This window comes from Methylobacterium sp. 22177 (assembly GCF_052045615.1).
GTDB classification, from domain to species: domain Bacteria; phylum Pseudomonadota; class Alphaproteobacteria; order Rhizobiales; family Beijerinckiaceae; genus Methylobacterium; species Methylobacterium radiotolerans.
Window position 1 is genome coordinate 111,727 of the sequence record NZ_JBQEPK010000006.1, and the last position, 56,084, is coordinate 167,810.

The 56,084-nt window shown below is 71.7% G+C and carries 52 protein-coding genes (2 of these 52 only partly in view); 28 read left to right on the forward strand and 24 right to left on the reverse strand.

Annotated features, from left to right (window positions below; translation table 11 throughout):
• Positions 1–112, forward strand: the final stretch of a protein-coding gene (locus ACTJK8_RS08945) for a lytic murein transglycosylase (RefSeq protein WP_440761807.1). The gene continues 1,181 nt to the left of window position 1, outside the view; 112 of the gene's 1,293 nt are visible here — the last part of the coding sequence; its start codon lies beyond the left edge, outside the window; the stop codon is at positions 110–112.
• A 7-nt stretch (positions 113–119) separates the two neighbouring features.
• On the opposite strand, the gene ACTJK8_RS08950 is transcribed toward ACTJK8_RS08945, so the two are convergent.
• The 8 genes from ACTJK8_RS08950 to ACTJK8_RS08985 all read right to left on the reverse strand — a co-directional run bounded on the left by ACTJK8_RS08950 (position 120) and on the right by ACTJK8_RS08985 (position 8,352).
• The gene (locus ACTJK8_RS08950; RefSeq protein WP_024829356.1) at positions 120–908 is read right to left on the reverse strand and encodes an aldolase; all 789 of its coding nucleotides are present in this window, start codon (positions 906–908) and stop codon (positions 120–122) included.
• 87 nt (positions 909–995) lie between these two features.
• Positions 996–2,012: a biotin-dependent carboxyltransferase family protein gene (locus ACTJK8_RS08955; RefSeq protein WP_012320296.1), complete on the reverse strand. Its 1,017-nt coding sequence runs from the start codon at positions 2,010–2,012 to the stop codon at positions 996–998.
• The gene (locus tag ACTJK8_RS08960) at positions 2,012–2,746 is read right to left on the reverse strand and encodes a 5-oxoprolinase subunit B family protein (RefSeq protein ID WP_116656572.1); all 735 of its coding nucleotides are present in this window, start codon (positions 2,744–2,746) and stop codon (positions 2,012–2,014) included. The genes ACTJK8_RS08955 and ACTJK8_RS08960 overlap by 1 nt, the downstream gene beginning before the upstream one ends.
• Positions 2,743–3,504 (reverse strand): 5-oxoprolinase subunit PxpA, encoded by a 762-nt coding sequence (locus ACTJK8_RS08965; protein WP_076727559.1) that lies wholly within the window; start codon positions 3,502–3,504, stop codon positions 2,743–2,745. The genes ACTJK8_RS08960 and ACTJK8_RS08965 overlap by 4 nt, the downstream gene beginning before the upstream one ends.
• Positions 3,505–3,532: 28 nt before the next feature.
• Complete coding sequence (locus tag ACTJK8_RS08970) at positions 3,533–4,804, reverse strand: MFS transporter (RefSeq protein ID WP_440761808.1); 1,272 nt, start codon at positions 4,802–4,804, stop codon at positions 3,533–3,535.
• A gap of 43 nt (positions 4,805–4,847) precedes the next feature.
• Entirely contained in the window at positions 4,848–5,663 is an 816-nt protein-coding gene (locus ACTJK8_RS08975) for a putative hydro-lyase (RefSeq protein WP_012320292.1), read from the reverse strand.
• A 165-nt stretch (positions 5,664–5,828) separates the two neighbouring features.
• Positions 5,829–6,722, reverse strand: a complete 894-nt coding sequence (locus ACTJK8_RS08980) for a LysR family transcriptional regulator (RefSeq protein ID WP_440761809.1) — start codon at positions 6,720–6,722, stop codon at positions 5,829–5,831.
• A gap of 121 nt (positions 6,723–6,843) precedes the next feature.
• Positions 6,844–8,352: an oligosaccharide flippase family protein gene (locus tag ACTJK8_RS08985; protein ID WP_029358953.1), complete on the reverse strand. Its 1,509-nt coding sequence runs from the start codon at positions 8,350–8,352 to the stop codon at positions 6,844–6,846.
• Between the two features lie 809 nt (positions 8,353–9,161).
• On the opposite strand from ACTJK8_RS08985, the gene ACTJK8_RS08990 reads away from it, so the two are divergent.
• Positions 9,162–10,088 carry a glycosyltransferase family 2 protein gene (locus ACTJK8_RS08990; protein ID WP_024829362.1) on the forward strand — a complete coding sequence of 309 codons (927 nt, stop codon included), beginning with the start codon at positions 9,162–9,164 and terminating at the stop codon, positions 10,086–10,088.
• A gap of 52 nt (positions 10,089–10,140) precedes the next feature.
• On the opposite strand, the gene ACTJK8_RS08995 is transcribed toward ACTJK8_RS08990, so the two are convergent.
• The 4 genes from ACTJK8_RS08995 to ACTJK8_RS09010 all read right to left on the reverse strand — a co-directional run bounded on the left by ACTJK8_RS08995 (position 10,141) and on the right by ACTJK8_RS09010 (position 14,774).
• A complete protein-coding gene (locus ACTJK8_RS08995) occupies positions 10,141–10,554 on the reverse strand; it encodes a DCC1-like thiol-disulfide oxidoreductase family protein (RefSeq protein ID WP_012320288.1) in 414 nt (137 codons plus the stop codon).
• Positions 10,551–12,230, reverse strand: coding sequence for a hypothetical protein (locus ACTJK8_RS09000; RefSeq protein WP_440761810.1), 1,680 nt, complete (start codon positions 12,228–12,230; stop codon positions 10,551–10,553). Before ACTJK8_RS09000 ends, ACTJK8_RS08995 begins: the two co-directional genes overlap by 4 nt.
• Positions 12,231–12,527: 297 nt before the next feature.
• Positions 12,528–13,280 carry a glycosyltransferase family 25 protein gene (locus tag ACTJK8_RS09005; RefSeq protein WP_012320286.1) on the reverse strand — a complete coding sequence of 251 codons (753 nt, stop codon included), beginning with the start codon at positions 13,278–13,280 and terminating at the stop codon, positions 12,528–12,530.
• A 156-nt stretch (positions 13,281–13,436) separates the two neighbouring features.
• Positions 13,437–14,774 carry an O-antigen ligase family protein gene (locus ACTJK8_RS09010; protein ID WP_440761811.1) on the reverse strand — a complete coding sequence of 446 codons (1,338 nt, stop codon included), beginning with the start codon at positions 14,772–14,774 and terminating at the stop codon, positions 13,437–13,439.
• A gap of 422 nt (positions 14,775–15,196) precedes the next feature.
• Here ACTJK8_RS09010 and ACTJK8_RS09015 point away from each other — a divergent pair, with 422 nt between their 5' ends.
• The 3 genes from ACTJK8_RS09015 to ACTJK8_RS09025 all read left to right on the forward strand — a co-directional run bounded on the left by ACTJK8_RS09015 (position 15,197) and on the right by ACTJK8_RS09025 (position 20,056).
• Positions 15,197–15,595: a hypothetical protein gene (locus ACTJK8_RS09015; RefSeq protein ID WP_012320284.1), complete on the forward strand. Its 399-nt coding sequence runs from the start codon at positions 15,197–15,199 to the stop codon at positions 15,593–15,595.
• A gap of 191 nt (positions 15,596–15,786) precedes the next feature.
• Positions 15,787–16,896 carry an efflux RND transporter periplasmic adaptor subunit gene (locus tag ACTJK8_RS09020; protein ID WP_029358959.1) on the forward strand — a complete coding sequence of 370 codons (1,110 nt, stop codon included), beginning with the start codon at positions 15,787–15,789 and terminating at the stop codon, positions 16,894–16,896.
• Entirely contained in the window at positions 16,889–20,056 is a 3,168-nt protein-coding gene (locus ACTJK8_RS09025; protein ID WP_070999930.1) for an efflux RND transporter permease subunit, read from the forward strand. The genes ACTJK8_RS09020 and ACTJK8_RS09025 overlap by 8 nt, the downstream gene beginning before the upstream one ends.
• Positions 20,057–20,098: 42 nt before the next feature.
• On the opposite strand, the gene ACTJK8_RS09030 is transcribed toward ACTJK8_RS09025, so the two are convergent.
• The 3 genes from ACTJK8_RS09030 to ACTJK8_RS09040 all read right to left on the reverse strand — a co-directional run bounded on the left by ACTJK8_RS09030 (position 20,099) and on the right by ACTJK8_RS09040 (position 22,735).
• Positions 20,099–20,881 (reverse strand): ABC transporter ATP-binding protein, encoded by a 783-nt coding sequence (locus tag ACTJK8_RS09030; RefSeq protein ID WP_012320281.1) that lies wholly within the window; start codon positions 20,879–20,881, stop codon positions 20,099–20,101.
• 85 nt (positions 20,882–20,966) lie between these two features.
• Positions 20,967–21,746 carry an ABC transporter permease gene (locus ACTJK8_RS09035; RefSeq protein ID WP_234740673.1) on the reverse strand — a complete coding sequence of 260 codons (780 nt, stop codon included), beginning with the start codon at positions 21,744–21,746 and terminating at the stop codon, positions 20,967–20,969.
• 8 nt (positions 21,747–21,754) lie between these two features.
• A complete protein-coding gene (locus ACTJK8_RS09040) occupies positions 21,755–22,735 on the reverse strand; it encodes an aliphatic sulfonate ABC transporter substrate-binding protein (protein WP_012320279.1) in 981 nt (326 codons plus the stop codon).
• 606 nt (positions 22,736–23,341) lie between these two features.
• Between ACTJK8_RS09040 and ACTJK8_RS09045 the strand changes: the two genes are divergently transcribed.
• The 6 genes from ACTJK8_RS09045 to ACTJK8_RS09070 all read left to right on the forward strand — a co-directional run bounded on the left by ACTJK8_RS09045 (position 23,342) and on the right by ACTJK8_RS09070 (position 30,427).
• A complete protein-coding gene (locus ACTJK8_RS09045; protein ID WP_012320278.1) occupies positions 23,342–24,598 on the forward strand; it encodes an NAD(P)/FAD-dependent oxidoreductase in 1,257 nt (418 codons plus the stop codon).
• A 255-nt stretch (positions 24,599–24,853) separates the two neighbouring features.
• Positions 24,854–25,531: a cell division protein DivIVA gene (locus ACTJK8_RS09050; protein WP_024829369.1), complete on the forward strand. Its 678-nt coding sequence runs from the start codon at positions 24,854–24,856 to the stop codon at positions 25,529–25,531.
• Between the two features lie 113 nt (positions 25,532–25,644).
• Complete coding sequence (locus tag ACTJK8_RS09055) at positions 25,645–25,890, forward strand: hypothetical protein (protein ID WP_024829370.1); 246 nt, start codon at positions 25,645–25,647, stop codon at positions 25,888–25,890.
• 857 nt (positions 25,891–26,747) lie between these two features.
• The gene (locus tag ACTJK8_RS09060) at positions 26,748–27,278 is read left to right on the forward strand and encodes a DUF4188 domain-containing protein (protein WP_287082334.1); all 531 of its coding nucleotides are present in this window, start codon (positions 26,748–26,750) and stop codon (positions 27,276–27,278) included.
• 136 nt (positions 27,279–27,414) lie between these two features.
• Complete coding sequence (locus ACTJK8_RS09065; protein WP_012320274.1) at positions 27,415–28,770, forward strand: LLM class flavin-dependent oxidoreductase; 1,356 nt, start codon at positions 27,415–27,417, stop codon at positions 28,768–28,770.
• A 145-nt stretch (positions 28,771–28,915) separates the two neighbouring features.
• Positions 28,916–30,427 (forward strand): HWE histidine kinase domain-containing protein, encoded by a 1,512-nt coding sequence (locus tag ACTJK8_RS09070; RefSeq protein WP_012320273.1) that lies wholly within the window; start codon positions 28,916–28,918, stop codon positions 30,425–30,427.
• Between the two features lie 20 nt (positions 30,428–30,447).
• Here ACTJK8_RS09070 and ACTJK8_RS09075 read toward each other — a convergent pair whose 3' ends face one another.
• From ACTJK8_RS09075 to ACTJK8_RS09100, 6 genes are all read right to left on the reverse strand, one after another.
• Positions 30,448–31,014, reverse strand: coding sequence for a cytochrome b (locus tag ACTJK8_RS09075; RefSeq protein WP_012320272.1), 567 nt, complete (start codon positions 31,012–31,014; stop codon positions 30,448–30,450).
• Positions 31,011–32,159 (reverse strand): acyl-CoA dehydrogenase family protein, encoded by a 1,149-nt coding sequence (locus tag ACTJK8_RS09080; protein ID WP_063110433.1) that lies wholly within the window; start codon positions 32,157–32,159, stop codon positions 31,011–31,013. The genes ACTJK8_RS09075 and ACTJK8_RS09080 overlap by 4 nt, the downstream gene beginning before the upstream one ends.
• Before the next feature lie 276 nt (positions 32,160–32,435).
• Positions 32,436–33,326: a LysR family transcriptional regulator gene (locus ACTJK8_RS09085; protein ID WP_063110434.1), complete on the reverse strand. Its 891-nt coding sequence runs from the start codon at positions 33,324–33,326 to the stop codon at positions 32,436–32,438.
• A gap of 81 nt (positions 33,327–33,407) precedes the next feature.
• Positions 33,408–33,872, reverse strand: a complete 465-nt coding sequence (locus ACTJK8_RS09090) for a nuclear transport factor 2 family protein (protein ID WP_012320269.1) — start codon at positions 33,870–33,872, stop codon at positions 33,408–33,410.
• Positions 33,873–33,994: 122 nt separating this feature from the next.
• Positions 33,995–36,058: a 2Fe-2S iron-sulfur cluster-binding protein gene (locus tag ACTJK8_RS09095; RefSeq protein ID WP_063110437.1), complete on the reverse strand. Its 2,064-nt coding sequence runs from the start codon at positions 36,056–36,058 to the stop codon at positions 33,995–33,997.
• 56 nt (positions 36,059–36,114) lie between these two features.
• Positions 36,115–36,732, reverse strand: coding sequence for a glutathione S-transferase family protein (locus ACTJK8_RS09100; protein WP_058607523.1), 618 nt, complete (start codon positions 36,730–36,732; stop codon positions 36,115–36,117).
• Between the two features lie 435 nt (positions 36,733–37,167).
• On the opposite strand from ACTJK8_RS09100, the gene ACTJK8_RS09105 reads away from it, so the two are divergent.
• The 12 genes from ACTJK8_RS09105 to eutC all read left to right on the forward strand — a co-directional run bounded on the left by ACTJK8_RS09105 (position 37,168) and on the right by eutC (position 48,776).
• Entirely contained in the window at positions 37,168–38,322 is a 1,155-nt protein-coding gene (locus ACTJK8_RS09105) for a transporter substrate-binding domain-containing protein (protein ID WP_053620501.1), read from the forward strand.
• Positions 38,319–38,960, forward strand: a complete 642-nt coding sequence (locus ACTJK8_RS09110) for an ANTAR domain-containing response regulator (RefSeq protein WP_029358975.1) — start codon at positions 38,319–38,321, stop codon at positions 38,958–38,960. Before ACTJK8_RS09105 ends, ACTJK8_RS09110 begins: the two co-directional genes overlap by 4 nt.
• Before the next feature lie 35 nt (positions 38,961–38,995).
• Complete coding sequence (locus ACTJK8_RS09115; RefSeq protein ID WP_012320264.1) at positions 38,996–40,243, forward strand: urea ABC transporter substrate-binding protein; 1,248 nt, start codon at positions 38,996–38,998, stop codon at positions 40,241–40,243.
• Between the two features lie 103 nt (positions 40,244–40,346).
• The gene (locus tag ACTJK8_RS09120) at positions 40,347–41,219 is read left to right on the forward strand and encodes an ABC transporter permease subunit (protein ID WP_012320263.1); all 873 of its coding nucleotides are present in this window, start codon (positions 40,347–40,349) and stop codon (positions 41,217–41,219) included.
• A gap of 10 nt (positions 41,220–41,229) precedes the next feature.
• Positions 41,230–42,276: a branched-chain amino acid ABC transporter permease gene (locus tag ACTJK8_RS09125; protein ID WP_012320262.1), complete on the forward strand. Its 1,047-nt coding sequence runs from the start codon at positions 41,230–41,232 to the stop codon at positions 42,274–42,276.
• Positions 42,273–43,019, forward strand: a complete 747-nt coding sequence (locus ACTJK8_RS09130) for an ABC transporter ATP-binding protein (RefSeq protein WP_053620500.1) — start codon at positions 42,273–42,275, stop codon at positions 43,017–43,019. Before ACTJK8_RS09125 ends, ACTJK8_RS09130 begins: the two co-directional genes overlap by 4 nt.
• Positions 43,012–43,722, forward strand: coding sequence for an ABC transporter ATP-binding protein (locus tag ACTJK8_RS09135; RefSeq protein WP_012320260.1), 711 nt, complete (start codon positions 43,012–43,014; stop codon positions 43,720–43,722). The genes ACTJK8_RS09130 and ACTJK8_RS09135 overlap by 8 nt, the downstream gene beginning before the upstream one ends.
• Positions 43,723–43,755: 33 nt before the next feature.
• Positions 43,756–44,748, forward strand: coding sequence for an acetamidase/formamidase family protein (locus ACTJK8_RS09140; RefSeq protein ID WP_012320259.1), 993 nt, complete (start codon positions 43,756–43,758; stop codon positions 44,746–44,748).
• A gap of 21 nt (positions 44,749–44,769) precedes the next feature.
• On the forward strand, positions 44,770–45,531 hold the full coding sequence (locus ACTJK8_RS09145) for an SDR family oxidoreductase (RefSeq protein ID WP_029358978.1): 762 nt from the start codon (positions 44,770–44,772) through the stop codon (positions 45,529–45,531).
• A 257-nt stretch (positions 45,532–45,788) separates the two neighbouring features.
• Complete coding sequence (locus ACTJK8_RS09150; protein ID WP_012320257.1) at positions 45,789–46,493, forward strand: L,D-transpeptidase; 705 nt, start codon at positions 45,789–45,791, stop codon at positions 46,491–46,493.
• 97 nt (positions 46,494–46,590) lie between these two features.
• Complete coding sequence (locus tag ACTJK8_RS09155) at positions 46,591–47,994, forward strand: ethanolamine ammonia-lyase subunit EutB (protein WP_012320256.1); 1,404 nt, start codon at positions 46,591–46,593, stop codon at positions 47,992–47,994.
• Entirely contained in the window at positions 47,991–48,776 is a 786-nt protein-coding gene (eutC, locus tag ACTJK8_RS09160) for an ethanolamine ammonia-lyase subunit EutC (RefSeq protein ID WP_287080029.1), read from the forward strand. The genes ACTJK8_RS09155 and eutC overlap by 4 nt, the downstream gene beginning before the upstream one ends.
• Positions 48,777–48,801: 25 nt before the next feature.
• Here the strand turns inward: eutC and ACTJK8_RS09165 are convergent, their stop codons facing one another.
• The gene (locus ACTJK8_RS09165) at positions 48,802–49,758 is read right to left on the reverse strand and encodes a GlxA family transcriptional regulator (protein ID WP_012320254.1); all 957 of its coding nucleotides are present in this window, start codon (positions 49,756–49,758) and stop codon (positions 48,802–48,804) included.
• Positions 49,759–49,952: 194 nt separating this feature from the next.
• Between ACTJK8_RS09165 and solA the strand changes: the two genes are divergently transcribed.
• From solA to ACTJK8_RS09190, 5 genes are all read left to right on the forward strand, one after another.
• Complete coding sequence (solA, locus tag ACTJK8_RS09170) at positions 49,953–51,125, forward strand: N-methyl-L-tryptophan oxidase (RefSeq protein ID WP_440761812.1); 1,173 nt, start codon at positions 49,953–49,955, stop codon at positions 51,123–51,125.
• A 71-nt stretch (positions 51,126–51,196) separates the two neighbouring features.
• Positions 51,197–52,039 (forward strand): transporter substrate-binding domain-containing protein, encoded by an 843-nt coding sequence (locus ACTJK8_RS09175; protein WP_012320252.1) that lies wholly within the window; start codon positions 51,197–51,199, stop codon positions 52,037–52,039.
• Between the two features lie 37 nt (positions 52,040–52,076).
• Entirely contained in the window at positions 52,077–52,826 is a 750-nt protein-coding gene (locus tag ACTJK8_RS09180) for an amino acid ABC transporter permease (protein ID WP_012320251.1), read from the forward strand.
• Positions 52,823–53,674: an amino acid ABC transporter permease gene (locus ACTJK8_RS09185; RefSeq protein WP_440761813.1), complete on the forward strand. Its 852-nt coding sequence runs from the start codon at positions 52,823–52,825 to the stop codon at positions 53,672–53,674. Before ACTJK8_RS09180 ends, ACTJK8_RS09185 begins: the two co-directional genes overlap by 4 nt.
• A gap of 4 nt (positions 53,675–53,678) precedes the next feature.
• Complete coding sequence (locus tag ACTJK8_RS09190) at positions 53,679–54,458, forward strand: amino acid ABC transporter ATP-binding protein (protein ID WP_012320249.1); 780 nt, start codon at positions 53,679–53,681, stop codon at positions 54,456–54,458.
• Between the two features lie 33 nt (positions 54,459–54,491).
• Here the strand turns inward: ACTJK8_RS09190 and ACTJK8_RS09195 are convergent, their stop codons facing one another.
• Complete coding sequence (locus tag ACTJK8_RS09195) at positions 54,492–55,382, reverse strand: polysaccharide deacetylase family protein (protein WP_182178329.1); 891 nt, start codon at positions 55,380–55,382, stop codon at positions 54,492–54,494.
• Between the two features lie 11 nt (positions 55,383–55,393).
• Positions 55,394–56,084, reverse strand: partial view of a branched-chain amino acid ABC transporter ATP-binding protein/permease gene (locus ACTJK8_RS09200; RefSeq protein ID WP_440761814.1) — the end only. Its footprint extends 1,778 nt past the window's final position; the window shows 691 of its 2,469 coding nt (coding positions 1,779–2,469); the start codon falls outside the window, past its right edge — the gene reads right to left on this strand; it ends in the stop codon at positions 55,394–55,396.

Sequence of the window (56,084 nt, forward strand, 5' to 3'; positions counted from 1 at the left end):
GATCGGCCCGAAGACGCGGGCGGCGCTGCGCGCCTTCCAGGGGTCGGTCGGCCTGCCGCCGGACGGTTACGCCGACGCCGCGCTGCTGGACCGGGTCCGGGCCGCGCCCTAACGGGCGCTCACGCCAGGAAGGCGGGCTCGTCCCGGGCGAGCACCCGCTTGACGCTCTCCAGGTGCAGCCGCGCGCTCTCGGCGCGGCCGGCCGCCTCCTGGGCCGCCACGTGCTTCACGATCGCCTCGGGCACGGCCTTGAGCGCGCGCCCCGTGCTCATGGCCAGGACCTGCGCCTGCGCGGCGCGCTCCAGGTAGTAGAGGTCGTCCCAGGCCTCCGCGATGGTCTCGCCCAGCACCATCACGCCGTGGTTCTTCAGGAACACCACGTCCGCATCGCCGGCGCTCTCGGCGATCCGCCGGCCCTCGGACGCGTCGAGCGCCAGTCCGTTGTAATCCTCGTCCACCGCGATGCGGCCGTAGAAGCGCAGGGCGGTCTGGCCCGCCCACAGCAGCGGCTCTCCCTCCAGCATGGCGAGGGCCGTCGCGTAAGGCATGTGGGTGTGGAACGCGGCCCGGGCCCGGGGCTTCAGCCGGTGCAGTTCGGCGTGGATGTGGAAGGCGGTGGCCTCCGGCTGGCCGTCGCCCTCGATGACGTTGCCGTGGAAGTCGCAGAGCAGCAGGCTCGACGCGGTGACCTCCGCGAAGGAGAGGCCGTAGGGATTGACCAGGAACAGGTCGGGCCGCTCCGGCAGCACCGCCGAGAAGTGGTTGCAGATGCCCTCTTCCAGGCCGTGGCGGGCGGCCCAGCGCAGGCAGGCGGCGAGGTCGATCCGGGCGCGGCGCACGCTGTCGGCGTTCAGGGGCTCGTTGCTGCGGGCCGGCGGGGTCCCCGGGGCGGTAACGGCGTGCGCCATGCGTGCGGGCTTTCCTGTGTAAAGGGATCGGGCCGGGCGACCCGGCCGGGGCCGCACTCTAGACGCTCGCGCGCAGCCGCCAAGCGCTCAGGCGCGGCCGTCCGTGACGCCGCCGACGAGGTTGAGGCCGAGCAGGAAGTCCGACGCGAAATCCGTGCGGACGACCGGCTCGCGCGGGATCGCCTCGCGCAGGAGATCGCGCTCGGCGCGGCGCGCCGCGACCGCCTCCGCCACCGAGACGCGCCGGAACGACAGGCGCGCCCCGCCCCGGACCTGCGCCAGCCGCCCGAGATCCGGCCCGATGACCGTGGCGATCTTGGGGTAGCCGCCGGTGGATTGCCGGTCGGCCATCAGGATGATCGGCAGGCCGTTGCCGGGGACCTGGATCGCCCCCATGGCGACGCCGTCGGAGACGATGTCGTGCCCCTTGGCGTGTTTCAGCGGGGTGCCGTCGACGAAGCAGGCCATCCGGTCGCCGCGCGGCGAGACCGTCCAGGGGCCGGCCAGGAACGCCGCGATCTGGTCGGGCGCGAAGTAGTCGTCCTGCGGGCCCAGCACGACCCGGATCTCCCGCCCGTCCCGGATGAGCCAGGGCGCGACGAGCCGCTGCGGCGGCCCGTCCGGTGTCCGACCCTCGGCGACGGGGAGGCGGTCGCCCGCGGCGAGGCCGCGGCCGTCGAGGCCGCCCAGCCCCGAGCGGGTATGGGTCGCCGCCGACCCGAGGACCGGCGCCACGTCGAGACGCCCGGCGACCGCGAGGTAGCCCCAGGCGCCGGCGTCGCCGGCCCGCACGACGAGGGTCTGGCCGGGCTCCAGGGTGAGCGCGACCGTGTCGGGCAGGAGCACGCCGTCCAGCGCGACGCGGAAGCCCGGCGCCAGCAGGGCGAGCCCGACGGCGCCGTCCTGCGCCGAGACGGTGACGCCGCCGGTGGAGATCTCGACGGCGGTGGCGTCGAGGGCGTTGGACGCCGCCCGGTTGGCGGCGGCGTGCATCAGCGGATCCATCGGGCCCGCGGCCGTGATGCCATAGCGCAGGTAGCCGTGCCGGCCCCCGTCCTGCAGGGTGATGCCGGGTCCGGCGGCGTCGATGACGAGGGCGGGCATCAGCGCGCCTCCCCGCGGCGGGCCACCGGCTCGCCCGCCGCCTCGCGCGCCGTGAGGGCGTCGAAGGCCGCCGCATCCACGGGCTCGAAGCGGATCAGGTCGCCGGCGCCGACGAAGAAGCTCGGGTCGCGCTCCGGCGCGTAGAGGCGGGCCGGGGTCGCGCCGATCACGTACCAGCCGGTCGGCATCGGCACGGTCGCCACCGCGGCGAGTCCGCCGCCGATCATGATGGCGTTGCGCGGGTGCGGCGGCCGCGGGCTCGCCCGCCGGGGCACCGCCAGGGGCTTCGGCAGGCCGCCGAGATACGCGAAGCCCGGCGCGAAGCCGTACATGTAGACCCGGAAGGTCGTGGCGGCATGGGTCGATACCACCGTCTCCGGCGACAGGCCGCTCCGCTCGGCGACCTGCGCGACGTCCTCCCCGTGGGGCGCGTCGTAGCAGCAGGGCAGAGTCCAGAGGGTCGGGCTCGCCGCGCGCGCGGTCGCGCCCGCCGCCAGCGCCCGGACCCGCTCGGCGAGCGTCCCGCGGTCGAGCACCAGCGGGTCGTAGTGCAGCATCAGGGAGCGGTAGGTCGGCACGCGCTCCCGCAGCCCCTCCGGCGGGTCCGCCCCGAGGGCGTCGTCGAGCGCCAGGACCCGGTCGCTGATCGCCGGGTCGACCGTGCGGCCGAACTCGACCACGAGGGCCGCCTCGCCGGCGTCGAGGAGGCGGGGCTCGTCCAGCGCCGCGCTCACGGCCGGAACGGCGCCAGCGAGACGCCCGCGCCCTCCAGCCGGGTCCGCACCGCCCGCGCCGTGGCGACGGCGTGGTCGGAATCGCCGTGGACGCAGATCGAGCGGATCGGCGTCGGCAGCGTTTGACCGTCGGCCGTGAGGATCGCGCCCGCCTCGACCATGCGCAGGACGCGGTCGGCCGCCTCGCCGGAATCGGTGATCATCGCGCCGGGCTGGCTGCGGGGGATCAGCAGGCCGGTCGGCGTGTAGCCGCGATCGGCGAAGATCTCCTGGTGGACCTCGAGGCCGCAGGCCTCGCCCGCCGCTACCTGGGCGGTCAGCGCGATGGCGAGCAGCGCCAGCTCCCGGTCCACCGCGCGGACCGCGCGGGCGATGGCGTCGGCCACCGGCCGCTCCTCGGCGGCGACGTTGGCCAGCGCCCCGTGGGCCTTCACGTAGGTGATGCGGTGGCCGGCATAGGCGGCGAGGGCCTGCGCGGCGCCGATCTGGTAGGCGACGAGCCGCTCGATCTCGGCCGGGCTGTACGGCATCCGTCGCCGCCCGAAGCCCCAGAGGTCCGGGAAGCCCGGATGGGCGCCGACGGCGACGCCGCGCGCCTTCGCCAGCGCGAAGGTCCGGGCCATGATCTCGGGGTCGCCGGCGTGGAGCCCGCAGGCGACGTTGGCCGAGGTGACGATTCCGAGGATCGCCGCGTCGTCGCCGCAGGCGTAGGCGCCGTAGCCCTCGCCGAGGTCGGAATTGAGGTCCACGCTGGTCATCGCCGCCGCTCCGCGTGCCGATCGGGTCTCACAGGGCCGCAACGGGTTCCGGCTCGGCCGGATCCGCGGTGCAAGAATCGAGCGCGCGGCCCGCCGTCTCCGGCAAGAGAAGCGCCGCGACGATCACGAGGCAATAGGCCCCCGCCGCCACGACGCCGATGGCGGTGCCGAGTGTCAGCGAGCCGCTGAGATGGCCTACTACGGCCGGGCAGATCGCGCCCGTGGCGCGGCCGAAATTGTAGCAGAATCCCTGTGCGGAGCCGCGGATCCGGCTCGGGAACAGCTCGCTCAGGAAGGCGCCCATCCCGGAGAAGACGCCGGAGAGGAAGAAGCCCAGCGGGAAGCCGAGGACCAGCATCACCGGGTCGGTGATCGGGATCAGCGTGTAGGCCAGCACGAGGACACCGGCGCAGAAGCCGAACAGGACGAAGCCGCGACGGCGCCCGATGCGGTCGGAGAGCCAGGCGCTGGTCAGGTATCCGACGAACGACCCGAAGATGAGCATCAGCATGTAGCCGCTGGTGTTCAGCACCGAGAGGTTGCGCTCCGTCTTCAAGTAGGTCGGGAGCCACGTGGTCACCGCGTAGTAGCCGCCCTGCATGCCGGTCGCGAGCAGGCTCGCCAGCACGGTCCGGCCGATCAGCGGCCGGGAGAAGATGTCGAGGAAGCTGCCGGTATCGCCGACGTCGCGCATCGCGGCGCGGGTCTGGCGGTAGATCTCGGGGTCCTCGATGTTGCGGCGGATCCAGAAGATCAGCACCGAGGGGAGGGCGCCGAGCCAGAACAGGATCCGCCACGCCACGGCGGGCTCCGCCAGGGCGAACACGGCCCAGAAGGCGATGGCCGCGCAGGCCCAGCCGACCGCCCAGCTCGACTGGACGAGCCCCACCGCCTTGCCGCGGTAGCGCGCCTGGATCGTCTCGGCGATCAGCACCGACCCCACCGACCACTCGCCGCCGAAGCCGAAGCCCTGGAGCGCGCGGGTCACGAGCAGCTGCTCGTACGAGTGGGTGAAGCCGCTGAGCACCGTGAACAGGGTGAACCACGCGACGGTGCCCTGCAGGACGACCACCCGGCCGTAGCGGTCCGCCAGGATTCCGGCTGCCCAGCCGCCGATCGCCGAGGTCACCAGCGCGGCGGTGGCGATGTTGCCGGCCTCGACCTTGGTCAGGCCCCAGACCACGACCAGGGTCGGGATCAGGAAGGTGTAGACCATGTAGTCGAACGCATCGACGCCGTAGCCCGCGAAGGCCGCGCCCAGGACCCGGCGTTCCGCCGGACTCGTGTCTTTCACCCACATGGCGCAACTCCTTCGCGGACGGGCCGCCACGCGGCCGGGAGGGTCACAGGAACGGCAGGTCCCGGTTGAGGAGGTCGGTGATCAGCATGTGACCGGGCGCGTGGGTGATGCAGAGCGGCAGTCGCGCCGCCATCGCCACCGCCTGCGGGGTGACCCCGCAGGCCCAGAAGACCGGGAGCTCGTCGGGCTCGATCGGGACGGGGTCGCCGAAATCCGGCCGCGCGAGGTCGCGGATGCCGATCAGGCCCGGGTCGCCGAGATGGATCGGCGCCCCGTGGACCGCCGGCATCCGGGCCGTCACCTGCACGGCCTTGATGGCGTCCGCCGCCTTCATCGGCCGCATGGAGACCACCAGGGGGCCGTGGAACGGTCCCGACGGTTGGGTCTCGATCGACGTCCGGTACATCGCGACGTTGCGGCCCAGGGCAACGTGCCGGAGCGGGATGCCCGCCTCGATCAGGCCGGCCTCGAACGAGAAGGAGCAGCCGAGGACGAAGGTGACGAGGTCCTCGCGCCAGACGCCGGTCAGGTCGGGCAGCTGCGCCGCGAGTTCGCCCCCCTCGTAGACGCGATAGCCGGGGACGTCGGTGGCGAGGTCGAGGTCCGCCCCGAGCGTCGGAAGCGCGCGGGCGCCGGGCCGCGAGACGCCGAGGATCGGGCAGGGCTTCGGGTTCTGCTGGCAGAAGCGGTGGAAATCCTCCGCCATGGCCCGCGGCAGGATCATCAGGTTGCCCTGCGCGTGGGCGGGGACGAGACCCGAGGTGTGGCCCCGGAACCGGCCCGCGCGGATCGCGCGCCGCGCGTCCACCGCGTCGGCGAAGACAGGTGCGGCGCCGTCGGCGCCCGGGTGCTGGCTCACCGCGTTGATCTCCCCGGCTGGTCGTCGTGCGCCGGGCCGCCCTCGCCGGGCGCCCGTATTCCGCAAGATCGCGATCGCTTCAGCGATTCATTTCCTGCGGCAACGATCCCATCGCGCCGCGGGGCGCGCCAATCGTGATTGCGAATGGGGCGCGATAAACCCGTCTTATCGGCCGGCGGCCCAGGTCTCGGCGACCTCCTGGGCGAGGCGGGCCGCGTCCGCCACGAAGTGGTGGGCCGGCCGCTTCGTGTGCATCGCCGTGAAGGTCAGGTCCGAGAGCGTCGGCTCGGCCGGCAGGACCCGCAGGGTGCCGGCGCGGAGCTCGGCCTCGACCACGGCCGGCGGGATCACGCAGATCCCGAGGCCCTCGACGCCCATCTTCACGATGGTGGCCAGCGAGGCGCTCGTGTGGATCTGGCTCGGCAGGAGGTTCTCCTGCAGGACGAGGTCGCGCAGCTCGACGTAGGGGCTGGTGTTGCGCGGGTAGGTGATGAGCGGGTGGTGCAGCAGCGCGCCGAGGCTCAGGGGCTCGTCGCCCGGCAGCAGGTCCGGCGCGGCGATCCAGGCGACGGGGGTGCTGAACAGCGCGCGGTTGGCGAAGCTCGGCAGGGTGATCGGGCCGACGAGGAAAGCGAGGTCGATCTCGTCGGCGACCAGGGCGGCCTGCATGTTCGGCGAGATGTCGACCGTGATGTCGACGCCGATCCCGGGATGGGCGGCGCGCATGCGCTCGATGAAGCGCGACAGCCACAGGTGGACGATCGTCTCGGACACGCCGAGCCGCAGGGTGCCCCGCGTCCGGCCGGTCTCGTGCAGGGCCGCGCTCATCTCGGTCTGGAGCGCCAGGAACCGCTCGGCGAAGCCGAGGAGCAGACGCCCCCGCTCCGTCAGCGCGACGTCCCGGCTGCGGCGCTCGAACAGCGTCCCGTACTCATGCTCCAGGGCCGCGATGCGCTGGGAAACTGCCGGCTGGGTGGTGTTCACCTTCTCGCTGGCGCGCCGGAAGCTCGAGAGTTTCGCGACCCAGTAGAACACCTCCAAGCTGCGGAAATCCGCCATCCCGCGATCGTCCCGCGCCGCCGTCGTGTCCGGTCATATCGCGCTCCGGCGCGCGGAAGCGCAAGCGTGCGGCTGCTCTCGTCCTGGGTGGACGACCTGACGCTCGCGCCGCGGCGCGCCGCTAGAGGTCCGACACGGTCGTGGCCGGGCGGGCCGGGCGCATGTGCGCGAGTAGCAGGCGCGCTTCCGCGACCAGGGGATGGTCCAGGTACCAGAGGCCGCAGGCCCAGCCGGCGACCCCGGCGGCGATCGCGGCCGCGAGGCTCGGCAGCGGCGTCTCGGCCGACCATCCCCAAGCCGACATGACCAGGATGGCGGGTGCGACGGCGATCGCCGTCAGTGTGGCGGCGTGGAGGTAGATGGGGGCGTAGTCGCGCCTGAAGGTGTCGGTCATCCGCTCGAGATGCGGCCGATAGAGTCCCACGGCCAGGAGCGCCTCGCCGATCCGTGCCGCGCCCGCGCCGCCGAGGCCGAACAGGCAGCCGACGCTGAACATCACGAAGCCGGCGCCGTGGCGCAGGAACTCGAACCGCGCCTGGAGGGCGGTCTGATCCCGGATCAGGAACACCTCCCAGGTCATGCTGAGCGAACTCAGGACGATCGCGGCCACGGACAGCAGGCAGAAGGGCAGCGCCGCGCCGTCCCAGCCCGGACCGAGCAGGAGGCGCACGATCGGCCCGGCCAGGACGGCCGCGCCCGCGAAGGCCGGCCAGAGCAGCACGGTGATCATCCGCAGCGTGTGGAGGTAGCACGCGCGCAGGGACTGTCCGTTCCGCTGCTGATTCGCGAGGTCCACGAAGGTGATGCGGGTGATCACCACGTGGAGGTGGTCCCACATCAGGGTGTTGAGGCTCGCCGCGCGGGAGTAGAGGCCGAGGGCGCTGAGCCCGAGCATCCGCCCGAGGACGAGGTCGCCCATCCGGCCGGCGATCCCCGCGACCCCCGCGATGGCGAAGAGCCGGCCGCCGTAGGTCAGGATCTCGCGCCAGCCCGCGAGCCCGAGGCGCAGCGACACGTAGCGCAGCCCGAGGCCGTTCGCAGCCAGCGCCGCCGCGACGGCGCCCGCGGCCTGCCCGTAGGCCTGACTCATGTAGCTGAAGCCGAGGAGGGCCAGCGCCAGCATCGCGCCACTGGCGACGAGACCGCGCAGCATGTTGACCAGGGCCACGCCGCGGAAATTGCCGTGCCGCTCGATCATGGCGGCCGGGCGGAACTCCAGTGCGCCGACGAGGGGCACCACGGCGAGGATGGCGAGGGCGCGCTGGACCTCCGGCTCACCGAGGAGAACGCTGCCGAACACGCTGAAGGCCAGGATCAGGATCGCCGCCGCGCCCGACAGCATCAGGTTCACCGTGAAGACGCTCGCCAGCAGCGCCGCGTCCACCCGCTCCGCGCGGACGATGTAGCTCGATAGGCCGCAGGAGCGCAGCGTCGACAGCAGGCCCGCGATGGCGGCCGCGAGGCTGAAGATGCCGGTCTCGTGGGGGGTGAGCAGGCGCGCCAGGGCGAGCGAGGTACCGAACTGTGCCAGGAACAGGCCGCCCTGGCAGAATCCCATCCAGGCCAGGCTGCGGCGCTTCGAGAACGCGGGCGGCGCCGTCGCTTCCGGCCCCTCTCGGAGTTCTGCCATGGGATCCTTCGGACGCGACAGGGTGGAGGCGGCGCTGGCTGCGGCCAGGGCGCGATCGGTCAGAACGGTCTAACAATGCCCGGTCGACCGTGGCAGCTGGCCAATCGGAGGACCAGGCCCACGCCCGATGGCCGAGGCCAAGCGGGCCTGCCGTCAAGCTCTGGAGCCGCGGAGAGGCCTGAAACCTTCGGATTCCTGCCAGGGAAGAGCTGCCTCTTGCTGTATGGGGTGAGTAGAATCGGGGTGCGTCGATAGAGAAATCCAGGATCCGAGGTATCCATTCTTTATCGGCTGCTTCTGGTGCGGCTCGGGCTGTATGCATCGCGTTGTATCGCGATTTCGAAAAAATCGATCACATGAATGGTGCGCGGCTCGGACAGAATGATCTGCATCGGCGGGCGAAAGCTCTCGCGAATGATTTGAGGGCGCCGTCTCGGCGCGTCCGGGGCTGCTCTCTGATGCACTGGGCAGAGGAGAGATCGCGCATTTGTGGTGATAGACCGGCAAATTCTTGGGACGTATTTCTCGTCTCATGGGACGAGAAAAGCGAGATCGGGCGATCGTGGTCGGAGCAGGGGGCGGAGCTGATCTCTTTCTATAGTTCGCCAACGATGGGAGCAGCGGCCGCTTTGCCTCAGCAGCCGCGATTTTTTGCGACGCCACATCACCGAGATGTTTGGTTCCGCATCCAAAAGGCGTAGCCCGCCCTACGGCGCACGGATCAATGGAGTGCAATGATATTACTATACCTTGTCTGAAGCTTGTTTTATAAGTTCCCGGTCCTGGCAGTATTTTTGAGATAATGCCAAATGAAAGTCAGCTTTATCGTATGTACCCGGAACCGCGTTGCGTCCCTCTTGGAAACGCTCGGGTCGATGACGCGGGCGATCGAGGCCGCGCCGGGCGCTGAGGCCGAGATCATCGTCGTAGATAACGGGTCGAGGGACGGGACGGATACGGCGCTGAAGCGCTGGTCGGCCTCCGTGTCGACCGATCGTTTCGATGTTCTGCTCCTCGCGCAGTCGCGCCCGGGTGTTGCTGGGTCTCGAAACGCCGCGATCGCGCGTTCTTCCGGAGACATCATCGCGTTCATCGACGACGATTGCGTCGTGTCGGATCAGTATCTGCGAGACCTGATCGCGCACTATGCCGGTGACACGGAAAGCGTCATTCGCGGTGGCCGGGTCGAGCTGGGATCGCCGCAGGACATCGACTTCACCACGAAGACCGAGGCCCGGGCCAGCCGGCTGACGTACCCTGACCATCCCGGCGGCTTCGTCCACGGTTGCAACATGACCTGCAGCCGTGCCGTCATCGAGCGGATCGGCGGGTTCGACGCGGCCTTCGGCCCCGGAGCGACGTTCCGCGCGGCCGAGGATACGGATTTCATCTATCGCGGCTGGGCGGCCGGCGTGGCCGTCGAGTACGTGCCCGACATGAGCGTCAAGCACTTCCACGGGCGCCGGGATCACCGCACGATCGACCGACTGCACTGGAACTACCAGTTCGGCAACGGCGCGCTCTACGCCAAGCACATCGGCCGCAGCCCGTGGCTGATCAAGCACCTGTACTGGTCCGCCCGCAACGCCGCCCGCGAGCTGGTCGGGGGCCCGCGCTTCGACGCGCATCTCGGCCTGACGTGGCGCGCCATCGTGACCGCCAATCTGAGCGGCGTCCTGGCCTTCGCCTGGCACAGCGCGCGGACGCTGCTGACGCGCTCCACCGTCCGGGCCTAGACCCCTGCGCTCCGTCGGGCACGGCCGGAGCGCGGCTCGTGCAGTGGCCCGCTCAGCGGGTCGTCGCGCCGCCGGACTGCGCGAGGAGCGTCCGGCCGAGCATCAGTAGCGTGACGCGCCGTCCGAGCTTCATCGCCGGGTAGAGAAGCCGCGCACGACCGGGACTGCGCAGGAGTCGCGCGAGGAGCCGGCTGGCCACGCCCCGGTCGTCGCTGAGGCGCGACAGCAGGACGAGCGCGTCCGGGCCGTAGTACAGGTTCGCCCCGTGACGGACGACCATGCCCTCGTTGAGGTCGTACCCGCGCCGGGTGATCTCGTCGACCAGGGGACCGCCGCTCCGGGCGTCCACCAGGGCGACGGTGCCCACGGACCGGCGCAGGGCCATGAGGTGCACGTAGTTCGAGCAGAACGGACATTCGCCGTCGTAGACCACCGTCAGGGCGGCCTCGGTGGAGGGGGCGGTCATGGGGTCAGATCGATCCTGTGCTCGGCTTCGGACACCACGCGGCGGACGGTGACGCCGTCCTGCATGCTGAAGCAGACGGATTCGCGCCGATACACGTAGGCGACGATGTCGGCCATGGCGACCGTGTCGAAGCCGGCGGCATACTGGAGCGGCACGAAGAAGTGGTGCGGATAGAGCGCGTAGGGAAACAGGCCGGTCCTGTCGCGGATCGCGCTCACGAGGCGATGGTAGCCCCGGATATAGGCGTCCATCGCCGGCCCATCGATCTCGGTCTTCGCGTATTCCTGCCCCATGCCGTCCGGCGCGGTCAGGACGGGCACGTCGCAGGCCGTCGAGGCCGTGACCTTGCGGAACACCTGAGTCCCACCGTTCGGATTGTCGAGGGCGAAGGCGTGCGCGGCGTCGGGCGCGCCGTAGGCCATGTGGGCGAACGGGTAGGAGTAGAAGGTGAAGAAGTTGGTCGGCACGTAGTGCCGCTGGCCGTTCCGGTCGATCGCCTCGAAGTACATCTTGTTGTTGGCCAAGGTGTCGTACCAGCCGAGCCAGGCCTGGGTCATGAAGGTGTTGCCGGTCAGGATGAACAGCACCGACAGGATCCCGACCGAGACCGGCGGGCGCTCGTAGTGCCGGCTGACGACGACGGCAGCGATGGCGAGGTTCAGCATGATCCAGGGGGCGAAGTTGGCGCCCATGAGCACGATGATCGACAGGTGCATCACGTCGAAGCCGAGCAGGAGCAGCAGCAGCCAGCGGCGCGGCATCAGGATCCCCACCAGGGCGATACCCTGCCCGAACAGGATGAGCGTGTTCGTCAGCGCGCTCGAATGGCTCAGGATCATCCGCATCGCCTCCACCAGCACGGGCCAGCCCGCGTAGGGGACGTGATTGTTGTCGAGGCCGACGACGAAGATCTTGCCGGGATCGTTGTTGAGCAGCCAGGAGAGCGGGCCCTCGTCGAGCGTGACCTTGGCGAGGAACGAGGAATAGTAGTTGCCGAGGTGGATGCTGATCGCCGCCGCGATCAGAACCTTCGAGAACATCGTGCTGGCCGCCGCGACGTCCGCCCGCGCCGAGGCGCCCAGGCCGGGCCAGTCGCGGATCCGCGCGGTCATGTGGGCCACCAGGAGGCCGGCGACGAGGCAGAAGCTCACCTCCGCCAGCGGCAGCACGTCGATGATGTGGCCGTGCCAGAGGCCGGTGACCCGGATGACCGCCTGCTTGCTCCAGACCAGATAGGTGGCGCTGATCAGGGCGAGGGAGGGCCAGCGCAGGCAGAGTACACCCCCGGCCACGGCCGCGACCCAGAGCACCGCGATGGCGCCGACGGCGACGGTCGCCTTGGCACCCGGGAGGACGATGGGGAAGAGCGGATAGTGGATCAGCGCGTACCCGCCCGCGATCGCGCCGATCATCTGCAGCAGCCGGACCGCGGCGAGATCGGCGGCGGCGAAGCGCACCCGCGTCATCGCGAGGGCCAGCGCCACAGGGAGCACCACCCCGTAGTAATTGTTGATCGCCGTGACGCCGTGCGAGATCTTCAGCAGGGCCAGCAGGCCGCCGATCTGCGCGACCAGGATCAGGTAATAGCGCGCCCGGTCCACCACCGGCCGGACGAGGCGTCTCAGGGCTGAGTCGAGGGACTTGTCCGTGCCGGTGATCGGGAGCGAGCTGCTCATCGTCTGTCTTCCGCCGCGCTGGTGCGACCGCCGCCGTTGGAGGCGACGACCTCATCCCCAAGGGCCCGCGACGACGGGGCGGCCAGCGGCCGAACGGGTCCCTCCGTCATACGGGCGTCTCGAGGAGGGCCCGCCGCGGACGAGTCCTGCCGCCGCGGGCTCCTGCCTCGCCGGTGAGCTTGGCATTTCACGGGGGTGTGAGGAGCCGCAAAGAGGGGGATCGCCCCTACGCCTTTCGGTCATCCCGGCCGTCTGAAGTCCAGGCACACGCGGCCGCACCGCGGAGCGGGACGCGCGTCAGCGCGGCGCCTGTCCCGCCAGGGGGGAGGTCTCGTCGACGAACGTCATCTTGGCGGCGAGGCGCGCCGCCAGGATCCGTCGCCGCGCGGTGAACAGGGGCCTGAGGAGGGCGCTGCCCTTCAGGAAGGCCGCGATCCTGGAGCGGGACGTGAAGATGGTCGACTCGAAGGGCTGCCGGGAGACGGCGTTCGGGACGAGCGCGCGACCGCGTGTCAGGGCGCCGCGCTCGAAGAAGTAGCTCCAGTTGTCCGACGTCACCGCGACCGGTCGGTTCGCGCGCAGGATCCCCTCGGCCGCCGCCCGGGTGATGACGTAGGCCGCGGCCGTGCCGAGGCTGCTCATGTCCATGGGCAGGCACAGCCGGTGCTCGCCGACGGTCACGGCGCCGACCGAGCTGAACGCGCCGACCGTCTCGGCCCAGTTGAAGAGCAGGACGACGTCGCCGGGCCGCAAGGCGGCCTCGATGCCGGCCACGATCTGATGGATCTGCGGCGGCAGGACGACGTCATCCTCGACGATGAGGGCGTGGGGCAGGTCGAGCGCGATCATCCGCTCGTAGGCGCTCATGTGGGACAGCGCGCACCCGATCTGACCGGCGGTCAGGTCGGGCTGGAACGGGGCGTTCGGATCCGGGACCGGGCCTTCGTAGCCTGTGATCTCGCAGTGCCGCCCCCAAACGGCGGCGAGGTGCCGGGTCAGATAGGCGTGCCGTTCGCGGAACCGGGGCAGGGAGATCCCGAAGCAGTACATCGTCGTCACCTCTGATGGGGCCTGTCCGACCGGCCGCGGCGACCGCGTTCGGCGCCCGTGATTCTTCCCGATCAGGACCTTCGACCCCGATCGAGATCTTCGACGCCGGCCGTTCGGGGCCCCGCCGCGGGTCGGGCGCCGCTCAGGGCTGGCGGGTCAGTCGCGGGTGATCGGTTCGCTCCCGTCGATGGTCGGTGACCGCACCACCGGCAGGATCGCCGCGAGGAGGAGCTGGTGGAGACCGTGATTGACGAAGAGCGGGCACTCGAAACACACCAGGACGAAGAGCTGGCTCATGAACAGGATCGGCCAAGCCTCGACGTAGCCGGAGGAGCGCGCGAAATCGGCGATCACCCGGCGTGCGGTGTCGAGCAGCGCGACCGTGAAGAGGATCACGCCGACGATCCCGAACGCCACGGCCGTGTCGATGAAGTTGTTGTGGAAGAACCACAGCTTCTGCTTCATGACAAAGTGCAGGTAGGCGGCCGTGGTGACCGGGCTCTCCCAATAGGCTTTGTAGCCGATGCCGATGAGCGGCTCGCGCCAGAACTGGTCGAGGCCGAACTGCCAGAGGACGGTTCGGCCGGTCAGCGTGGTGTCCTTGCCGAGATCGGACAGAAGGCTCGCCGAGATGTCGGCCCCGCGCGCGGCGGCGACGAGGATCCCGACACCCGCCAGGGCGATGGCGATGCCGAGGCAGAAGCCGGTCACGTGCTTGCCCTGCCGCCACGCGAAGATCGCGGCGAGCGGCATCAGCCCCGCGGTGGCCGCCACCAGGGCCGTGGCCGAGTGCGTCGCCAGGAGGAGCGCCAGGGCGAGACAGAAGCCGAACGCGGTCAGGAGACGGTTCCATCCCTGCAGGAAGAGGCAGGCCGCGCAGAGGATCTGAAGGCTCGACAGGGAACCGAGGACGTTCTTGTGCGAGTAGATCCCGGCCCAGTTGCCGTCGGTCCCGCGCGTCAGGGCCGGCGCCGCCACCGTGAGGAAGGCCGACAGAAGCTGCCCGGCCAGCAGGCCCAGGAAGACGATCCTGACCAGGCGGGACAGACCCATGGTCGTCCGCAGGGTGATGCCGGCCACGATCGTCGCGAGCAGCTGGAGTCCGTGATAGGCGGAGAGGCCGGGCGTCAGGGACCAGAGGGCCGACGCGATCGCGAGGAGCGGCCAGCTGAGCAGCAGCAGGCGGCTGCCGAACAGGGTGGCGACGAGGTCGCGGCGCAGGACCAGGAACGCGAAGGCGATCAGGTCGGTGCCGATCCAGACGGCCTTGTCGACGCCCGGCAGCTTGATCTGCTCGCCGACCACCGGCGCGAAGAGGAACAGGACGATCCACGCCGCGGCGGCCACGCCGAGCCGGGGCATCGCGTCGACGCCTTCACCCGCGCCCCCGGCACCCGCCCAACGGTGATCCGGCCCGTACGGCCCGAGCGGCGACCACGCGAGGCCGCTCGCATGGCTCGGTCCAAGGCTCGCCAAGTCTCGTGGAAACGCCATCGCTCGATCTCGGACGCCCGGGGTGAGGCAGTGTCCCGTCCGCCCTGCGGTCGGACACCGCTCGGGGCTGCCGCGGACACGCCCCCTCGCGAGTCGACGCTAGTCCGGGCATTTCGAACTCAGAACTCGACCAAACGAGGTAGCGGCGGCTCGCGGAGGGCGCGGGCCCGGAAGGCCGCGACGGGACACGCTGCCGAAGCGACCGCCGTGGCGGGATAAGATGCCGCAGCCCGTGGTCGCAGCCGCGACGTCGAATCGACCGTGCCGCTGCGGGTATTGTCTTTTTTCATACGATTCAAGCTTGTCCGACGCTCCGCAATAGCGCGATCGGCGGTCAGCATTTCGCGGAACTTGGGAATCGTGGCGGAACTCTTGGGACGATTAGGCATTTGGCAGTTCGATAAATCCTGGAGGAGCGTTTGATGAAGGTCTCTCGTCTGTCCGGCGCGGTTGCGCTTCTGGCCCTCATTGCCGGTCCCGCCCTCGCGGCGCCGTGCAACACCGGAACCACAAAGTCGAAGACCCCCGATCAGCAGGCTTCGAATCCCAAGAGCTCCGACGTCGACAAGTCGAGCAAGAACCTCGCTGGCGGCAACCAGCCGGCCTCGCCGGGCACCGTCGGCGCCATGAACAACGCGGGCGCCACGCAGACGGCCGATCGTCAGGCGCAGACCGACGCCGGCTCCAAGTCGAATTCGACCGACCCGGCCGCCGCGAATCTGGCCGGTGGTCAGCAGCCGGCTTCCCCCGGCACGGTCGGTGCCATGAACAAGGCCGCCGCCGATCGGCAGACTGCCCCGGTATCCGGCGACGATTGCTGATCTGACCCGACCTTTCCCGGCACGTTGAGAGCCCGCCTCGCACCGTCGAGGCGGGCTCTCGCGTGCCTGCCCGCGCTCCGGACAAACCCACAGCCAGACTCCCGCCTGACGGTTTGAGCCGGCCACGTTCGGGTGTATTCGGCACCGAAACCGGGTAGATTCGGCAATCGGGCCAGGGGGAGGATCGCGACGTGAGTGGTCGCCGGGCGCTGCTGCTCATCGGAGGGATCCTGCTGGCCGCGGCCGGTCTCGCTGTCACGCCGACGGGCGAACGCCTTCGCGCCGATGCCGGCCCGGTGGTCGCGGAGGTGCGGGCGCGCGTCGCGGCGCTGATCCCCGCACGGCGGGACGATACGTCCACGGCCGCGCAGCTGCCGGCGCCGCGCACCGCCATCGAGGACGGCCGGACCCTGGTCCGGCTGACGCCGGCCGAGCGCGCGCGGATCGGCCTCGTCGCCGAGGCGCGACCCGCCATCCTTCACCGACAGGAATTGACCGCCTACGGCAGCGTCCTCGATCTCGCCCGCATCACCGAACTGACCAACAGCTACGCGGGCGCCGTGGCGGCGCTCCAGACGGCCCGCGCCCGGGTCGAGGTCTCGGCCAGCGCCGCCCGCCGCGCGCGGACTCTCGGGGCCGGGGTGGTGGCGGTGGCGCAGATCGAGACCGCCGAGGGCACGCTCCTGACCGATCAGGCGTCGGTCACCGCGGCGGAGTCGCAGGTGCGCACCCTCGCGGCGACGGCGCGCCAGGAATGGGGCCCTGTGCTCGGCAAGGCGATCATCGAGCGGTCGCCCCTGGTGACGCGCCTGATCGAGCGGACCGACTTCCTCGTGCAGGTGACGCTGCCACCGGGGGAGACTCTGCCGGAGGCGCCGCGGGCCGCTTTCGCCGAGGTGCCACCGCAGAGCGAGCGGGTCGCCCTGCGACTGGTCTCGCCGGCGACGCGGACCGATCCGCGGATCCAGGGGCAGAGCTTCTTCTACCTCGTCTCCGGCGACAGCGGCCTCCTGCCCGGGACCAGCACGATGGCGTTCCTGGCGGCGCCGCGGGCGGTGAAGGGCGTGCTCGTGCCGGAGGACGCCGTCGTCCACGGGGAGGGCGGGACCTGGGTGTATCGCGGGGCCGGCGACGGCGCCTTCGTGCGCCATCCGGTGCGGCCGGACGCCCCGATGTCGGCCGATGCCTTCGTGGTCGAGGATCTGCCGGACGGCAGCGAGATCGTGCTGCGGGGCGCGCAGGCCCTGCTCTCGGAGGAGATGAAGAGCCGCATCCGCGTCGTGGGCGACGACGATGATTGAGCCCCCCGCTGCCGCCGGCCGCGGCGGTCCGCAGGCGGCCCTCGTCGGCTTCGCCGTCCGGTTGCCCAAGGTGGTGCTGGCGCTGGCCTGCGCGGTCCTGGTCTTCGGCCTCTACGCCCTCGCGGGGGCGCGCTACGACGTGTTCCCGGAATTCGCGCCGCCGACCGTCACGATCCAGACCGAGGCGCCGGGCCTCGATTCGGAGCAGGTCGAGGTGCTGGTCACGCAGCCCGTGGAGGTGGCGGTCGGCGGCCTGCCGGGCCTGGAGACTTTGCGCTCCACCTCGATCCAGGGCCTGTCGGTGATCACCGCCGCGTTCCGGCCAGGCAGCGACGTCGACCGGATCCGCCAGCGGGTCAACGAGCGCCTGGCGGCTCTCGCCGGCCGCATGCCGGACGGGGTCGCGGCGCCCGCCATGACCCCGCTGACCTCCTCGACGCTGACCGTGCTCCTCGTCGGGCTCACCTCCGAGACCCGCGACGCCATGGACCTGCGCCAGGTCGCTGAATGGACCGTGCGCCGACGTCTCCAGGGGGTGCCCGGCATCGCCCAGGTCTCGCTCTACGGCGGGGGCGTCCGCGCCCTGCAGGTCCAGGTCCGCCCCGACGACCTGATCCGCTTCCAGATCGGCCTCAACGACGTCCTGGCGGCCGCCCGGAAGGGGACCGGTGTGCGCGGGGCGGGATTCGTCGACACGCCGAACCAGCGCGTCCTGCTCCGGACCGAGGGGCAGTCGCTCACCCCGGAAGCGCTCGGGCAGATCGTGCTCCACAACGACGGCGGGGCGAGCGTGGTCCTCTCGGACGTGGCGACCGTCACGGCCGCGCCCGAGCCGGCGATCAGCGCGGCCCTCGTGGACGGCAAGCCCGGCGTGCTGCTGATGGTCGGCGCCCAGGTGGGCGTCGATACACGCGCCGTGACTGCCCGCCTGGAGGCGGCCCTCGACGAGTTGCGGCCGGTCCTGAAGCGCGAGGGCGTGAGCGTGCGGGCCGACCTGTTCCGGCCGGCGAACTTCGTGGACGTCGCCACCGGCAACGTGATCCAGGCGCTGGCGCTCGGCGGCGTGCTGGTGGTGGTCGTGCTCCTCGTCTTCCTGGCGGACTGGCGGGCCGCGCTGATCAGCGCGACGGCGATCCCGCTGTCGCTGATCGCCGCCGCGCTCGCCCTCCAGGCCTGGGGCGAGAGCCTCAACACGATGACGCTCGGCGGGCTGGCCCTGGCCATTGGCGAGGTGGTCGACGACGCGGTCATCGGCGTCGAGAACGTCTCGCGCCGGCTGCGGGAGGCGCGGGGCGGACGGCGCGGCCTGCCCCGCGTGGTGCTGGCCGCGATGCTGGAGGTGCGGACCTCGGTCGCCTACGCGACCCTCGCGGTGATCCTGATGTTCCTGCCGGTCCTGGCGCTGACCGGCGTCGCCGGCCGCCTGTTCGGGCCGCTGGCGCTCGCCTACATCGCGGCCGTCGTCGCCTCGCTCCTCGTGGCGCTCACGGTCACGCCGGCCTTGGCGCTCCTGCTCCTCGGAGGCCGCATGGCGCGCGACACGGGCGCGGCGCCGCCCGACCCGCCCGTGGTGCGCTGGAGCCGCGCCGCCTACCTGCGGTTGCTCGCCGGGATCGGGCGGGTGCCGCGGATCGCGATGGCGGGCGCCCTGCTGGTCACCCTCGCGGGGGCCGCCATCCTGCCGACCCTCGGCGCGGTGTTCCTCCCTGACCTGAAGGAGGGGCACATGATCCTGCACATGGTGGCCATTCCCGGCACCTCCCTGCAGGAATCGCAGCGGCTCGGCACGCTGATCACCGGCGACCTGAAGGACATATCGGGCGTGCGCGCCGTGGCGGCGCAGATCGGACGGGCCGAGGCCGCCGAGGATACCGCCGGGCCGCATTACAGCGAGATCCACATCGACCTGGAGCCGGGCCTCGACGGCGCCGCCCAGCGCCGGGTCGAGGCGGCCATCCGGCAGCTGATCGCCGGCTTCCCGGGGGCGGCGTTCTCGCTGAAGACCTTCCTCACCGAGCGCATCGAGGAGACCGTCTCGGGCTTCACCGCGCCGGTCGTCGTCAACGTGGTCGGCAGCGACCTCGACCGGATCGAGGCCGTGGCCCGCTCGGTGGCGCAGGAGCTCTCGGAGGTGAAGGGCGCCCGGGATGTCCAGCAGGCCTCGCCGGCCGGGCTGCCGCAGGTCACGGTGGCGCTGCGACCGGTGGACCTGCGGCACTGGGGGCTCGATCCCGTGGAGGTGCTGGAGGCGGTGCGCACAGCCTACCAGGGCGACACGGTCGGTCAGACCTATCGCGGCAACGCCGTGTTCAACGTGCTGGTGATCCTCGACGCGCGCGTGCGGGACCGCCTCAGCGCGGTGGGCGACCTGCCCCTGCGGGCGCCCGGCGGACGCTACGTCCGGCTGTCCCAGGTCGCCGACGTCTACGAGAGCGCCGGACGCTACCAGGTCCAGCACCTCGGCGCGCAGCGGGTGCAGGCGGTGACGGCCAACGTCGCCGACCGCGACGTGGCGGGCTTCGTGGCGGCGGCCAAGCGCAAGATCGCCCGCGAGGTTCGGCTGCCGGAGGGCGTCTACGTCACCTTCTCGGGTGCCGCCGAGGCGCAGGCGGCCGCCCGCCGCGACCTGCTGGTCCATGCCGGGATGGCCGGCTTCGGCATCGTGGTGCTCCTGGCCATCGTCACCGGCTCCGCGGCGAACCTGCTCCTGGTCCTCGTCAACCTGCCCTTCGCCTTCGTGGGCGGCGTGGCGGCCGCGGCGCTCACCGGCGGGGTGCTGTCGCTGGGCTCGATCGTCGGCTTCGTGACCCTGTCGGGCATCTCGTTGCGCAACAGCGTGATGATGATCGCCCATTACGAGCAGATGGTCACCCGGAACGGGCGGCCGTGGGACGCCGCCACGGCGGCGGAGGGCGCCGCGGACCGGATGGTTCCGATCCTGATGACCTCCTTGGTCACGGGCCTCGGCCTGCTGCCGCTGGCGCTCGGCGCCGGTGAACCCGGCCGCGAGATCGAGGGCCCGATGGCCCTCGTGATTCTCGGCGGCCTCGTCACCTCGACGGTGCTGAACCTGCTGATCCTGCCGGTGATGGCGCTGCGGTACGCCCGGTTCCGCCACCAGGACCCCGCGGATCTGGAACTGACGGCGGTCGGGTCCTGAGGGCGCGCCCGGCCGGCGCCGGCTGACGGGCCCCCGCTGGCCCTACCACCAGCTCGCACGGGTCTCGGGAGCGGGCGGCCGGCTGCTCGCGGCCGGGCGCAGGGAGTGGTCGAGCGCGGCCAGCACGCGGCGCACGGCCTCCTCGTAGGTCGCGGCCACCGGCTCGCGCGGCCGGGCGAGCCCGATCGGGACGGTCTCGTCGAGGCGCCCGGGCCGCGGGCGCATCACCACCACCCGGTCGGCCAGGGTGACGGCCTCCCCGACATCGTGCGTGACGATCAGGATCGTCGGCTTCGACTCGGCCCAGAGATCGAGGAGCTGGTCGTGCAGCCCCTTCCGGGTGAATGCGTCGAGGGCGGAGAACGGTTCGTCGAGGAGCAGCACCCGTGGGCGCGCCACGAAAGCCCGGGCGATCGCCACGCGCTGCTGCTGACCGCCGGACAGCTCGCGCGGCCAGCGGCCGCCGTGCTCGGCGAGCCCGACGCGCTCCAGGGCGTGCGCGACGCGGGCGCGGCGCTCGGACCGGGACAGGTCGGCGAGGCCGAAGCCGACGTTGCCGGCCACGTCGAGCCAGGGCAGCAGGCGCGGCTCCTGGAAGACGACGCCGACGCTCGGATGGGGCGCGCGGATCGGCTCGCCGTCGACCGCGACGGCACCCGCGCTCGCGTGGTCGAGCCCCGCGATCAGCCGGAGCAGCGTCGTCTTCCCGCAGCCCGAGCCGCCGATCAGCGCGACGATCTCGCCCTGCTTCACCGACAGGTCGATGCCCGACAGCGCCTGCGTGCCGTCCGCGTAGGTCTTGGAGAGGACGTCGACGGTCAGCACGGGCGTCTCTCGGCGGGCGTGGCGTGGGGGTCGCGTCGCGGGGCGCCCTCCCGGCCCGCGGCGCGCGTCCGCACCGGTGCGGCGGTCACAGGCTGTCCCGCACGGTATCCTGCCACCGGGTCAGGGGGCCGGTCAGGGCGACCAGGGCCATGTCGGCCGCCTTGCCGACGAGGGCGAAGGCGATGATCGCCGCCACGATCTGGTCGGGCTTGCTGAACTGCTGACCGTCCACCAGCAGGTAGCCGAGCCCCTCCGAGGCGCCCATCAGCTCCGCCGCCACGACGAACAGGAAGCCGAGGCCGAGCCCCGTGCGCAGGCCCACCAGGGTCGCCGGCAGCACGGCCGGCAGCAGGATCCGGCGGGCGAGGGCGAGCCGCGACAGCCGGAAGATCCGGCCGACCTCGACCAGCTTGCGGTCCACCGAGGCGATCGCGCCGGAGACACCGACATAAACGGGGAAGAACACGCCCACGGCGATCAGCAGCACCTTCGGTGTCTCCAGGATGCCGAACCACAGGATGAAGAGCGGCACCCAGGCGAGCGACGGGACGGCCCGCAGCGCCTGCAGGCTCGGGTCGAGGAGCCAGCGCAGCGGCGGGACCGTGGCGACGAGGGCCCCGGCCAGGATGCCGGCCGCCGCGCCGCACAGGAAACCGAGCCCGACCCGCACGAGGGTCGCCTCGACATGCATCCAGAGGTCGCCCGAGACGGCCAGCCCCCAGAGGGTCGCGGCGATCCGGCTCGGCGGCGGGAGCAGCCGCCCGGACGCCGCCCCGCTGGCGACCGCGATCTCCCAGCCGATCGCCAGTATGAGCGGCAGGAGCAGGCCCAGTCCGGCGCGACCGCCCCGCCGCAGCAGCGGCACGCGGCCGCTCACTGTCCGGCGACGGGATTGAAGCGCGTGTCGAGCAGGCCGTCGACGGACGCGGACACGTCGGTGCCCGCCGGGATGATCCCGGCCTGCTGGAGGGCGGTGCCGGCCGCCTTGATCGACTGCGCCTGGGCGGCGCCGATCGCCGGCTGGGACAGGTCGGTCCGCTCGAGCTGCCGGGCGATCACCGGCTCGGGCAGCTTGGTGGCCGCGACGAGGGCGGCTGACAGGGCCTGCGGGTTGGCCAGGGCGTGAGCGCGCGCCCGCTCGTAGGCGGCGATCACCGTCCGGACGAGGTCGGGATGGGCCGTCGCGAAGTCCTCCCGGACGTCGAGCAGACCCCAGGTGTTCGCCGCGGCGTCGCGGTAGAACAGGACGTCGCCGTTCTCGATCTCGGCCGCCGCCATCATCGGGTCGAGGCCGGCCCAGGCATCGACGTCGCCGCGGTCGAGGGCGGTCCGTCCGTCCGCGTGCTGCAGCAGCACGAGCTTGGCGTCGCGCTCGGTGAGGCCGGCGCCCTGGAGCGCGCGGATCAGGAAGATGTGCGGGTCGGTGCCCCGGGTGACGGCGACGCGCTTGCCCTTCAGGTCGGCGGGCTTGGTGATGCCGCTGTCCTTGCGGGTGACGAGCGCCGTCCACTCGGGGCGCGAGTAGGCGTAGATCGCCTTGATCGGGTTGCCGTTGATCCGGGCCACGAGGGCCGCGGCGCCGGCCGCCGACCCGAAATCGATGGCCCCGGCGTTCAGGAACTCGAGCGCCTTGTTGGAGCCGAGCGACTGGACCCAGCGGACCTTGATGCCCCGCGGCGCCAGCGCCTCCTCGAGGAAGCCCTTGTCCTTCAGGAGCAGGCCGACCGGGTTGTAGGTCGCCCAGTCCAGGCGGATCTCCTTCGGATCGTCGGCCCGGGCCTCGCGCGTCGCGAGCGCGCCGATGCAGGCCAGGGCGACGCTGGCGGCCAGAAGGGATCGGCGGGTGGTGCGCATGGTCGGGCCTGATGTCGTGGCGAAACGGAGGGCGGGGGGCGGGGCCGGCGCGGGGCAGCGGACCCGCGTCGCGGCGCGGTCCCGAGCGGTCTCGTCCGGGCGGCTGGGTTCAGGGACGCGGCGCGGTCGGCGCGTCGATCGGACGAACGTGTCCGGTGCGTGCGAGATCCGGAATGGCCCCGATCCCGCGACCCGCGCCGACACGTTTCCCGGCTCCGGGATCGCGACCGGTCCGCCCCTGCGTCTTCATCGTACCTGCGCGGCCCTCGGCGTAACTGTGAATACAAGATCCTGTCGGCCGGTCGCGGAGTCAACAAAAGGGCTTTCTCTACTTGGCGGTGCCGGAGCAAGAATTTTCGGTCGTCCGACCGGGGACGAGAAGAATCTACGCGCCGCGCGGCGGCACCGCGCCTCCCGCACTGTCGTGAGACCGCGGCTGCGGGCTGACACGCCGTTCCGGCTCGACGCAGGCGCGCCGCAGCGCGGGCTGCACGACAGGCGTTGGACTGTTCGAAGCCGTAGCCGAGCGATTTAAGGCAGTAACCGTTGCTGCGAGGCCGAGCGACGTGCAGAGTTCGATGCCCCGGGCGCGCGCGGAGCTCTGCTATGGTCTCGAGAATCGTCGTGATCGGCGGCGGCTTCGCCGGTCTCTGGGCCGCCGCCGCGGCCGCGCGCGCGCGGACCGAGTTCGGCCTCGACGACCGGATCGCGGTCACGGTGATCGCGCCGGACGGGTTCCACGTCATCCGGGTCCGCTGCTACGAGACCGATCTCAGCGCCCTGCGCGTGCCCCTCGACGACGTCCTCGGACCGATCGGCGTGCATCGCCGCGCGGGGCGCGCGATCGACATCGACCCTGCGGCACGCACGGTCACGGTCGAGTCCGCCGCGCCATCCGGCGGCGTCGACACGCTGGCGTATGACCGCCTCATCCTGGCCGCCGGAAGCCTGCTGCTGCGGCCCGATATCCCGGGTATCGGCGACGCCTTCGATGTCGACACCTTCGCGGGGGCTCAGGCCCTATCGGCGCATCTCGATCGCCTCGGCGACGCGGGCCGTCCTGACCAGACCGGCCGCTGGACCGCCGTCGTCATCGGCGGCGGTCTGGTGGGACTGGAGCTCGCCTGCGAGCTGCCCGTCCGGCTCGCCGCTGCCCGCGACCGGGTCGGGGCGACGGGGCCGGTCCGCACCTTCCTGATCGACCAAGCGGAGGAGATCGGGAGCGCCATGGGCGCGGCCGCCCTGCCGGCGATCCGCGAGGCTTTGAGCGGGGCCGGCGTGACCTGCGTCGGCGGTGCGAGAGTCGCCGCCATCGATCGCGCCGGTGTGACGCTGGCGGACGGAACGCACCTGCCCGCCTGGACGAGTGTCTGCGCCACCGGCATGCGGGCGAACCCGCTGGGCGCGACGCTCGACGTCCCGCGCGACACGCTCGGCCGCGTGCCGGTCGACGCCTTCCTGGCCGTCGAGGGGCTGGCCGACATCTACGCGGCCGGTGACGTCGCCTCGGCGGCGGCCGACGATGCCGGCCATCGCACGGTGATGTCGTGCCAGCACGCCCGGCCGATGGGCCGGTTCGCCGGCTACAACGCCGTCTGCGATCTCGCCGGCCGGCCGGAGCGGCGGCTGCGCTTCGCCGCGCCCGACTACGTCACCGTGCTCGATCTGGGCGCCTGGGGAGCGGTCTACACCTCCGGCTGGGATCGCGGCACGCTGGTCTCGTCCGGCGCCGCCGCGAAGGCAACGAAGCGGATCATCAACGGCACGCGGATCTATCCGCCCCTCGACCGCGACGCTGCGGCCATCCTGGCCGCGGCCGCGCCAATCATCCAGGCTGCGCCCGCGACCCGGGCGGGGCAATGATGCCGGCGTGCCTGCGCCGGGTTCGGCTTACCGGTCTCCGGCGGCAGTGACGCTGGCGAAAGCGCTCGTGAGGCGCCAAACACCGCGGACGATCGGACGGAGCATTGTCGAGCCAGCCAGCTACGACCTGCCGAGACTGATAGGTGTCAATCGAGCCGGCCCGGAGTTCGGCCTGCAGACGGCGGGTTAACTGTCCATTAACCATACCAGAGATTGTATTGGCCGTCGATAAAATCCCGCCAGGGTAGAGCCATCATGGTCGCGGCCCCCACAGCCACATGGTCCCATATCCTCACGCAGGTCGCCGACAGCCTGGACCGCTTCGTCGAAGAATCGTCCGCCGAGATCGCGAAGCTCAAGCCGTCCTTCGATACGGTCGGAGTGCCGGCCGGATCCACCGCGCTACACATCGAGGAGGTCGCGCATCCGCCGATCTTGCCGGAACCCGCGGTCAACGACGCGGGCCCCGCGGCGGCCCCCTCAGATCCCGAGGCGGTGTCGGATTGGATGAGCACGCTCGACATCATCAACGGCATGGCCGGCCGCGCCGAAGCGCAGAAGCAGCGTCTGCAGGAGCAGAGGACATCGCACGAAGCCGCCCTGGCCGCCGCGCAGCGCGCGCTGGCGGAGACGCAGCACCGCCTGCACCTGTCCGAGATGCGCGTCCGCGAGGTCGAGGCCCGCTCCGATATCCGGCTGCAGCGAGTCCAGGCCGAGGCCGATGCCCAGGTGCAGGACATCCGCGCGGAGGCCGAGGCCCGGGTTCGGACGATCCGCGCCGAGGCGGAGGCCTGGGTTCGGGCCGCCGAGGAGCAGGTCCGCGTCGCCGACCTGCGCGCCGAAACGGCGGAGAAGTGGCTCGGCCGGATCGACGCGGCCGCCAAGGCCCTTCTTCTGGGCAGCCACGGGCGCCGCGGACCTTCGAGAGCCTGAGGCCGAATGCCGGGGCCGAGCCCGTGTCGGCGCCAGGCCGCCCGCCCCACCGGCGCGCCGCTTCCCGGCGCCGGCCGGAGCCCGGTATCGGACGTCCAGCCCGAAGAAGGATCGTGGCGATTGCCTGTTCGGCCGAAGCCGCGCGCCGGTTCAGCCCGTGGGGCGCGTCGATCCGGCTGGTCGCCGCCGTGGCGGTCGCCGCCGCGCTGCCCCTCTGCGGCTGCGTGTCCACCCCCGCGCCGACCGCCGACATCGCCGTGGCGGACCCTTCGGCGTCGCACCAGGCGGCGACGATGCGGCCCGGTCCGGACATCGACGCGAGCCCGTCCGGATGGCGCCTGCGGCTCACCCGTCTCTAGGCGCGGTCCGGCCACGGCTCGGCTCCAGGATCGGCCTTCGTCAGGCCCTGCCGGCTGTCCGAGCGCGGCGCGCGACGTTCCCGACACGGACTATCTCAACGGAGACGCTGCTGCATCGCCGGATCCTGACGTCTGGCGCGAACCCATCGCGCGGCGTGTCGAAGGCCTCGAACCGTCGGCGCGGTGACCCGCGGCCGGTTCACGCGGTGGTGGCCGGGCGCGCGAGGGCCGGCGGGCCGCCACCCAACCGCGGCATCCTCCGGCGCGCACCCGGACCGGGCTGCTGGACCACCCGGGCCGTGCGCCTCGCATCGACGCGCCGGGCGGCGTCGCACCGCGTGACCCTCGAGTCTTACAAACTGTTCATGTCGTCGAAGGCAAATCGTCAGATGAAGAGGGCAACCCAAGAGACGTCGAGGAATTGACCGGCTGTAGCAAGCCTGAAGATCTTGCCGGGCCCGACAGGGGCCGATCTCTCAGAGAGAGTCGAGACAATGACTGATCCTGGCACCTTCCGCGAAGCCCTTCTCGCTGTGGTTGTCTTGGGAGGAGGGGCTTTCATGGTGGAGCAGTACATCCGGATCCGGGCATGGCCTCGGTCCCGGCCAGACCGCGCGGATGGCGGTGAGCGCGCGCGCTGAGGCGCGCGCCATCCGGATTTGTCCCGCGGACGCGCGCGCGGCGGATTCCGGTTCGACCGGAGGCCGCGCCCGCGACCGGGCCGTGTCCATGAGCTGCTGAGAGTTGGCCGATACTGGCAGGCGCTCCAGGTTGTAGCCGCCATGCCGGGCGAATATTGCTGAAAGTCGATATCGTCGCGTATTCTTGGCGCCCACGGCCGACCGGATCGGCCCGCGATGGAAGGCGCGATCATGGGCGCGAACCGGCGAGACGCGGTTCCGGACTTCTCGGGATACCCGGATCTCGTCGTGATCTATCTGGGCATGAAGGTCCGGACCCTGGCCGGCGTGAAGACACTGCTCGGCTTCGGCCCCCGGATCGACAGGGTCGGCGCTGCGCGGCCGGAGGGATTGCTGCACTACGAGAACAACATCATCTTCAGCCTGCGCCCGCTGCATGTCGGCATGCGCTGGTACTGGCGCGACATCGACAGCATGGTCGCGTGGTCCAAGTCCGAGCCGCACCGGATCTGGTGGCGGGATTTCCTGCGGGACACGCGCGGCGTCGGCATCTGGCACGAGACCTACCACATGCGCGGCGGCATGGAGGCGATCTATCACGACGTCGCCGAGCCAGTCGGATTCTCGGCCTTCATGCCGATGCAGGAGGCCCGGGGCTCCCTGGTGGCGCGGCACGGACGGTACGCCTCCTCGGACCTGCGCGATCTTCCCGCCGACAACGCGCCGGACGCCTCCGTCCCGCGCTGACGCGCTGCCCGCCGCATCTGCCGGACTTCCACCGCGCACCCGCGACGGGCCGCGGGCGGGCGGGGCGGGGTTCGCCCCGGCGGGCGGGTCGGCTAGACACCGGCCCGTGCGAGAGGCACGGAGCGGATCAGGCACGATGACGGTCGGTTCGATGAGACAGGGCACCCTGCGCCTCGGCGCGTTCTTCTACGCGACCGGCCACCACGTCGCCGGCTGGCGCCATCCGTCCAGCGAGGCCGACGGCGGCCTCGTCCTGGAGCGCTATGTCGGCTGGGCGCAGCGGGCCGAGGCCGCGAAATTCGACCTCATCTTCCTCGAGGACGGGAGCGGGATCCGCGACCTCGACCTGCGATCGAGCGAGCGCACCGCGCGCTCGACCCATTTCGAGCCCCTGACGCTGCTGTCGGCCCTCGCGGCGGTGACGAGCCGGATCGGTCTCGTCGCCACCACCTCCACCAGCTTCAACGAGCCCTTCAACGTCGCGCGCCGGTTCGCCTCCCTCGACCATCTCAGCGGCGGGCGCGCCGGCTGGAACCTCGTGACCTCCGCGACCGACGCGGAGGCGGCGAATTTCGGCGGCGACCGGATCGACCGCCATGCCGACCGCTACGAGCGTGCCGAGGAGTTCGCGGACGTGGTCCTCGGCCTGTGGAACACCTGGGACGACGGCGCCGTGATCATCGATCGCGCGAGCGGCCAGTTCTCGAAGCCGGACGGCTTCCGCCCGCTGAACCATCGGGGCAAGCATTTCGAGGTCCGCGGACCGCTCAACATCTCGCGCACGCCGCAGGGCCAGCCCGTGCTGGTGCAGGCCGGCTCGTCGGGGCCCGGCAAGGATCTCGCGGCGCGCACCGCCGAGATCGTGTTCACGGCGAACCAGACGCTGGAGGAGGCGGTGGCCTTCTACGGCGACCTGAAGGAGCGCATGGCCCGGTTCGGCCGCGCGCCCGACGACCTGAAGGTCATGCCGGGCCTGTTCCCCGTCGTCGGCCGCAGCGAGTCCGAGGCGCGGGCGAAGTTCGACGCCCTGCAGGATCTCATCGATCCCGTCGTCGGCCTCGCGTTGCTCGGTCGCATGATCGGCGGCCACGACCTGTCGGGCTACGACCCAGACGGGCCCGTCCCGGAACTGCCCGAGACCGACGGCATCAAGTCGCGCCAGCAGCTGATGGTCGACCTCGCGCGGCGCGAAGGCCTGACCCTGCGCCAGCTCTACCTGCGCATCGCCGGGGCGCGCGGCCACTCGCAGATCGTCGGCACGCCCGCCCAGATCGCGGACGAGATGGAGGCACGGTTCCGCGCCGGCGGGGCGGACGGCTTCAACATCATGCCGCCGACGCTGCCCGGAGGCCTCGACGACTTCATCGCGCTGGTCCTGCCGGAGCTGCGGCGGCGCGGCCTGTTCCGGACCGAGTACGAGGGCCGGACCCTGCGGGACCATCTCGGCTCGCGGCCGCCGGCAGGGTTCGGTCCCGGTCGGGCCACGGTGTAGCGGCCGGGGGCTTCCCGCTCGACCCGGTCCAGATCGGGCGAGGCGTCGCGGTGCACCTGCGGCGTCTCGGCCCGCGTGACGGTTGCGCACAAGCGATCCGCGCTGTGGTACAGCCACGCGACAAGGGCCGAGGGCCGCCATCGGTATGTCGTGGCAGGGGCGACGGGCATTGACGGATCAGCAGGAACGCACGCGCTTCGAGGCGGAATTCGCCCGCACCGACGCGAGTACCGACCCCTTCGTCTCCGCCGTGCGGGCGACGCGGATGCCGATGCTGATCACCGATCCCCATCAGCCGGACAACCCCATCGTCTTCGTCAACGCCGCCTTCTCGAAGCTGACCGGGTACCGCCACGACGAGATCATCGGCCGGAACTGCCGGTTCCTGCAGGGGGCCGAAACTAACAAGGCCGACATCGCGAAGATCAGGGCGGCGATCGCCCGCCGCGTGCCGATCGAGATCGAGCTCCTGAACCACAAGAAGAGCGGCGAGGTCTTCTGGAACCGCCTCCTGATCTCGCCGGTCTTCGATCGCGACGGAGAGCTCACCTACTTCTTCGCGTCGCAGTTCGACGTGACGCTGGAGCGGGAGAAGCTCGCGCGGATGCAGCGCGACCGGGAGGCGCTCGAGCGGGAGGTGGAGCGCCGCACCGGCGATCTCACCCGCAGCGAGGAGCGGCTGCGGTTCATCCTGAAGGCCGGACGATTCGGATCGTGGACCCTCGATCTCGCCGACATGCGGCTCGTGGCCTCCGACGCCTGCAAGGAGAATTTCGGGCGGGCGCCGGGCGAGCCGTTCAGCTACGAGGACCTGATCGCCGCGATCGATCCCGAGGACCGGCCCCGCATGCAGGCGGCGGTGCAGACCTCGATCCGCGAGCACAGCGACTACGACATCGAGTACCGGGCGCGCACGCCCGGCGGTGAGCTGCGCTGGCTGCAGATCCGCGGTCAGACCTTCTACGACTCGGTCGGCCAGCCGCTGAGCATGGCCGGCGTCTCCATCGACGTGACCGAGCGCAAGCGCGCGGAGGAGCATCGCACGCTCCTGGCCGACGAGCTGAACCACCGGGTGAAGAACTCGATGGCGACCATGCAGTCGATCGCGCACCAGACCCTGCGCAACGCCGCGTCCCTTGAGGAGGCGCACAGGACCCTCGACGCGCGGCTGCACTCCCTCTCGGCGGCACACGACGTCCTGACCCGCGAGAGCTGGATCGGGGCCACGCTGAACGTCATCGTGGAGGGCACTCTCCAGGCATTCCGGGGCGGCGCGAGCCAGCGCTTCCTGATCAACGGCCCGGACGTGTGGCTGACGCCGCGCCTGACCCTCGCCTTCACGATGGCGCTGCACGAACTGGCGACCAACGCGGTGAAGTACGGCGCCCTGTCGAACGACCGGGGGCGGGTGATCCTGAACTGGGACGTGGTGGATGGGGCGACGCCGGCCCATCTCTGGTTCCGGTGGGAGGAGGTCGGCGGACCCGCGGTGACGGCGCCGGCCCGCGGCGGTTTCGGCACGCGGCTCATCGAGCGGGCGCTGGCCGCCGAGATGGGTGGCTCGGCGGAGATCGAGTACCGCGCCCACGGCGTGGTGTTCACGCTGAACGCGCCGCTGCCCGACCGGGCGCCCGCCGCGGCGGAGGCAAAAGCCTGAGGCGCGCGCGGCGCCACCGGTCAGGTCATGCGCGTCAGGACGGCCTCGTTCCAGAGCCTGCGGTGCAGGATCGCCATCGCGGCGTGGCCGAGCACGACGGCCAGGAGCGCGAAGCCCAGCCAGTAGTGGAGCAGATCGGCGGGCAGCATCATCCACTCGATCTTCGTCTCGCGCCCCGGCATCACCGGGACGCCGTAGGGCGTGAAGGGCTTGCCCGATCCGTACTGGCGCAGCAGCGCGAGGCTCGGCACCAGGACCATCAGGAGATAGATCAGGCCGTGACCGGCCGCGACGGCGCGCCCCGGCGCGCCCGGATGGGCGGGGCGCCGGTGAAGGTTGGCGAGGCCCCAGACCCCGCGCAGCAGCACGAGCACGAACAGGGTGAAGCCGAGCGTGAAGTGGCTGCCGCCGACGAGGCGCGTCAGCGCCGTGTCGCCGATCGTGACGTAGAGCAGCGCGCCCGCGAATTGCCAGGCGAACAAGGCGGCCATCAGCCAGTGGAAACCGCGACTCACGCGGCCGTAGCGCTCGGGCGTGTCCAGCCAGACGGCCCGCGGTGCGGTGGTGGGACGTCCCGGCCCCGTCACGCGGCGTTCTCGGTCCACAGGTCACCGGCCATGCCGGCGCTCCGCAGGATCTCGGAGGCCGCGCTGGTGAGCGCACGATCCGGCCCGGGCTGGCGCAGGTAGGTGGCGAGATCGCGCGACAGCCGCTCCAGCGGATGGCCGCGCAGGAAGCCCTGCAGGCCGACCGAGCGCTGGGCCAGCTGGAGCACGTCGAGGCCGGCCCGTTCGACCGCGAGGCGGACCAGATTGATGTAGGCGACGACGCGCTCCGGCGGCATCGCCGCGTCCGACGCGATCTGCGCCCCGCGCTCGACCCAGAGCCGCGCGCCCTCGACCGCGATGGCGCCCTCGCCGAGGCGCGCCAGCTGGTGCGGGTCGCCGCCCCGGCCGAGGCGGTCCAGATGGCCGCGCCAGGCATCGTACACCGCCTCGATGCCGCCGAGCTGCACCGCCGCGAATCGCCACGCGCCGCCCGAGAAGGCCGGTTGCCGGAAGTAATCGTCGGGCGCGCCCAGGATCTGATCGGCGTCGAACGCGAGCCCGGTGAAGTCGACGGTGCCGGTCGCCGAGGCGCGCATGCCCTGCGCCCGCCAGGCCGCGAGGTCGGCCCGCGTGCCGGCCTCGATCGGCACCACCATCATCGCCGTGCCGGCCTGTGCCGGATGCCCCGCGGTGACGAGGGCGCGGGTGACGAAGCCGGCGCCCGACGCATAGGTCTTCACGCCGCGGAGATGGCCGCTGGCGTCCGAGGCCTCGATCCGCAGGCCGCCTTCGCCCGGCTCGGTGTTCCAGACACCGAACAGGTGGCCGGCGCGCGCGTCCGCGAACAGGCGGACGCGCTGGGCGGGCGCGCCGTACCGGGCGATGAGCTGGAGGGCGTTGACGTGGCCCTCGTAGAGCCGGCCGAGGGCGAGGCTCCCGTAGCCGACCAGCCGCAGAACCTCCGCCAGGGCACTGCCACCCGGCTCCGTCCCCAGGCCCGCGCCGCCGTGATCCACCGGGACGGGCGCGGCGAGCAGACCCAGGCGGGCGAGATCGGCGATGTCGTCCTGCGGGAAGCCGTGGTCGTGATCCTGGGCGTCGGCCCGCGCGGGCGCCGCCGCGGCGATCGCGCGGGCGGCCGCCGCGGAATCGTAGATGGGGTCCAGGCGGGTCCATTGATCCATGCGCCTGTCTCCTCTCAGATCGCCGCCGGACGCGGCGTGCGCGCCGCGTGCCGATGATCCGGGCACATCGCGGCATCGAGATCCGGGCGAGCGGCCGCTGAAGCGTGGCCGCGCACGGTCGCGCGCTCGGGTCTCGTCACGTATGGCCCCCATTGCCCGCGGAAGATGCGGGCGATCCTAAAAAACTAACTTAAGACTGAAACATCCTTTCCTGGCCGCGGCTGCGACCAATACGACCCGAGCGGCCAGAACGGCCCTCGCCGGCCCGGCGCGCCCTCAGTTCAGCGTCGAGTTGGCGCGCAGGCGCGACACCGCCAGGTCGACGAAGGTCCGAACCTTGGCGGGCGCGTGCCGGCCTTCCGGGTAGAGCACGTGGACGGGCAGCGGCGCCTCCTCGTACTCGGCGAGCACGATCTGCAGGCGGCCGTCCCGCAGGTCCGGGCCGATCTGGTAGTTCAGGACCCGCGCCAGCCCCCAGCCCGACCGGGCGGCGCCGATCGAGACCTCGTTGGTGTTGCCCTGCAGGGTCGGGTGAATGACCACCCGCTCGTTTCGGCCGAACCGCCATTCCGGCGACGCGAAGGCGCCGGTGGAGACGGCGATCCGGTGCCGCTTCAGATCCGCCGGCGTCGTCGGCACGCCGTGCCGCGCGAAGTAGTCCGGGGCGCCGCAGATGACGTGGCGCACCGACCCGACCCGGGCTGCGGTGAACCCGGAATCGGTCAGGTGGCCGATGCGGATCGCTACGTCGATCCCTTCCTCGACGATGCTCACCGGCCGGTCGACGAAGAGGGTCCGCGCCGCCATGGTGGGGTAGGTATCGAGGTAGTCGGTGACGATCGGGAGCACGTGCATCCGCCCGAACAGGACCGAGGCCGTCACCGCGAGCGTGCCTGAGGGCGTCGCGTTGGAGCCGGCCGCCGCCGATTCCGCCTCGGCGATGTCGGCCAGGATCCGCCGGCAATCCTCGTAGTACCGGCTGCCCGCCTCCGTGAGCTTCACGGAGCGGGTCGTCCGGATCAGGAGGCGGGCGCCGATGGTCTCCTCGAGCGCGGCCACGGCGCGCGTCACGGCCGGCGGGCTCATGTGCAGGAGCCGGGCGGTCTGCGCGAAGCTCGCCGTCTCGGCGACCTTGGCGAAGATGCGCATGGCCTGCCACCGATCCATGGCTTCGCTCCGGGGTTTCGCGGCCGGGTCGCGACGCTCACGCCCGGCCCGGCCTGTCGTGTCGGCGTGTCGGCCGGGCGGTCAGAAGCCGAAATGGCTCAGGCCCGGATGATCGTCCGGCCGGCGCCCGAGGGGCCAGTGGAACTTGCGGTCCGTCTCCGCGATGGGCAACTCGTTGATGCTGCTGTGCCGATAGCGCATCAGCCCGTCCTCGGCGAACTCCCAGTTCTCGTTGCCGTAGGCCCGGAACCAGTGGCCGCTGTCGTCGTGGTACTCGTAGGCGTAGCGCACGGCGATCCGGTTGCCGGTGAAGGCCCAGAGCTCCTTGATGAGACGGTAATCGAGCTCCCGGTTCCACTTGCGGGTCAGGAACGCCTCCACCTCCTGCCGTCCGTTCAGGAACTCGGCGCGGTTCCGCCACCGGGTGTCGGTCGTGTAGGCCAGCGCGACCTTGGCCGGATCGCGGCCGTTCCAGCCATCCTCGGCGAGGCGGACCTTCGTGATCGCGCTCTGCTCGTCGAAGGGCGGCAGCGGCGGACGGGACATGGTGGACTCCTTGTTCTCGGGGTGAAGGTTCAGCCCGGCTCCGGTATCGGCGCTGCGCAGAATGATCCGCCGCCGCCGGGCGCGGAAGGTGGAAAACGGCGCGGGCCGCGCCGTCCCGCGCGTCAGAGCGCGAGCTGCACCCGACCCGTGCCCTCCGCGGGCACTGCGGAGCAGATCAGCACCTCGTCCTCCGCCACGGGCGCGCTCGGTTCCCGGAGGTAGGTCACCGCGCCGGCGAGCAGCTTGGTCCGGCAGGTCCCGCAGCTGCCTTCGCGGCAGCTGAAATCCGGCGCGAGGCCGCGGGCTTCGGCGAGGTCGAGGAGGCTGCCCGAATTCGGCGTCCAGCGCGCCTCCTTGCCGGTGTCGAGAAAGGCGACCGGCACCGTCTCGGTGGCGGCCGGCGGGCGCGGGCGCGCGGCCACCGCCGTCCCCGCGTTGCGGACCAGCCCCGAGGGCCCGAACGCCTCCGCGTGGATCCGGTCGTCCGCCACGTTGTAGCCGCGCAACCCGTCGTAGAGCGCCTGGGTGAAAGCCGGTGGGCCGCACAGGTAGAAGTCGTAGTCCGCGAAGGCGAGGAACCGCGTGAGCAGCGCCATGTCGATCCGGCCCGCGGCCTCGTAATCGGTGCCGGGCCGGGCATCGGACACGTCGCTCAGGACGCGCACGATCCGGACCGCCCCCTGCGCCGCCGCGGCGAGTTCGGACAGCTCCCCGTCGAAGGCGCGCTCGGCGCGCGTGCGGGCGGCGTAGACGAGCGTGGTCGGGCGGATCCTGCGGGTGCGCAGGCCCTCGTAGACCACGTGCCGGAGCATCGCGAGGAGCGGCGTGATCCCGACGCCGCCGGCGAGCAGCACCGCGGGGCGCGCCGCGCCCGCATCGAGGGTGAAGCCGCCGTCGGGCGCGCGCGCCTCGACGATGTCCCCGACCCGAAGGCGGTCGTGGAGGTGCTGCGAGACGGCGCCGTCGCGCTTCACGCTGATCCGGTAGGTGGGATCCGAGGGCGCGACCGAGAGCGTGTAGGTCCGGATCACCGGCGCCTCCGCCCCGGGCAGCGTCACGCGGATCGGGAGATGCTGGCCCGCGCGGTGCGGGAGTTGCCCGGCCCCGTCGTCCGGTGCCAGGTGGAAGGACCGGATGGTGCGGCTCTCGTCGACGATCTTCGCCACCCGGAACGGCCGCCACCGCGTCGCGCGCCCGGTCGCCCGGACGCGGTCGGCGGCCTCCGCCCAGTCGCCGGTCATCAGCGCGTTCGGCGACCAGCCGTCCGCCCGGAACGTCCAGCGCAGCGGCAGGGCGCCGCGCCGGCGGATCACCCGGCGCGGCCGGAAGGTCCAGAGCCGCTCGGCGCCCTGGAACGCGGCGATCTCGGGCGAGTCCAGGATCACCGCGGCGTCGCCGGTCAGCTGCAGGAGATCGCCCGTCTCGAAATCGGTGAAGACCAGGCCGGCCCTGCCGTTCAGGAGGATGTTCCCGAGGGTGGCGAAGAACAGGTTGCCGGCGAAGTCGGGGATGGTCAGCGTGCCGTCCGCGGCGACGCGGACGAACCCCGCCCTGCCGCCGCGATGCGAGACGTCGACCTGGCGCCGGCCCTCGCGGTCGGCGTAGGAGGCCACGAAGAACGTGTCGGCCGCCGCGATCAGGGCGCGCGCCGACGCGTCGAGCTCGGCGCTCTCCTCGGCGGTGACCGGGACGGGGACGCCCGGCTCGCCCACGAAGGTCATGTCGCGCAGCTGGATGTATTGCGGGCAGTTCCCGAAGCTCTGATCGACGTCGAAGTGCAGGACCCCGCCGTCCGTGGAGCGGACGAGGCCGTTGACGCGGTTGCGGCGGCGGCTGCTCAGCTCGATCCCCAGGAGACCGATGGCGTCGCCGGCGCGCGCGCCCTCGGACGCGGGGTCGGCCGGGTCCGGTCGCGCGGCGATGTCGAGGGTCGTGGCCGAGGGCGAGGTGATGAAGCCGGGCCTGCCGGCCAGGAGCGTGGCCCAGGCGTCGCCCTGCCGGTCGACGCTGCCCAGCACGATGAAGGGGATCTGCGCGTAGAAGGCGCGGTGCTGATCGGGCATGAAATCCCGCACCACCCTCTGGCCGATCACCGCCATCCGGTCGGCGGCGCCGACCGACTCCTGGATGGACGTCTCGCCGGCATGCCAGGTCGGCAGCGTCGCAAAGGTTTGACCGTCAGCCATCTCCGCCTCCTCCACGCGTTCTCCCCCGGGCGCGGGTGCGCCCGGGGCTCTTCTGGTCACGCCGCCGCCGTGAGGCCCGCGGGAGTCTCGGCGAAGGGGACGAAGCCCGGCAGGCCCTCGACCCGGCGCAGGAAGGCCTCGACCCGCGGGTAGCCCGACAGGTCCACGTTCCCCTCCGGGGCGCGGGCGAGGTAGCTGTAGACCGCCACGTCCGCGATGGTCGGCCGCTCGGCCGCGAGCCAGTCCCGCCCGTCGAGATGTGCCTCGATCCGTCCCAGGAGCGTGTGCGCCCGGCCGATCACCTCCTCCGGAGAGAACTTGGCGCCGAAGACCGTGATCAGCCGCGCGGCCGCCGGGCCGTAGGCGAGCTCGCCCGCCGCGACCGAGAGCCAGCGCTGGACCGCCGCCGCGGCGCGCGGATCCTCGGGCAGCCAGTCGGACCGGCCGAGCCGCTTCGCCACGTAGACGAGGATGGCGTTGGAATCGGAGACGATCACGCCGTCGTCGTCGAGCACCGGCACCTGACCGAACGGGTTCAGGGCGAGGAAGGCCGGCGTCTTGTGCGCGCCCGCCTTCAAGTCGACCTCGATCAGCTCGTGCGGGGCGTCGACCAGGGACAGGAACAGGCGCGCCCGGTGCGCGTGGCCCGAGAGGGGATGGTGGTAGAGCTTCATGGTGGATCTCCGTCGGGGGCCGGGATCGCCCCGGGCCGTATGAGGAGAATGCCGTCGCTTCCGGGCGAGCAGAATGCGCGTTCTGCGCAGTTCATCATTCCTGAGATTGGAATAATCGCGCCCGCCGATGGTGCCGACCTCGATCCTGCTCCCGCATCGGCCGGCCTCCGCCTCGCCTCCGCAGCTGCACCGCGGATCTCGGCGCCGGTGAGGGGCGCTCGCGCGGACGCCGGCCAGCGAGCCGGGAAGCAACCATCGAGACTCCGGTTCTGAAAAGACTGCGCGGCACTTGACACAAGGGCCATAACCGAGGAGCCTAGTTTTCAGGCGCGGGGCAAAGCTGCCCAGTTTCGCGCCAATACGTCACCATCTTTCTCGGCGATGCCGCCCGCAGTGCTCACGCACTGGCGGGCTTTTTGCGTTCTGAAGGACTGCATGGGCCTCAGCCATCACCGCGTCGGCATCCTCTTCTCCGCGGACGGACCTTACGGTCTCGTCGGGCGGGCGATGCTGAACGGCGCATTGCTGGCCGTCGCGGAGGTGAACGCGCGCGGCGACTGCGTCCTCGAGCCGGTGATCTGCGATCCGCAGGGCGCCCTCGCGGGCTACGTCGCCGGGGCCGAGCGGCTCCTCGGCGGGGGGATCCGCCACGTCGTCGGCTGCTACACCTCGTCGAGCCGCAAGGAGATCATCCCGATCTTCGAGAAGCGGGACGCCCTGCTCTGGTATCCGTCGCATTACGAGGGCTTCGAGACCTCGGCGAACGTGGTCTACACCGGCGCTGCGCCGAATCAGCACATCGTCCCGCTGGTCCGGCACCTGCTGGCCCGGGGCGGCCGCACGGCCTTCTGCGTCGGCTCCAACTACATCTGGGCGTGGGAGAACAACCGGATCCTGCGCGAGACGCTGGCGATCGCCGGCGGCGCGGTCGCGGGCGAGCGCTACCTGGCGGTGGGCGAGACCGCCTTCGATCAGGTGATCGCGGCGATCCTGGCCGCGAGGCCGGACTTCGTGTTCAACACGCTGATCGGCATCTCGGCGTACCGGTTCTTCCGCGACTTCCGGAGCGCCTGCGCGGCGCACGGCATCGACCAGGCGCGGACCATACCGGTGGCGAGCTGCAGCCTCGCCGAGCCGGAACTGGAGGCGATCGGGCCGGAGGCGGTCGACGGCCACCTGTCCTCCAGCGTCTACTTCACGTCGATCGACACGTCCCGCAACCGCGCCTTCCTGGCGGCCTACGCGACGCGCTTCCCCGACGGGCCGACCCCCTCGGCGGATGCCGAGGCCTCGTACATCGCGGTGCATCTCCTGGCGCGGGCGCTGGTGCGGGCCGGGACCGAGGACGCCGCGTCGGTGCGCCGGGCGGCCTGCGCGGAGGGGTTCGACGCGCCCCAGGGGCCGGTGTGCCTCGACGAGACGACGCTCCACGCCTGCCTGACGCCCCGGATCGGGCTCTCGACGGCGGCGGCCCGCTTCACCATCGTGGCGGAGGCCGCGGAGCCGGTCGCGCCGGACCCCTACCTCGTGCGCAGCGATCCGCGCGTCGTGCCGGTGAGCCGGCGCCCGCGCCTGCGGGCGGTGCCATGACGACGCCCCGGCTGATCCAGAACTTCAGCGGCGCGCAGGCCCTGCTGATCGCGCCGCCGAGCACCGCCACGGACGTCCTGGCGAGCACCCTGATGAAGCTCGGGCTCACCGTGGCCTCGGTCGTGCCGGCTGGCGAGGCGCCGTGGCTCGATCTCGACAGCCTCGATCCCGAGCACCACATCGTCGTCGTCGACGGCGACCTGCCGCTGCCGGGCCTCGCGGCGAGCGCCGTCCCGGACCTGCCGCCGGTCCCGGTGGTCGGGCTCGTGGGCGTCGAGGCGCCGAGCCGCCTCAAGGGGCTGCTCCAGCTCGGCGCCACCGGCCTGCTGCGCAAGCCGATCCACGGCGCCTCTGTCTACGCGGCCCTGTTCCTCGCGGTGAACGAACACAACCGGCGCCGCCTGCTCGAGGAGCGCATAGCGCGCCACGAGGAGCGGCGGCGCGGCCGGCGCCACGTCGTCAAGGCGATCCTGCGGCTGATGCAGGAGCACGGCCTCGACGACGACGCGGCCTACGAGGCCCTGCGCCGCGACGCCATGCGCGCCCGTCAGCCCCTCGAAGCCTACTGCGAGGCGCTGGTGCGCGCCCGTCCGTCGGTCACGGCGCCTGCCGCCGCGCCGCGGCTCGCCCGATCCTGAGTTTCCGTCGCCACCCCGAAGACGAGGACGCCCTGATGCCGAGAACGCCCCGCGGATCCCGACTGCCCGCCCTCGCGGCCGCCCTGCTCGCGGGCGCTTCCCTGGCCGCCCCCGCGGCCCGCGCCGCGGACCCGATCAAGCTCGGCGTCCTCGAGGACCAGTCCGGCGATTTCGCGGTCGCCACCATCGGCAAGGTCCACGGCATCCAGCTCGCCGCGGACGAGATCAACGCCGCGGGCGGCATCGCCGGGCGCAAGCTGGAGCTCGTGATCTACGACACGCAGTCCGACAACACGCGCTACCAGGAATTCATGCGCCGCGTGCTCCAGCGCGACAAGGTCAACGCCGTCTTCGCGGGCTTCTCCAGCGCGTCCCGCGAGGCCTACCGGCCGATCGTCGACCAGCTGGACGGCTTCGCCTTCTACAACAATCAGTACGAGGGCGGCGTCTGCGACGGCCACATGGTCGTCACGGGCGCGGTGCCGGAGCAGCAATTCTCGACGCTGATCCCGTGGATGATGGAGAAGTTCGGCAAGCGGGTCTACACGATCGCGGCCGACTACAACTTCGGTCAGATCTCGGCCGAGTGGGTGCGCAACATCGTCAAGGAGAACGGCGGCGAGATGGTCGGGGAGGAGTTCATCCCCCTCGGCGTGTCGCAGTTCTCGCAGACGATCCAGAACATCCAGAAGGCCAAGCCCGACATCCTGATGACGCTGCTCGTCGGCACCGCGCAGGCCTCCTACTACGAGCAGGCGGCGGCCGCGAACCTGAAGGTGCCGATGGGCTCCTCGGTCAATATCGGCCAGGGCTACGAGCACAAGCGCTTCCAGCCTCCGAGCCTCGCCAACATGTACGTGACCACCAACTACATCGAGGAGGTCGACAGCCCGTCGAGCAAGGCCTTCCTCGCCAAGTGGAAGGCGAAGTTCCCGAACGAGCCGTACGTGAACCAGGAGGCCGAGAACTCCTACCTCGCGGTCTACCTCTACAAGCAGATGGTCGAGCGGGCGAACGGATCGACCAAGCGGGCTGACCTGCGCAAGGTCATCGCGGCGGGCGACGTCTGCGTGGACGCGCCGGAGGGCAAGGTCTGCATCGACCCGAAGAGCCAGCACGCGTCGCACACGATCTACCTCGCGAAGGTCGACGAGAAGCACGCGATCTCCTTCCCGAAGACCTGGGACAACATCCAGCCCTACTGGCTCGGGAAGGCCGGCTGCGACCTGACGCAGAAGGATCCGATGGCGCAGTACACGCCGAGCAACCCGCCGAAGCCCTGACCTGCCGGGACGGAAATCCGCGCGCCGCGGCCCCGGGCCGGAGACGACGCGACGTTGCCGGGGCCGAGGCCCCGGCCCACAGCCATCACGATCGGGCCTCCGGATGGATCTGCTGACCCACGCCTTCACGTTCCTCTACCAGATCGGCGACGCGTTCTCGTTCCTGGTCCTCTCCGCCTGCGGCCTCGCGGTGGTGTTCGGCATGATGGGCGTGATCAACCTCGCGCACGGCGAGCTGATCATGTGCGGCGCCTACGTCACGGCGGCGACCACGCGGGCCGGGCTGCCGCTGCCGCTGGGCATCCTGGCGGGCGCGCTCGCGGCCGGGGCCGTCGGCATGGTGATGGAGCGCCTCGTCATCCGCCACCTCTACGGGCGGCCCCTCGACACGATCGTGGCGACCTGGGGCATCAGCCTCGCGGCGACGCAGGGCACGCTGATCCTGCTCGGCTCGAGCATGCCGGGGATCGGCACGCCGCTCGGCAGCTTCACGGTCGGCGGCTACTCCTACTCGACCTACCGCGTGGTGCTGATGGTCGCCGCCGTCGCGGTGCTGGCCGGGCTCTACATCGCCTTCAACGCCACCCGCTTCGGGACGCTCGCCCGCGCCACCATCCAGGTGCCGCACATGGCCGAGGCCCTCGGGGTCGACACCCGGACGGTCTACGCCCTGACCTTCGGCCTCGGCGCGGCGCTGGCGGGCCTCGCGGGCGGGCTCTACGCGCCGACCATGACGATCGTGCCGACCATGGGGACGACCTTCATCATGGAGGCGTTCGTCACCGTGGTGGTCGGGGGCGCCGACATCTTCCTCGGGACGGCACCGGCGGCCCTGGTGCTCGGCACGGTGCGGGCGCTGCTCACCACCTGGCAGGGCCAGCTGTTCGGGCAGATCGGGCTCCTCGTCGCGGTCATCCTGGTGATCCGGGTGCTGCCGCGGGGCATCTCGGGCCTGATCCTGCGCGAGCGGGCGTGAGGCCATGGCGATGACGCTGCTCCGCCGCCTCGAAGGCCCGCAGACCCTGGGACGCGGGCCCGCCTTCTGGACCGTCTTCGCGGTCGCGGTCGCGGCGGCCGTCGCCTACCCGTGGTTCGCCGACGGCTACACGGTCGGCAACACCGCCTACTTCTTCTGCTGGGTGTTCATGGCCCTCGGCCTGTGCCTGATCTGGGGCTACGGCGGCGCGCTCAGCTTCGGCCAGACCGCCTTCTTCGGCCTCTCCGGCTACGCCTACGGCGTGCTCACGCTGAACGTCGGCGCCGCCTACGGCTTCACCCTGGCGGCGCTGGTTCTGGCGGTGGCGCTCTCGGCCGTGATGGCGGCGCTCCTCGGCTACTTCCTGTTCTTCGGCCGGATCGGCGGGGTCTTCCTCGGCATCATCACCCTGTCGGTGACGCTCGCCCTGGAGCGCTTCATGGCGCAGACCGCCGGCCCGGAATGGAAGATCGGGGCGGCACGCCTCAACGGCTACAACGGCATGAGCGGCATGCCGCCCCTCACCGTGCCGTGGTTCGACGGCGACCTCGTGCTGTTCCCCGACGTGGCGCTCTACTACGGGCTGCTGGCTCTCCTGATCGTCGTCTACCTCGCGCTGCGCATCCTGGTGAACGCGCGGTTCGGCAACGTGCTGGTGGCGATCCGCGAGAACCCGGAACGGGCCGAGATGCTGGGCTACGACGTGCGGCGCTACCAGCTCGCCGCCTTCGTGATCGGCTCGGGCCTCGCGGGGCTGAGCGGCACGCTCTACACTGCCTGGGGCCAGTACATCACGCCCTCCAGCATGGGTCTCACCGCCGCCGCGCTGCCGGTGATCTGGGTCGCGGTCGGCGGCCGCGGCGACCTGACGGCGACGCTCATCGGCACGCTCCTGGTGCTCGGCGGCTTCCAGGCGCTCACGATCTACGGCAGCCAGTATGCCCTCGTGGTGATGGGCCTGCTCCTCGTCGCGGTGGTGCTGGCGGCGCCCGACGGCCTCGTCGTGGCGGCCCTGCGCGGCCTCGGCCGCCTGCGTCGCCGGGAGGCGGGCCGATGACGCCGCTCCTCGAGACCCGAAACCTCAGCAAGCATTTCGGCGGGCTGCACGTCACCAACGACGTGAACTTCGCCCTCGCGGCGGGGGAGATCCACTGCCTGATCGGACCGAACGGCGCCGGCAAGAGCACCTTCTTCCGCCTGCTGCTGGGCGAGTACACGCCGGAGCGGGGACAGATCCTCTACGCCGGCGAGGACATCACCGCGCTCAAGCCCTTCGCGCGGATCCGGCGGGGCATGAGCGTCAAGTTTCAGGTGCCGGGCATCTTCCCGAGCCTGTCGGTCGCACACAACCTGGAGATCGCCCTGCAGCACCACCTGGAGGGCGCCTCGCTCGGGGCGGAGATCCGGCGGCTGCTCGCCTTCCTCAACCTTACCGCGGCGGCCTCCGACCGGGCCGGCGCCCTCAGCCACGGGCAGAAGCAGTGGCTGGAGATCGGCATGGCGATCAGCCTCAAGCCGCGCCTGCTCCTCCTCGACGAGCCCACAGCCGGGATGTCGCCGGACGAGACCTTCGCCACCGGCGAGATGGTGCAGGCGCTCAACCGCGACGGCGTCGCTGTGCTGGCCATCGAGCACGACATGGCCTTCGTCCGGCAGATCGCCCAGCGGGTGACCGTGCTCCATGTCGGGCGAATCTTCGCCCAGGGCACCACCGAGGCGATCATCGCGGACGAGCGGGTCGCCGCGATCTACCTCGGGGAGGCGGACGCGCCGCCGCTGCGGAGCGTCGCCGATGCCTGAGCCGCTCCTCACGACGACCGGCCTCCGCGCCGGCTACGGCGGCAAGCCCGTGCTGCAGGGCGTCGACCTCGCGGTCCAGCCCGGCGAGATCGTGGCGGTGATCGGCCGCAACGGCGTCGGCAAGTCGACGCTGATGCGCAGCCTCGTCGGGCTGCTGCCCGCCTCCGCGGGCGGCATCGCGTTCCGGGGCGCGGCCGTGGAGGGGCTCGCCGCCCACCGCCGCGCCCGCCTCGGCATCGGTTACGTGCCCCAGGGCCGCGACGTGTTCCCGCGCATGAGCGTCGCCGACAACCTGACGGTCGGCGCCTCCCTGCTGCCGAAGGGCGAGCGGCCGGATTACGAGCGCGCCTTCGGGCCGTTCCCGATCCTGCGGGAGCGGCGCGGGCAGCGCGCCGGGACGCTCTCGGGCGGCCAGCAGCAGCAGCTCGCCATCGGCCGCGTCCTCGTCGGCGGCCCCGCGCTGATCCTGCTCGACGAGCCCTCCGAGGGCATCCAGCCCTCGGTGGTGCAGCAGATCGGCCGCACCCTGGTCGATCTCAACCGCCGCACCGGGGTGACGATCGTGTTCGTGGAGCAGAACCTCGACCTGATCCGCGCCATGGCCCAGCGCAGCTACGTCCTGGACAAGGGCCGGATCGTCGCGGAGCTGACGGCCCGGGATCTCGACGACCGCGACCTCGTGCGGCGCCACCTCGCCGTCTGACACCACAGTCCGACAACCAAGGGAGAGACGACCATGCAGTGGCTCGACCAGTCCATCATGGCCCGCAAGGGCGTCGCGGGCGGCAAGCCCGGCCAGGAGCACACGATCACCGAGGCCGAGCAGGGCCGCTACCACTACGTCTACGGGCCCTTCGCCGAGCCGGTGCTGACCGTCGATCCCGGCGCCGTCGTCACGGTCGAGACCCACGACGCGTTCGAGGGCAAGATCCGCCACGAGACCGACAGCCCGACGCAGATTCTGAACTTTCCCTACCTCAACCCGCAGAACGGGCCGATCTACGTGAACGGCGCGGAGAAGGGCGACTGCCTCGCGGTGGCGATCCGCTCGATCCGGCCGCGCGGCCCGCAGCCCTGCGGCACGACGCTGATCATGCCGGAATTCGGCGGCCTCGTCGCCACCGGCGACACAGCGCTCCTCAACCCGTCCCTCCCCGAGCGGGTGCGCAAGCTCGAGGTCACAGCCGAGACCGGCGTGCGCTGGAGCGACCGGATCACGCTGCCCTACCAGCCGTTCATCGGCACGATCGGCACCTCGCCGGAGATCGAGGCGATCTCGTCGCTGCAGCCGGACTATTACGGCGGCAACATGGACCTGCCGGACGTGGGCGTCGGCGCGGTGATCTACCTGCCGGTGAATACCGCGGGCGCGCTCCTCTATCTCGGCGACTGCCACGCCGCGCAGGGCGACGGCGAGCTCTGCGGCGTCGCGGTGGAGCACCCCACCCACACGACGGTGCAGATCGACCTGATCAAGGGCTGGACCTTCCGCTGGCCGCGGCTCGAGACCGCCGACTTCTACATGACGATCGGCTCGGCCCGGCCGATGGAGGACGCCGCGCGCATCGCCTACCGGGAGCTGGTTCGCTGGCTCGCGGCCGATTTCGGGTTCGACGAGATCGACGCCTACATGCTGCTCACCCAGTGCGGGCGCGTCCGGCTCGGCAACATGGTCGATCCGAAATACACGCTCGGCGCCTCGATCACGAAGGCGATCGCCCACGCCTGATCGGCGACGGAGGAGGACGGCATGGATCTCGGGCTGAGAGGCCGCCGCGCGCTGGTGACCGGCGGCACCAAGGGGATCGGCGCGGCGATCGTCGACCTGCTGGCCGACGAGGGGGCCGCGGTCGCCCTCTGCGCCCGCAACGCCGCGGAGGTCGCCGCCAAGGTGGCGGCCCTGCGTGCCAGGGGCGTGGCGGCGACCGGGCGCGCCGTCGACGTCGCCGATTCCGCGGCCCTGCGCGGCTGGGTCGCGGAGGCCGCGGAGGAGCTCGGCGGCCTCGACATCGTGGTGCCGAACGTCAGCGCCCTCGCGGTCGGCGGCGACGAGGCGGCGTGGCGGAGCGGCTTCGCCGTGGACATGATGGGCACCGTCACGGCGGTCGAGGCGGCGATGCCGTACCTCGAGCGCTCCGAGGCGGGCGCGATCGTCGTCATCTCCAGCGTCTCCGGGCGCGAGATCGACTTCGCGGCCGGTCCCTACGGCGCCTTCAAGGCCGCGCTGATCCACTACGCGCAGGGCCTCGCCTTCCAGCTCGCGCCCCGGAACATCCGCGCCAACTCGGTCTCGCCCGGCAACACCTACTTCGCGGGCGGCGTCTGGCACCAGATCGAGACCGGCAACCCGGCGCTGTTCGCCGAGGCGCTCCGGCTGAACCCGACCGGCCGGATGGCGCGGCCCGAGGAGGTGGCGCGCGCGGCCGTCTTCCTGGCGAGCCCGGCCGCCAGCTTCATCACCGGCACCAACCTCGTGGTCGACGGCAGCCTGACCCGCGGCGTGCAGTTCTGACGCCGACCGGCCTCGCCCCGCGCCGGGACACCTGGGACTTCCGAAGCACACCCGGCGCGTTCAGCACGGTCGTTCAGCGACGAAGTCCGGAGATCGCGAGGACTCACCACACTTGCGACGCATTTCGGCCGCTCTCAACCCGGTAAAGACAAGCTTGCCACGCGCGCTGGCACGCGGCACTCTCGAGCTTGGCCGTTCGCGCGGCGGTGGCACGCCGCGCGGTCGCGCCGGGCTGCAGGACAGGGAAGTCCAGGGCGATGATGACGGACGATCGCGAGGCCGGAGGCCTCGACGGGCGCGGGCGCCTCGGATGCGGGGCGGGCGTTCTCAGCCGCCGGTCGTTCCTGGCCGGCTCGGCCCTCGGGATCGGCGCGCTCTCGCTCGGCGGGTGCGGGACGACCGACACCCTGCTCATGGCCGAGGCGGCGAAGACCTACGGTCCGATGCCGAACGAGAAGTTCCCGATCCCGGCGGTCGACATCAGCAAGGTCAACCCGAAATACTATCGGCGGACCGTCCAGTACGCCTCGTCGGAGGCGCCCGGCACGATCGTGGTCGATCCCGCCAACTATTACGTCTACCGCATCGAGGGCGACGGCACCGCCACGCGCTACGGGGCCAATGTCGGCCGCCAGGGATTCCTGTGGAACGGGAACGCCTATGTCGGCCGCAAGTCCGAGTGGGCGACCTGGACCCCGCCCAAGGAGATGATCCGGCGCCAGCCCGAGGCCGCGAAATACGCCCGCGGCATGCCGGGCGGCCTCGACAACCCGCTCGGCGCCCGCACGCTGCACCTGTACCAGAACGGCGCCTACACGCTCTACACGATCTACGCCAGCAGCGACGCCGAATCGATCGGCACGGGCATCACCAGCGGCTGCGTCGGCCTGCTCAGCCAGGACATGATCCACCTCTACGCGCGCACGCCGGTGAAGACCAAGGTGGTCGTGCTGCCGGCCTGAGGGCGGGCAGCGCCCGCGCCGTCCCCGCTTCCCGGCGGCCCCGACATCCTGCAGGATCGGGATCCCTGAGATCCGACAGCGCGCCGGGAGCGCCCGCATGGCCTACGCGACGACGATCGAAGGCACACGCTTCACCTTCCCCGACCTGCGCAGCCTGCTCGCCAAGGCGACGCCGGAGCGCTCGGGCGACCAGCTCGCCGGGCTCTGCGCGGAAGGTCCGGTCGAGCGCCTGGCCGCGCAGATCGCCCTCGCCGACCTGCCGCTCAAGACCTTCCTGGCCGAGGAGCTGATCCCCTCGGACGAGGACGAGGTCTCGGACCTGATCGCCCGCCGGCACGACGCCGCGGCCTTCGCGCCGGTCTCGTCGCTGACGGTCGGCGCCTTCCGCGAGTGGCTGCTCGCGCCCGCCGCCGACGCGCGGGCGCTCGCCGCCCTGTCGCCCGGCCTCACGCCCGAGATGGTCGCGGCAGTGTCGAAGATCTGCCGCCTGCAGGACCTCGTCGCGGTGGCCGCCAAGCGGCCGGTGGTGACGCGCTTCCGCTCGACCATCGGCCTGCCCGGGCGCCTCGCCACACGCAACCAGCCCAACCACCCGACCGACTCGTCCGAGGGCATCCTGATCTCGGCCCTCGACGGCCTGCTGATGGGCTCGGGCGACGCGGTGATCGGCGTGAACCCGGCGACCGATTCCCTGCCGGACTACATCCGCATCGTCGAGCTGCTGGAGACCCTGCGGCTGCGCCTCGACGTGCCGACCCAGCACTGCTGCCTCGGCCACGTCACGGTGGCGATCGAGGCCATGGCCCGGGGCGCGCCGGTCGACCTCGTGTTCCAGTCGGTGGCCGGCTCGCAGAAAGCCAATGCCGGCTTCGGGGTCGACCTCGCCGTCCTGCGCGAGGCCTCCCAGGCGGCGCGCGCGCTCGGCCGCTGCCCGGAAGGCGGGCAGTTCATGTACTTCGAGACCGGCCAGGGCTCGGCCCTCTCGGCGGACGCTCACTGGGGCGTCGACCAGCAGACGATGGAGGCGCGGGCCTACGCGGTGGCGCGGGAGTTCGACCCGCTGCTCGTCAACACGGTCGTGGGCTTCATCGGTCCCGAGTACCTGTACAACGGCAAGCAGATCATCCGCGCCGGACTGGAGGACCACTTCTGCGGCAAGCTTCTCGGCCTGCCGATGGGCGTGGACGTCTGCTACACCAACCACGCCGACGCCGACGGCGAGGACATGGACGCGCTCCTGACCCTGCTGTGCGCGGCCGGGGTCAACTTCGTCATAACCGTGCCGGGGGCGGACGACGTGATGCTGAACTACCAGTCGCTCTCCCACCACGACGCGGTCTTCGCCCGCGAGACCCTGGGACGCCCTCCGGCGCCGGAATTCGAGGCGTGGCTGCGAGCCGTGCGCATCACGGACGCGCAGGGCCAACTGGCCAGCGCGGCGGGCGTGCTGCCCCAGGCCCTCGCCGAGGCGTCCCGGCTCCTGCCCGGGAGGGCGGCGTGAGCGACCCGGCCGAGCCGGCCCGCCCGGGCCCCCCGACGCTGCGCGACCTGCGCGGGCTGACCCAGGCGCGCATCGCGCTGGGCGCGCACGGGGCCGGTCTCCCGACCGGCGCGGCGCTCGCCTTCGGCCTCGACCATGCCCGCGCCCGCGAGGCGGTGTGGACGCCCCTCGACGCGGCGGCGATCCGCGAGGCGCTGCGGGTCGAGGGCCTGGACTCGGTGGAGGTCCGCTCCGCCGTGGCCGACCGGACGGAGTACCTGCGCCGGCCGGACAAGGGCCGCAGCCTCGATCCAGGGGCCGCGTCCGCGCTCGACGGGCACGGGCCGGGCTTCGATGTCGCCGTCGTGATCGCGGACGGCCTGTCGGCCACGGCGGTCGCGCTGAACGCGGTCCCGGCCGCCGCGGCGCTGGCGGCGCGGGTGCGGCGGGCCGGCTGGAGCCTGGCGCCCGTGGTCGTCGCGCTCCAGGGCCGCGTGGCGATCGGCGACCCGATCGGGGCGCGGCTCGGGGCGCGCTGCGTCGTGGTGCTGATCGGCGAGCGTCCGGGCCTGTCGGCCTCGGACAGCCTGGGCTGCTACGTCACGTTCGGCCCGGAGCCGGGCCTGCCGGATTCGCGGCGCAACTGCATCTCGAACATCCGGGAGGGCGGCCTGGCGGTCGAGGCGGCCGCCGGGCAGATGGAAGCTCTGCTGCGGGCGATGCTGGCCCAGGGCACCAGCGGCGTCGCGCTGCGCCGGGACGATCCCGCCGACCCGCCGGCTCTCCCGGACGCGCGCGACTAGACCGCTCGGACTGCCCGGGTGGACGTCACGCTCGCTCCGCGGACGGGCTGCAGCCGAACCGGGACCGGTAGCAGCGGGCGAAATGGGCCGCGCTCGAGAAGCCGCAGGCTGTAGCGATCTCTCCGATCCGGAGCGGGCTCTGGCGCAGCAGGCGCCGTCCGTGGGCGAGGCGGATCGCCCGGTACTGGGCCGAGAAGCTCAGCCCGAGCTTCTCGAGGAACAGCCGGTCGAGATGGCGCGGGCTGATCGCCGCGAGGCGCGCCATCGCGAGGCGGCCGAGCGGCGCCTCCACGGTCTTCTCCATGGTCTCCAGTACCGCCAGCAGGGCCGGATGGTGGACCCCGTAGCGCTCGACCGCGGATGCCCGCTGCGGGTCGTCGGCGGCGCCGATGGCGGTGTGGAGGAACCAGTCGGAGACGCGGCGGGCGAAGGCCTCGCCCATGCGCTCGGCGATCAGGGCGTGGGCCATCTCCAGGGGCGCGACCCCGCCGCCGCAGGTCAGGCGATCGCCGTCGGCGACGTAGCGCGCCCGGCTCAGGCGTGCCTCCGGGAAGGTCTCGACCGTGGCGCCTGCATATTCCCAGTGGAGCGTGAACGCGCGATCGGCCAGCAGGCCCGCCGCGGCCATCAGGTAGGGACCGCCCGAGATGCCGCCGATGCGGACGCCGAGCCGGGCCATCCGCCGCAGGGTCGCGTGGATCTCGGGCCTGTCCCACCCGTTCGGCTCGCCGCCGGCGCAGACGAACAGGGTGTGGAGCTGGCCGCGCAGGCGCGGCAGCGCCTCGGTGGGGACCTCTGCGCCCGACGAGGCGGCGACCCGGCCCTCTGCCTCGCCGAAATAGCGCAGCCGGTAGAGCGGCCGCCCGGCGAGCTCGTTGGCCGCGCGGAACGGCTCGCAGCCCGAAGCGAAGGACAGCAGCGCGAAGCCGGGCACGAGGATGAAGCCGATCTCCTGCGGTCGATCCCCGGTCTCCGCGTCCATGTCGCCCGCGCCCTCCTCTCCCTGACGGCTCAAACATGCAAGAAGTCGTCCGTTTCGGTCAAACGTCTCGTCCGGCATCCATCATTCTGCGTGTCGTCTTCCTGTGCCGCGCGAGACCGCCCCCGGATGCCTCGACCTGCCGATCTTCCTCCGTTCCGCGCCGCCGCGGCGGCCCGTCCCGGAAGCGAGCGGGAGTGTCGGCCGTGAGCCGCCGCTACGACGTCGCCGTGCTGGGTCTCGGCGCGATGGGCAGCGCCGCGCTCTACCAGCTGGCGAAGCGGGGCGCCGCGGTCATCGGGCTCGACCGCTTCGCGCCGCCCCACGCCCTCGGGTCCAGCCACGGCGAGACGCGGATCACCCGCCAGGCGGTCGGCGAGGGCGCCGACTACGTCCCCTTCGTGACCGCCTCGCACCGCATCTGGCGCGAGCTGGAGGCCGAGACCGGCGAGACTTTGCTGAACGCCTGCGGGGCGCTCGTCATGGCCCCGGGCCACGGCGTCTCCTCGCATCACGGCAAGCCGGACTTCGTCGGACGCTCCATCAGCGCCGCTGAGGGCGCCGGCATCGTCCACGAGGTGCTCGACGGCGCGGAGGTGGCCCGCCGGTTCCCGCAATTCCTCAACCTCGCGGGCGACGAGAAGGCCTATTACGAGCCGGGCGGCGGCTACGTGTTCCCGGAGCGCTGCCTCGCGGCGCAGCTCGGCCGCGCGGGTGCCGCGGGTGCCGAGATCCGCACGAACTGCGCGGTGGTCGGGCTTCAGCAGGACGGGAGCGGCGTCCGCGTCGACACGGCGGAGGGGACCATCCTGGCCGACCGCGCCGTCGTGGCCGCGGGCGCCTGGACGGCCCCGCTGCTGGGGAGCCCGTTCGACCGACTGCTGACCGTCCGCCGGCAGCTCCTGCACTGGTACGCGCTCGCGGACGAGACCGCCTACGGACCGCACTCGCCGGTCTTCATCTGGATGTACGGGACGAGCGACACCGAATACCTCTACGGCTTCCCGCCGCTCGACGGCTCCATCAAGGTCGCGACGGAGCAGTACGACACCACCACCACCGCCGACGGGGTGGCGCGTCGCGTCGATCCGTCCGAATCCGACGAGATGTACCGGCTGCGCGTCGCGAACCGGCTGGCCGGCGCGACTCCGGAGCTCGTCCAGGCCGCGGCCTGCGTCTACACGGTCACCCCCGACCGCGGCTTCATCATCGACCGGCATCCCGAGATGGAGCGCGTGCGGGTGGTGTCCGCCTGCTCGGGGCACGGGTTCAAGCACTCGGCCGGCATCGGCGAGGCCGTCGCGGCTGAGCTGGCCGGGACCGGCAGCACCGTCGATCTCGCGCCCTTCGCCCTGGCACGTTTCAGTTGATGCGCCGGCTAATGGCTCGTGGATTGCTTGAAACCGTGCCAAGATCAGTCGACCCGAGCAGGAAAGACCCGATGCGTCTCACGATCCGCACCCTTCTGACCACCGGTGCGCTGTCCGCCCTCGCGGCATTGTCGACCGTCGCGCTGCCCGGGCGGGCCGCGGCCGCCGACGGCGTCGACGCGATCAAGAAGCGCGGGACGCTGATCGTCGGCGTGAAGGCGGATTACAAGCCGTTCGGCTTCCGCGACCCGAGCGGGACGATCATCGGCCTGGAGCCCGACCTCGCCGCCGACCTCGCCAAGCGGCTGGGCGTGAAGCTCGAGCTCGTGCCCGTCGTCTCGGCAAACCGGATCGAGTTCCTGCAGCAGGGCAAGGTCGATCTGCTGATCGCCACCCTGTCGGACAAGCCGGAGCGCCGCCGCGTCGTGCAGGCGATCGACCCGAACTACTATTCCGACTTCGTGAACGTCCTGCTGCCCAAGTCGTCCGGCATCACCGACTGGGCGCAGCTCAAGGGCAAGCCGCTCTGCGCCACCTCGGGCGCCTGGTACAACAAGGACGTCGCGCGGACCTACGGAGCGGAGATCGTCGCCTTCGACGGGTCCGAGAAGCCGCTCTTCGCGCTCAAGCAGGGCAACTGCATCGGCTACGTCTACGACCAGAGCATGCTGCAGGGTAAGCTGCTCGACGACGACTGGAAGGCCAACTACGCGCTGCCGCTCAAGGGCATCCTCGACGCCCCGTGGATGATGGCGGTGGCGCAGGGCAACACCACGCTCCAGGCCGCCGTCGAGGACGCCACCAAGGACTGGATGAAGACCGGCTTCATCGTCAACGAGGAGAAGAAGTGGGGCATCGAGCCGACCGCTTACTCGAAGGCGATGCACGAGAAGTACAAGAACGCGACCAACTGATGCGCGCCTGCACGACGGCCTTGAGCGTTCGCCCGCGATGATCGCCACGATCCAGGCGTGGTTCCAGCAGCTCTACGAGACCACGGGCTTCAACTTCACGGTCTTCTACGATCCCTACGACTGGGACCGCTACGTGGCCGGCCTGCGGATGACGCTGCTCCTCGGGATCAGCACCATCCTGGCCAGCCTCGTCATCGGCGCCGTGGGCGCGCTCCTGCAGAGCGGGCCGTCGCGTGTCCTGCGGGCGCTGGTCAACGGCTTCGTGGTGGTGTTCCGCAACACGCCGCCGCTCGTGCAGATCTTCTTCTTCTACTTCGGCCTCGGGACGCTGCTCCCGGACATCCGCTCGGCCGACGGCCTGCGGGCGCCGATCCTCAACAATGTCCAGTGGGCGATCATCTCGCTGTCGCTGTTCGCGGGCGCGTTCAACGTCGAGATCTTCCGCTCGGGCATCGAGGCCGTGCCGCGGACCACGGTCGAGGCCGCCGAGGCCCTGGGCTACACCCGCTTCAAGGCCTACCGGTACGTCGTCCTGCCGCTGGCCCTGCGCGTCTGCCTGCCGGCCCTGAACAACAACCTGATCAACCTCCTGAAGACCACGACACTGGCCTACGCCATCGCGGTCCCGGAGACCCTGTACGCGGTCAAGCAGATCTGGTCCGAGTCGCAGAACGTGCTGGAGATGATGCTGGTGCTGCTGGCGACCTACGCGGTCCTCGTCGGCGTGCTCGTCTGGATCATGCACCGCTGGGAGCGCGCCCTGCGCATCCCGGGATACGGCCGATGAAAGCGGCCGATCCGCGGGGCGGGCGGCCGAATGCCCTGCCGGTCCTCCTGCCCTTCGCGCTCCCGGAGGACCGCGCGGTGGCGCGCCTGCGCCCGGCCCATCTCTGGCTGCTCACCGCGCTCGCCCTCGTCGCCGTCCCGGCCTGGGCGCAGGGCGGGGCCGCCGCGCTGTCGCCGCTGGAGGTCGTGATCAAGTGGGCGCCCCTCCTGCTCACGGGCTTCGCCTTCAACGTCGCGATCTCGCTGATGGCGATGGCGATCGGGACCGTGGCGGGCATCGGGCTCGGGCTGGCCATGCTGGCCGAGGGGCGGATCCTGCCCCGCCTCGCGTGGTGCGCCACGCAGGTCTTCCGCAACGTGCCCTGGCTGGTGCTGCTGTTCTTCGTGATGTTCCTGGTGCCGTTCCAGATCACCGTGTTCGGCGTCCGCGTGCCGCTGCCCGACTGGGTGAAGGCGACCTTCGGCTTCAGCCTGCCGGTTATGGCCAACGTCGCCGAGATCGTCCGCGGCGCGGTGCGCTCGGTGCCGAACACCCAGTGGGAGGCCGCCGAGTCGCTGGCCTTCACCCGGCGGCAGACGCTATGGCGCATCATCCTGCCCCAATGCGCGAAGCGCATGCTGCCGCCCTGGATGAACGTCTACTCGCTCATCGCGATGGCGACCGTGCAGGCCTCCATCGTCGGCGTCACCGAGATGCTGACGCTGACCGCGCAGGTGCACGCCGCCGAGGGCGGCCGCCCCGAGCTGTTCGCGCCGCTCTACGGCTTCGCGCTCTTGTGCTTCTTCCTCTACTGCTACCCGATCGACCGGTTCACCGCCGCCCTGGAACGCCGCTTCGAGACCCGCTGAGACCATGACGCGCGCGACCCTGGCCGCCACCCCGTCCCCGACCTGGACCCCCGATCAGCCGATCGTCCGCATCGCCGGCGTGCACAAGTCCTTCGGGACCTTCGAGGTGCTGAAGGGGATCAGCTTCGACGTGCGCAAGGGCGAGGTGGTCTGTATCATCGGCCCATCGGGCTCGGGCAAGTCGACGCTGATCCGCTGCGTCAACGCGCTGGTGCCGGTCAGCGCGGGCTCGATCGAGGTCGAGGGGATCGACGTCACCGATCCCCGGCTCGACAAGCTGGCGCTGCGCCGCAAGGTCGGCATGGTGTTCCAGCAGTACAACCTGTTCCCGCACAAGACCGCGCTTCAGAACGTGATGATGGCCCCCATCCACGTCCTCGGGCAGGACAGGCGCGAGGTCGAGGCCCGGGCGCGGGCGCTGCTCGCCAAGGTGCGGCTCGCCGGCAAGGAGAACGCCTATCCGGGCGAGCTGTCCGGCGGCCAGCAGCAGCGCGTGGCCATAGCCCGCTCGCTGGCGATGCGGCCGGACGTGATGCTGTTCGACGAGGTCACCGCCGCCCTCGATCCGGAGACGGTCAAGGAGGTGCTGGTGACGATCCGGGAGCTCGCCGAGGAGGGCATGACCTGCATGCTCGTCACGCACGAGATGAACTTCGCCCGCGACGTCGCCGACCATATCTACTTCACCGACCGCGGCGTGATCGTCGAGCACGGGCCGCCCGCGACCTTCTTCGCTTCCGCACGGGACGAGCGCACGCGCCGGTTCCTGTCGCAGGTGCTCTGAGCTCGCCGGGTCGGCCCCGGGGTCCGGACCGCGTCAGCGCGGCCCGGCCTCCCGCGCCACGATGTGGTCGGCGATCGCCCCCGCGGTGGTGAGCCAGATGTCGGCGCGCCGGTCGACGATGTGCCGGAGCGCCCGCCGCAGGGGCCGTATCCGGTGCGGCCGCCCGACGATGTAGGGATGGAGCGCGATGCCCATGACCAGGGGTGCGGTCCGGGACTGCTCCAGCATCTCGTCGAAGGCGTCGACGAGCGCGTCAGCGAACTGGCGGCCCGTCTCCTTGCGGGCGACGATGGCGGGGATGTCGTTGAGTTCCTGCGGGTAGGGCACCGTCAGGATCCGGCCGCCGCCGCGGGTTTTGAACCAGGTCGGCTGGTCGTCGTGGTCCCAGTCGAGCAGGTAGCGGTAGCCGGCCTCGGCTAGCAGGTCGGGCGTCACCCGCGACTGCGAGATCCACGGCCCGAGCCAGCCGGCCGGGGGGCGGCCCTCCCGCGCGGCGATCACCTGCGTCGTCTCGGCGATCAGCGCCCGCTCGGCGGCCTCGTCGAGGATGCCCTGCCGCTCGGCGTTGGTGCGTCCGTGGCCGACGATCTCGTCGCCCCGCGCCCGGAACGCCTCGATCAGCCCGGGGCAGTCCCGGTACAGGTTGCTGTTGACGAGCACGCTCGCGGGCATCGCCAGTTCGTCCAGCATCGCGGCGATCCGCCAGGCGCCGACCCGGTTGCCCCAGTCGCGCCACGCGTAGTTGAGCACGTCCGGCTGCGGGCCGCCCGGGGCCAGCTCGGCGCCGAGGCCCTCGCCGAACGCGAAGGTCTCGAGGTTCAGCCCCACATAGACGGCCAGCCGCTTGCCCTCCGGCCAGTCGTAGACCGGCCTGTCGGGAAGGGCGCTGTAGCCGTAGCGGCCGTGTCCCGCATTCGTGTCCATCGTGGCCCCCCTTACGCCGCACCGAGATAGGCCGCTTCCAGCCCCTTGTCCGCCGACAGCTCCGCGGCGGTTCCGCGCGCGACGACCCGGCCCTGCTCCAGCACGTAGCCGCGATCGGCGACCGTGAGGGCCAGCGCCGCCATCTGGTCGACGATCAGGATGGTGACGCCCTCGTCGCGCAGCTCGGCCACGGTGGCGTAGAGGGCGTTGATCATCGCCGGGGCGAGGCCCAGCGACGGCTCGTCGAGGAGAAGGATGCGCGGATGCGCCATCAACCCGCGGGCGATGGCCAGCATCTGCTGCTCGCCGCCGGAGAGCAGGCCGGCCCGGCTCCCCGCCCGGTCGCGCAGCCGCGGGAACCGGTCGAGCAGGCGCTCCACCTCGGCCGGGTCGATCGGCGTCCCGCGCCCGAAGGCGCCGAGGCGGATGTTCTCGACGACGGTGAGCTCCGGGAAGACCTGTCGGCCCTCCGGCACCAGGACGAGCCCGCTGCGGGCGATCCGGTGCGCCGGCAGCGCGTCGACGCGCCGGTCGTCGAACACGACCGATCCCGCGACCGGGCGCAGGAGCCCCGCCAGCGCCCGCATGGCCGTGGACTTGCCGGCGCCGTTCGCGCCCAAAAGGGCGACGGTCTCGCCGGGCCGCACGTCGAGATGGACCCCATCGAGGACCGGCGCGGCGCCGTAGCCGGCCGTCAGGTCG

Coding starts and splice junctions, on each gene's coding strand:
- ACTJK8_RS08950 (WP_024829356.1), bottom strand. CDS start 908: ATGGCGCACGCCGTTACCGCCCCGGGGACCCCGCCGGCCCGCAGCAAC.
- ACTJK8_RS08955 (WP_012320296.1), bottom strand. CDS start 2,012: ATGCCCGCCCTCGTCATCGACGCCGCCGGACCCGGCATCACCCTGCAG.
- ACTJK8_RS08965 (WP_076727559.1), bottom strand. CDS start 3,504: ATGACCAGCGTGGACCTCAATTCCGACCTCGGCGAGGGCTACGGCGCC.
- ACTJK8_RS08970 (WP_440761808.1), bottom strand. CDS start 4,804: ATGTGGGTGAAAGACACGAGTCCGGCGGAACGCCGGGTCCTGGGCGCG.
- ACTJK8_RS08980 (WP_440761809.1), bottom strand. CDS start 6,722: ATGGCGGATTTCCGCAGCTTGGAGGTGTTCTACTGGGTCGCGAAACTC.
- ACTJK8_RS08985 (WP_029358953.1), bottom strand. CDS start 8,352: ATGGCAGAACTCCGAGAGGGGCCGGAAGCGACGGCGCCGCCCGCGTTC.
- ACTJK8_RS08990 (WP_024829362.1), top strand. CDS start 9,162: ATGAAAGTCAGCTTTATCGTATGTACCCGGAACCGCGTTGCGTCCCTC.
- ACTJK8_RS08995 (WP_012320288.1), bottom strand. CDS start 10,554: ATGACCGCCCCCTCCACCGAGGCCGCCCTGACGGTGGTCTACGACGGC.
- ACTJK8_RS09000 (WP_440761810.1), bottom strand. CDS start 12,230: ATGAGCAGCTCGCTCCCGATCACCGGCACGGACAAGTCCCTCGACTCA.
- ACTJK8_RS09005 (WP_012320286.1), bottom strand. CDS start 13,280: ATGTACTGCTTCGGGATCTCCCTGCCCCGGTTCCGCGAACGGCACGCC.
- ACTJK8_RS09010 (WP_440761811.1), bottom strand. CDS start 14,774: ATGGCGTTTCCACGAGACTTGGCGAGCCTTGGACCGAGCCATGCGAGC.
- ACTJK8_RS09015 (WP_012320284.1), top strand. CDS start 15,197: ATGAAGGTCTCTCGTCTGTCCGGCGCGGTTGCGCTTCTGGCCCTCATT.
- ACTJK8_RS09025 (WP_070999930.1), top strand. CDS start 16,889: ATGATTGAGCCCCCCGCTGCCGCCGGCCGCGGCGGTCCGCAGGCGGCC.
- ACTJK8_RS09040 (WP_012320279.1), bottom strand. CDS start 22,735: ATGCGCACCACCCGCCGATCCCTTCTGGCCGCCAGCGTCGCCCTGGCC.
- ACTJK8_RS09045 (WP_012320278.1), top strand. CDS start 23,342: ATGGTCTCGAGAATCGTCGTGATCGGCGGCGGCTTCGCCGGTCTCTGG.
- ACTJK8_RS09050 (WP_024829369.1), top strand. CDS start 24,854: ATGGTCGCGGCCCCCACAGCCACATGGTCCCATATCCTCACGCAGGTC.
- ACTJK8_RS09060 (WP_287082334.1), top strand. CDS start 26,748: ATGGAAGGCGCGATCATGGGCGCGAACCGGCGAGACGCGGTTCCGGAC.
- ACTJK8_RS09065 (WP_012320274.1), top strand. CDS start 27,415: ATGACGGTCGGTTCGATGAGACAGGGCACCCTGCGCCTCGGCGCGTTC.
- ACTJK8_RS09070 (WP_012320273.1), top strand. CDS start 28,916: ATGTCGTGGCAGGGGCGACGGGCATTGACGGATCAGCAGGAACGCACG.
- ACTJK8_RS09080 (WP_063110433.1), bottom strand. CDS start 32,159: ATGGATCAATGGACCCGCCTGGACCCCATCTACGATTCCGCGGCGGCC.
- ACTJK8_RS09085 (WP_063110434.1), bottom strand. CDS start 33,326: ATGGATCGGTGGCAGGCCATGCGCATCTTCGCCAAGGTCGCCGAGACG.
- ACTJK8_RS09090 (WP_012320269.1), bottom strand. CDS start 33,872: ATGTCCCGTCCGCCGCTGCCGCCCTTCGACGAGCAGAGCGCGATCACG.
- ACTJK8_RS09095 (WP_063110437.1), bottom strand. CDS start 36,058: ATGGCTGACGGTCAAACCTTTGCGACGCTGCCGACCTGGCATGCCGGC.
- ACTJK8_RS09100 (WP_058607523.1), bottom strand. CDS start 36,732: ATGAAGCTCTACCACCATCCCCTCTCGGGCCACGCGCACCGGGCGCGC.
- ACTJK8_RS09105 (WP_053620501.1), top strand. CDS start 37,168: ATGGGCCTCAGCCATCACCGCGTCGGCATCCTCTTCTCCGCGGACGGA.
- ACTJK8_RS09110 (WP_029358975.1), top strand. CDS start 38,319: ATGACGACGCCCCGGCTGATCCAGAACTTCAGCGGCGCGCAGGCCCTG.
- ACTJK8_RS09115 (WP_012320264.1), top strand. CDS start 38,996: ATGCCGAGAACGCCCCGCGGATCCCGACTGCCCGCCCTCGCGGCCGCC.
- ACTJK8_RS09120 (WP_012320263.1), top strand. CDS start 40,347: ATGGATCTGCTGACCCACGCCTTCACGTTCCTCTACCAGATCGGCGAC.
- ACTJK8_RS09125 (WP_012320262.1), top strand. CDS start 41,230: ATGACGCTGCTCCGCCGCCTCGAAGGCCCGCAGACCCTGGGACGCGGG.
- ACTJK8_RS09130 (WP_053620500.1), top strand. CDS start 42,273: ATGACGCCGCTCCTCGAGACCCGAAACCTCAGCAAGCATTTCGGCGGG.
- ACTJK8_RS09135 (WP_012320260.1), top strand. CDS start 43,012: ATGCCTGAGCCGCTCCTCACGACGACCGGCCTCCGCGCCGGCTACGGC.
- ACTJK8_RS09140 (WP_012320259.1), top strand. CDS start 43,756: ATGCAGTGGCTCGACCAGTCCATCATGGCCCGCAAGGGCGTCGCGGGC.
- ACTJK8_RS09145 (WP_029358978.1), top strand. CDS start 44,770: ATGGATCTCGGGCTGAGAGGCCGCCGCGCGCTGGTGACCGGCGGCACC.
- ACTJK8_RS09150 (WP_012320257.1), top strand. CDS start 45,789: ATGATGACGGACGATCGCGAGGCCGGAGGCCTCGACGGGCGCGGGCGC.
- ACTJK8_RS09155 (WP_012320256.1), top strand. CDS start 46,591: ATGGCCTACGCGACGACGATCGAAGGCACACGCTTCACCTTCCCCGAC.
- ACTJK8_RS09165 (WP_012320254.1), bottom strand. CDS start 49,758: ATGGACGCGGAGACCGGGGATCGACCGCAGGAGATCGGCTTCATCCTC.
- ACTJK8_RS09175 (WP_012320252.1), top strand. CDS start 51,197: ATGCGTCTCACGATCCGCACCCTTCTGACCACCGGTGCGCTGTCCGCC.
- ACTJK8_RS09180 (WP_012320251.1), top strand. CDS start 52,077: ATGATCGCCACGATCCAGGCGTGGTTCCAGCAGCTCTACGAGACCACG.
- ACTJK8_RS09185 (WP_440761813.1), top strand. CDS start 52,823: ATGAAAGCGGCCGATCCGCGGGGCGGGCGGCCGAATGCCCTGCCGGTC.
- ACTJK8_RS09190 (WP_012320249.1), top strand. CDS start 53,679: ATGACGCGCGCGACCCTGGCCGCCACCCCGTCCCCGACCTGGACCCCC.
- ACTJK8_RS09195 (WP_182178329.1), bottom strand. CDS start 55,382: ATGGACACGAATGCGGGACACGGCCGCTACGGCTACAGCGCCCTTCCC.